This window comes from Frisingicoccus sp. (assembly GCF_048388605.1).
Classification (GTDB): domain Bacteria; phylum Bacillota; class Clostridia; order Lachnospirales; family Lachnospiraceae; genus Frisingicoccus.
In genome coordinates this window covers 1-57,482 of sequence record NZ_DBGCTU010000035.1, presented here as the reverse complement: position 1 = coordinate 57,482, position 57,482 = coordinate 1, and the positions used below count along the sequence as shown (strand labels likewise).

Sequence of the window (57,482 nt, the reverse complement as noted above, 5' to 3'; positions counted from 1 at the left end):
CGCCCAGGCGACCCTGTTTCCGTTGGAAATTTGCCGTCCGAGTTTCCACTGCTTCTTCGGCCATTTTCAAAACGTTTTTTAACTGATCCATTTCTTTTTTCAGGTTATTCATGCGCTGCTCCGCCTCTTTTTTTGAGAAGAAACTCATTTTCGATTGAAGAAGAATCATTCCCTCTGTGCGGCTTTTTTCTTCGGCTGCCAGGGACGCCTGCTGCTGTGCAAGATGCATATGTTTATCTCGCAACAATTCCTGTTTCTCTTCAAATTCCTTTAATTTCTCAGCGTTTTTTTCGAAACGGATATTTTCACTTTTTATCTGCTGCCATTGCTGTTTTGCCTGCTGCCATGCCTGCTGGCTGTGACGTCCCAGCTCAAATACTTTTTTCCAAAAACCACCCGTTTCAAACAGCTGTTCTGAATCCGCCATCAGATCTCCGGCTTCATGAAGAATTCCGCTTTTCAGTTCCGCGCCCTGTTCCGACAACTTCTGACAGTTTTTCCGCGCCTTTTCCACCGCTTTCTCCGCGGCTTCCCGTTCAGCCTTCGCCCTGTCAACCATTTGCCGGTCTATGATTTCTCCGCTCTCCGGATGGAGCGCCGGATGATGCAATGAGCCGCAGACCGGGCAGGGCTCACCTTCGACAAGCTTCTGTGCCATAAGTCCGGCCTGGGCGGCGATAAACTTTTCATAAATCAAATCATGGCGCTGAGACATTTTCTGATAATGCAAAATGCTTTCTTCCGCCTTTTTCTTTGCTGCCGCTTCTTCTGAAATGTATTTTTCCCACAGTGTTTTTTTATTCCAAAGCTGCTTTAACACTTCCATCGCTTCGCCGCAGTCTTTCAGCTTTTGCTCGGCCTGATTCAGCCGGACGCCGCTGTCCTGCAGATTCTCCTGCTCCCTCAACAATGTTTCCCGAAGCTGCCTTATTTCTTTTTCCTTCTTTTCTGTATTCGCCGCCGCTGCCCCACACTCACGAAGCCGCTCTCTGAGCTGTTTTAATTTTTTATCTTCCTCGGCCAATCGATCATATTCCGGCATTTCCCGGCTTAAAATTAACCACTGTTCCTGCTTTTTCGGCCATTCACTTTCATAGAGGGAACGCCGCTCTTCCAGTATTTTTCCGCTCTCCTCCATCTGCTGCCGAATTTGCGGCAATTCATCATTTAACCGCTTCATTTCAGCCAGAAACTGTTCTTTTCGAAGCTCTTTCGCTTCAAAATCCTTCCCGGCAGCCAGAGTCTGATCGACCTTCTCCAATGATTTTTTTAGATTCTTCTCAAAAGTCTCCAATTCCTCAATCATTGCTTTCAACAGATTCATCCACTCGCTGTTATCCACATCAGAAAAAGTTCCCTTTTCCTTCCATGCCTCCCGGTAGTCGCTTTCCGGAAGACACTGAACATTTTCCAGTTCATGCCGGCAGGTCTTCCGCACATCTTCCAATTCAAGATACATCTCTTTTTCCTGCTCCGCCAGGCTGTTCTGAATCTGCCAATAAATTTTTGTCGGAAAAATCCGGGAAAAGATTTCTTTACGTTCTTTAGAGCTTGCCAGTAAAAGTTTCATAAAATCGCCCTGAGAGATCATGGATACCTGGCTGAACTGGTTCATATCCATGCCGATAATTTCCACGATTTTCTGATCTGTTTCCTTCATTTTTCCCGGAAAAATTTTACCGTCAGGCATTGTCAGTTCCACTTTGGCGCTTTCTTTGGTCAGCGCATATTCCCCGGCCTTATTTTTTCTCCGGCTTCGCCGCTCCCATGTCGGATTCCGTCGAATCGTGTAGGTCTTTCCCATTTCACAAAAGGTAAATTCCACATAAGTCTCATCCGTATCCGAAGCATACTGGCTGCGCATCATATCGCCGTCCCGGCGCCGCCCGCTTGTCTGCCCGTACAGGGCATAGGAAATGCCGTCGAAAATCGTCGTTTTCCCGGCGCCCGTATCCCCGGTAATCAGAAAAAGCCCCTGCCTCATTTTTTCAAAATCCACACACTCGGTTCCGCCATAGGAACCAAAGGCGGAAAGTATTAATTTTAACGGTTTCATTCGCCATCCTCCGTCAATTGTTCAAATGTTTTTTCAAGCAGCAATTCTTCGGCCTCCGTCATCGAACATTTCCCCACATCTTCATAAAATGCCCGAAAGGCTTCCAGCGGCGTCAGATTTTCCTGTCTTTCCGAAGTAATTTCCAGCCGTTTCCGTGTTCGCGCGTTATCCACCCGGATTTCCAGAAGATAATCATAAACTTCCCGGAGCATCTCTTTCATCCGATACGGCTCGTTTTCATCGGTTACCGTCACACTGATAAAATCATGGCGGCGTTTCTCCTCCGCCATGTCCAGAATTTCTCTAAGCGTCCCCCGCTCGCTGCGGACATCCTGCTTTGCCTTCAGCGGAATCAGCTCGATTATCGGCTTTGTTCCCTTCTCTCCCAGCGTTACCATTGTGATGGATTTATGATGCCGTTCCTCGCTGACCGAATATTTTAATGGAGAACCCGCATATCGAATATGCGCCTCCTTAATCTTCTGAGGACCGTGAAGATGGCCGAGGGCCACATAATCAAAATCCCTTAAAACAGAAATATCGATACGGTCCAGGCCGCCGACGGATAAAAGCACCTGCTCCGAATCGCAGGTGGCCGTCTCCCATCCCGAACTCTGATAAAACTGATGGGACACAAGAATATTCCGCTGAGCAGAGTTCATATTTTCCCGCTCAAGCAGCGCCCGGACGGCGGTCTCATAATCCGGTATATCTATTTCGGGAAATAAGGTTCGCACAAATCCCGGCTTTGTGAAGGGCAAAAGATAAATATTCACCGGGCCACATTCATCCTCCAATACGACTTTTTTCAGATAGACGTTTTCCCTCTGGGGCGGCATGACCGATATATATATCTGATGCTTTTCCATAAAACTACTGGCATAATTCAACCGCTCCGGCGAATCGTGATTTCCGGCGATCATACAGATGGGAATGGCCGGGCGCAGCGCCGAAGCCTTATTTAAAAAGCTGTCGAATAAGCCGTAGGCCTCCCCCGACGGCATGGATTTATCAAAAATATCCCCCGCAATGAGCAATACATCCGGCCGGTATTCCTCCATTTTTTCCACGATCTGATTCAATATATCTTCCTGATTTTCTTTTAAATTATAATAGTTTAACTGTTTTCCGATATGTAAATCGGCAATATGAAATATTTTCAAAGTCAACCTCCTGCCGCAAAATATTAAAAGACATCCTTAAAATCTATTATAACTTTAAGGATGCCTTCTGTACAATGGCTTTATCGTCCTATTTATTCAAAATTTCAGTCAACATTTTATTGACGGTTCCCGGGTCGGCTTTGCCTTTCATCGCCTTCATCGTCTGCCCAACGAGAAATCCGATCGCTTTTTTCTTTCCGGCTTTATAGTCGGCCACCGACTGTGGATTTGCGGCGACAATGCCTTCGATGATCCCTTTGAGGGCGCCGTCGTCGGCCTCAATCTTCAGGCCCTTTTCTTCCACATAAACCTCCGGATCTACATTTTCGGCAAATACTTTCTCGAAAACTTCCTTCGCCGTTGTCCGGTTGATGGCGCCCTTCTCAATCAGGCCGATCAGTTTAGCCAGATTTTCCGGCGCAAAGGTCAGATCCGATGGCTCCATATCATTCTCTTTTAAGAGGCGCATGGTTTCCACCATAAGCCAGTTGGACACTTCCTTCGGCTTTTTGCCGAGGGCCACCGTCGCCTCAAAAATATCCGCCAGTTTTTTATGGGAAGTGATGATTTCCGCATCATACTGAGGAATATCGTATTCCTCCTTATAACGCTCCAGCTTTTCCGTCCGAAGCTCCGGCTGACGGCTTCGGATTTCTTCAATCCACTCATCACTGATGATGATCGGAACAAGGTCCGGCTCCGGGAAATAACGGTAATCCTGGGCATCCTCTTTGGAACGCATGGCGTAGGATGTTTCTTTGTTGTCATCCCACCGTCTTGTTTCCTGAATCACCGGTTTGCCCGCTTCCAGCAAGTCCATCTGCCGCTCCCGCTCGCCTTCAATGGCCCGGGCAATGGCTTTAAATGAATTCAGATTCTTCATCTCTGTCCGCGTTCCAAAGGCTTCCGCCCCCACCTCGCGAATGGACAGATTGACATCGGCCCGCATGGAACCCTCCTGGAGCTTACAATCGGAAGCTCCGAGATATTGAATGATCATTCGAAGTTTTTCCAGATAGGCGATGACTTCCTCCGCGGAACGCATATCCGGCTCGGATACAATTTCTATAAGAGGCACGCCGGAACGGTTGTAATCCACCAGAGAAGCATCCTCCCACTCATCATGAATAAGTTTTCCCGCATCCTCCTCCATATGGATTTCATGGATCCCGACAATTTTTTTGCCGCCGCTCTCCGTTTCAATCTCCACTCCGCCGTTTCGACAGATTGGCAGATAAAGCTGCGAAATCTGATAATTCTGCGGATTATCCGGATAAAAATAATTCTTCCGGTCAAATTTGCAATACTGGGTAATGGAGCAGTTCGTCGCCAGACCTACCGCAATGGCATATTCCACCACCTGCTTATTCAGCACCGGCAGAGACCCGGGCATTCCGGTACATACCGGGCAGGTGTGGGTGTTCGGCGCCCCTCCGAATTCCGTACTGCAGGAACAGAAGATTTTTGTTTTTGTTGCGAGTTCCACATGGACTTCCAGTCCAATGACGGTTTCATACTGTTTTGCCATTATTCTGCTCCTTTCCCGGCGGATGCCGCTGTGTCCTGATCGCAGGTTTTCCGGGCCGCAAGGGCCGGACGCTGATATGTTCTGGTCTTTTCAAAGGCATAGGCTGCCCGGATAATATTCTTTTCTTTAAAGCAATCCCCGATCATCTGCACGCCGATCGGCAGGCCCTTGCTGTCTGTGCCGCATGGCATGGATAAGCCCGGAAGCCCGGCCAGATTGACGGAAATCGTATATATGTCGCCCAGATACATCTTGATCGGATCACTGAGAGAATCCCCCAGCTTTGGGGCGGTAGTCGGCGCCGCCGGTCCAAGGATCACATCATATTTTTCAAAGGCTTTATCAAATGCCTGTTTGATCAAAGCCTTTGTCCGCAGGGCCTTCAGATAATAGGCATCATAATATCCGGAGCTGAGCACAAAGGAGCCCAGCATGATCCGCCGTTTGACCTCCGGCCCGAAGCCCTCGGAACGGCTCTTTTTATACATATTGTGGAGTCCCTCATATTCTTCTGTGCGGTAACCGTATTTCACACCGTCAAAACGGGCCAGATTGGAGCTGGCCTCCGCCGATGCAATGACATAATACGCCGGAATGGCATATTCCACCAGGCTCAGATCAAATTCTTCCACAATAGCGCCCTTTTCTTCCAGCGCCTTCGCTGCGGCGAGCACGGCGGTTTTGACTTCTTCATCCAGGCCCTCTCCGAAATAATCCCTCGGAATACCGATGCGAAGCCCCTTCACATCATCCACCAGCGCCGCTGTAAAATCATAATCCTCCCTCTGAACGGATGTGCTGTCCTTCGGATCATAGGAAGCGATGGCCTCCAGAATCGTCGCGCAATCCGTCACATCCTTTGCCACCGGCCCGATCTGATCCAGAGAGGAACCGTAGGCAATCAACCCATAACGGGAAACCGTGCCATAGGTCGGCTTGATTCCCACCACGCCGCAGAAGGAACTCGGCTGGCGGATCGAACCGCCCGTATCGGAACCGAGGGCATAGGGAACTTCCTCCGCCGCCACAGCGGTGCAGGAACCGCCGGAGGAACCGCCAGGCACATGGGCCGTATTCCACGGATTTTTCGTCACTCCGAAGGCGGATGTCTCCGTCGTACTTCCCATGGCAAATTCATCCATATTGGTTTTTCCGATGATCACCGCTCCGGCTCTCTCCAGATTCAGCACGGCCTCGGAGGTGTAAGTCGGCACAAAGTTATAGAGAATTTTTGAACTGCAGGTCGTCAGCAATCCCTCCGTACACATATTATCTTTAATCGCTACAGGGACACCGGCCAGCGGGCCTGTCAGTTCACCGGCATCGATCTTCGCCTGAACTTCTTCCGCTTTTTTTAAGGCTTTCTCCCTGTCTATCGTGACAAAGCTGTGAATCTGCCCCTCCACGGCATCAATCTGAGCAAGGGCAGCTTCCACACATTCTTTCACAGTCACTTCTTTATTTTTAATCTTTTTCCCCAGTTCCACTGCGGTCAACTGCATTAAATCCATGGTCTTCCTCCTACTCTACCGTCTTTGGCACCACAAAACTGCCGTCTTTTTCCCTCGGTGCATTTGCCAGAATCTTTTCACGGGTATCTCCGTTCACCACCACATCTTCCCGGAAGACATTATGTACCGGAAATACATGGGACATCGGTTCTACGCCGGAAGTATCCAACTCATTTAATTTATCAATATAATCCAGCATACTGCCCATATCCTTTTTCGCCTGCTCCTTTTCTTCCTCAGACAGTTCAAGCTTCGCCAGAATACCGACATATTCGATGGTTTCATCCGAAATTACATTTGCCATTCGTCCATCCTCCTATACAAAACAGGATTCCCGGAATTAAAAAATTCCGGGAAAGCCTTTTTTACTCATCTTTTTTATCTGTCTCCGACTGCTGCGCCGGACGTTCTTTCTTCTTTCCCCGCCGCTTACGGGCCGCCTTCCTGACAAGCGCCGTAACAATAATGATCACTACGGCAAGCACCACCAAATAAGGAATTGAGCTGAGAAGCCCGATGATAAAGCTGCTCAGTCCCCGTCCCAGGCCGTAAAGACTGTTCATAAAACCGCTTTGAATCTGTTTCCAGGCCGAATCTCTCTGACCGGCTGATACCACATCCACTTCCAGAACAGAAATATTCACCGTGCTGTAATTGATCAGATTATCATAAGTGTTCATCTGGCTTTGATAGGATTCCAGCTCATAGCGGACATCCGAAATTTTAGATTCTATTGCCAGAATATCTTCCATGGATGAGGCTTGTTCAAGCAGCTCGTTTAAACGGCTGAGTTCCGCTTCCAATGATGAAATCCGTCCAGCCACATCCACATATTCCAATGTAATATCCCTGACATTTTTAGACAGATTTGTAATATTGCCATTATCTCCGATCTTTGCGAGAAAGGCATCCAGCTGAGCCTCCGGGATCCGCGCCGTATACCAGGCAGTGCGCTGACTGCCCTCGGACAGATAGCTGCTGCCGCCTACGCTGGAATATTCCAGGTAGCCGCCAAATTCTTCCACTTCTTCCGCTAATTTTGAAGTAAAAGCATCAAAATCCTTTGTCTCCACATCCAGGCTGGCTTCATGAATCAACTTCCGCCCGCCCTCAGCCGCAGCCGTGTCCTCCGATAAAATAGAACTATTCCCGGTGCCGGACGCATCGCCGGCTTCCTCAGATTTCTGAAGACCGTCCGCCGCAACGGTGCCCTCATCAGCTGCTGCCGCACCGTCATAGCTGTAATTTGCCGCCGCATAATTGTTTGCGCCGTAGCTTACCGCCGACTGTTCGGTGACCTCCTCTTTTGTCGAAACACCTGCGCATGCCGTCATGAGCAGTATAAACATCAAAGATATTGCCAGAATAAAATATTTCCCCCGATTGTTTTTAACCATAAGACCTCCTGTCTATCCAAATAGCTCCATGACCATCTGAGCCGTCTCCACAATACTGGTTCCATTGCTCATACTGGTTTTCTGGAGATAACGATGCGCCTCCTCTTCCGTATATTTCTTCGCTTCCATCAATAAACTTTTTGCGTTTTCAATCAGGATGCGTTCTTCCCCCGAACGGCTTCTCGGCATCTCACGGCGTTTTTTTCGCCTGCGCATCATCGTTGTTTCCAAAAGCCCGATATTATTGATAAATGCCTGGGTTTTCATCGGCAATGTGATTTTTAAAACATCCTCCGATTCGACCTGCCCTAAGGCAGCCTGAGAACCCATGATAACCATTTCATAATATTCAGGCAAAAATTTATGCAGATGGAAATAATCCATATCACCCAAACGACAGCCGCAGATCACTATGCCATCCGAATCGATCATCTGATCTATGACATTGAGAACGGCTGCGCCGGTTGTACAAACCCCGACTACATTATACCCAAACCGTGTCAACAAATTTCGTATATTTGCCGCATCTGTCTGTTTCTTAAAGGCTACGATTATGCTGACCATTTCCATCACCTCGGTTTTGCTGTATGTCGGTTCTCATGTTTAAATACGATACAGGTATTCTTCGATTTCCCATTCAGTAACCTGTATACGATAGTTTTCCCATTCCTTATATTTCGCTTCTATATACTTCTCGCTGACATGTTCTCCCAATACATTGCGTACGAAAGCATCCTTCTCAAGTTCCCTGGTTGCCTCGCACAAGTCCTGCGGAAGACTTTCAATATGAAGCGCTTCCTTCTCATCCCTGGTCATTTCAAAAATATTCCTGTCAACCCTTGCCGGAGGAACAAGTTTTTTCTTAATTCCTTCCAGTCCGGCAGCCAGGCAGACAGCCAGCACGAGATACGGATTACATGCCGGATCCGGGCATCGCAGCTCCACACGAGTCGCTTCACCGCGGGCCGCAGGTACACGCACCAGCGGACTCCGGTTCATCACCGACCACGCAATATAAATCGGCGCCTCATATCCGGCTACAAGCCGTTTATAGGAATTTACCAAAGGATTGGTCAACGCCGTGATTCCCTTGGCATGGGCCAGAATACCGGCAATAAAATGATAAGCATCTTCGCTCAATTCCAGTTCACCTTCCGGGTTATAGAATATATTATGTCCATTTTTCTGCATAGACATGTTAATATGCATCCCTGAACCGGAAACACCGGATTTTGGCTTCGGCATAAAAGAAGCATGGAGACCGTGGCGCTTTGCAATCGATTTAATGACCAGCTTCAATGTCATAATATCATCCGCTGTCTGAAGGGCATCATTATGAGCAAAATCAATCTCATGCTGGGCGGAAGCCACTTCATGATGAGAGGCCTCAATTTCAAATCCCATATCCTCCAGGTTCAGCACCATATCCCGGCGGGCGTTTTCCCCCAGATCCACCGGTCCCAGATCAAAATAGCTGCCCTTCTCATGAGTAATCGTCGTCGGCATGCCGTTGTCATCCGTATGGAAAAGGAAAAATTCACATTCCGGGCCGACTTCAAAGGTATATCCCATATCTTTCGCCTGTTTAATGACTTTCTTTAAAATATATCTCGGGTCTCCCTCAAAAGGTTCCCCATTCGGACGATAGACATCGCAGATCAGACGGGCAACCTTTCCCTGCTGCGGACGCCACGGAAAAATCTGAAATGTATCCAGATCCGGATAAAGATACATATCCGATTCCTCAATCCGAACAAACCCCTCAATGGCCGAACCGTCAAACATACATTCATTATTCATCGCTCTTTCTATCTGACTGGCCGTGATCGCCACATTTTTTAAGGTCCCAAAGATATCTGTAAACTGCAAACGGATAAATTCAACGTCATTATCCTGAATCAAACGAATGATATCCTGTTTTGTATATCTCGACAATCCTATTCACTCCTTTTTTAAAAAAAGGCGTACTTATACAGTTAAGCACGCCTTTGTGTTATGGGCTAATCATATCAGTTATCCCCATATTTTGTCAATAGTCAACCTGAAATTTGACCTTATTATTAAAAGGCCGCATCACAAATTTCATGATACGGCCTTCTCTATTTCGGCTGCTGCTGTGTAATACAATGAATATTTCCGCCGCCATAAACGATTTCTCTGGTGTACACGCCAACCACTTTGTACTCCGGAAATATATTTTTCAACTGCTCCAACGCTAATTTATCATTCTCATCACCATACTGGGGTGCAATAATCCCTCCATTTGTAATAAGAAAATTAAGATAAGAGGCAATGCATAATTCCCCATCCCTGCGCGGAATGGTCCCCGCCCTGCGATCAATGGTATCCGCTCCTTCCATATAGACAGGATGCTTCGTAAGGCACAGCTTATGTACCTTCAGCTTCCGCCCTCTGGCATCCCTTGCCTCGGACAAATAGCTATAGGCGGCCCGGGCCTGTCTGTAAAACGGATGCTCTGAATCATCCGTATAAATACAGACCACCTCACCCGGCTTCACAAAGCAGGCCACATCGTCAATATGACCATTGGTTTCTTCCGGGTCGATTCCGTCTTTTACCCAGAGGACTTTCTCGCAGTTTAAATATTCGCACAGGTTTTCCTCAATTTCTTCTCTGGTAAGCCGGTTATTCCTGCCTTCGCTGAGCAGGCACATCTCTGTGGTGAGCACGGTGCCTTCCCCGTCTACATGAAAGGAACCGCCCTCTAAGATAAAATCGTCTCTCCGATATCGGTCTATATTTTCAATTTCACATATTTTCCCGGCAATCTGATCATCCGCGTCCCACGGAAAATACAGCCCGTCCACAAGGCCGCCCCAGGCATTAAAGGTCCAATCACAAGCCCTTTTTTCTCCCCTGCCATTAACCAGAAAAGAAGGGCCGCTGTCCCGGCACCAGGCGTCATTGCTGCTCATCTCGATCACACGAATATTCTCCGGCAAACGGGCTCTGCAATTTTCATATTGGGCAGAAGATACAAGCATCGTCACCGGGGTGAATTCCGAAATAGCTCTGGCCACATCGGCGTAAGCCTCCTGGGCCGGTTTTGCGCCAAGACGCCAGTTATCGGCTCTTTCCGGCCAGATCATCCACACCTTTTCCTGGGGAGCATATTCGCCCGGCATATAAAATCCATCCTGCTTCGGCGTCGAACCTTTTATAATTTTTGCCATAAAGACCGCCTTTCTTAAACCCCGTGGGTCATCAATATCTGATACAATTCCGGTCTCCGATCTCTGAAGATTCCCCACTCCCGTCGTTCCTCCGCAAGTGCGTCCAGATCAAAATCCGCGGTAATAACGCCCTCCGTCCGGCTGTCCGCCTGAACGACAATTTCTCCGTGATTGTCCGCGATAAATGATCCGCCGTAAAATGTCATGCCGGAATTTTCATCGTTTTCTGTACCGATCCGGTTTGAGGCAATGACCGGCATCATGTTTGCCGCTGCATGTCCGGCCATGGTATTGCGCCAATGGATGGAGGAATCCTTTTCCAGTGTCGGCTCCGAGCCTATCGCCGTCGGATAAAACAACATCTCAGCTCCAAGGAGCGCCATAGCCCTTGCGGCTTCCGGAAACCACTGGTCCCAGCATATGCCGACACCGATATTGCCATACCGTGTTTTCCACACTTTAAAGCCGGTATCCCCCGGCGTAAAATAAAATTTTTCGGCGTAGGGCAAACCATCAGGTATATGGCTTTTCCGATATATGCCAAGCACCGTTCCATCCGCATCGACCACTGCCACCGAATTAAAGGCCGTATTTCCCGCCTTTTCAAAAAAACTCACAGGCAAAACCACTTTAAGTTCCTTTGCAATCTTTTGGAAATGGCGAACCGCCGGATTTTCCGCCGCCGTCGTTGCCAGTTTCATATATTCAAACTTTTGAAGCTGGCAAAAATAAGGCGTTTCAAACAGTTCCTGGATTAAAACAATATCGGCTCCCTGCTCTGCCGCCCGACGCACCAGCCGTTCCGCCCGCTCCAGAGTTTCCTGCCGATTCCACGTACATTTCATCTGAGTTGCCGCCACCGTAACTTTCCTCATCGCCCTTCCTCCTTCCTCTTTACATGCACATTTCAAATATCTTAACAATATCTTCCTTCTGAAGCGGACAGTAAGCTCTGACAGCAACACCGCTCGTCCGAACCGCCTCCGCAGCCATCTCCTCAAACTTCTCCGGGCCGATACCAACCTCCGAAAGCCTTGTCGGCAATCCCATGGACCTGAAAAATAATTCTGTTCTGGCGATTCCCTCGTTTGCCTCCGCATATTTGTCCTCGCCCGCAATATCCCACACGTTTTCCGCATACATAGCAAACCGCTCCACTGTCCTGTCGCACAGAACATATTTCATCCAGGCCGGCGTCAGAATAGCCAGCCCCACGCCGTGAGTAATATCGTAATAAGCGCTGAGTTCATGCTCTATAGGGTGAACTGACCATGCGCCGCCTTTGCCCACGGTAAGAAGATGATTCAGCCCAATTGTACTCGCCCACATAAGATTTGAGCGGGCCTCATAATTTTCCGGTTCCTTTAAGGCTGTCAACCCATAATGAAAACAGGTTTTCAACACGCTCTCACTCAGCCTGTCCGTAATATACGCTCCATCATTCGGCTGAAAGTACTGCTCAAATACATGGGAAATAATATCCGCCGTTCCGGCAGCGGTCTGCTTTGCCGGAAGAGTGAAAAGATATGTCGGATCACAAATGGAAATGGCCGGATAGAGAAGCGGTGTATTGATCTCCAGTTTTTCTTTTGTCTCTTCATTACTGATCACCGCCCCCGAATTCATTTCCGAACCGGTGGCACATATTGTAAGAACAACGGCAATCGGAAGAGCTTTGATCACTTTTCCCCGGTCAAGAACCAGATCCCATGGGTCTCCTTCATAACAGGCGGAACAGGCAATATGTTTTGCGGCATCGATACAGCTTCCGCCGCCCACAGCCAGAATAATATCCACACTTTCTTTTTTACAGATTTCAGTCCCCTTCCGCACGGAAGACAGCTTTGGATTCGGCTCAATGCCCGGAAGCTCAAAGAGTTCAAAATCCTTTAAAAGTTCCATAACCCGGTCATACAGCCCGGTTGTTTTAATGCTTCCGCCGCCATAAACGAGAAGCACCCTTTTGCCGTATCGCGTCAATTCTTCCGGAAGGCACTCAATCTGCCCCCTGCCAAACCGTATATCCGTCGGCACACAAAAATTAAAATTATTCATCTGATTCCTCCGTTTTTAAATCTTTGCTTTAAACCGGTCGTAACGCAGCTCCGTAAGGTCCACATCGGTTTCGCCGGTCACAATCAATTTTGCAAGCTGTTCACCGGCAGCCGGAGCGATACCGAATCCATGTCCGTTGAAAGCACAGGCCACATAAAGGCCGGGGATCTCATCCACCCGTCCCAGGGCCGGTACGCCGTCGGCGGACTTGTCCATCCAGCCTCCCCAGGTCCGCACGATCCTGGCATCCGCCAGATCTGGAAAATATTTCATAATACCCCGGCAGATACACGGTGCGGTTTTACTGCTTGTCACCGGCGTACCGTTGTCCTTATTAAATGGTTCCAGCCCCGAGGAACCGCCGAAAACAAAAGAACCGTGTTTCGTCTGATGCCCATAAAAATCCGCCTCCGCCGTTCCAAGCATCTGGTCAAACATATGAGGCTCCGCCTCCGTAACAAGGGCTTCCAAAAGAGATGAAGACATCGGGACATCAATACCCACACTTGTAAGGATCGGGCGGCTGTCAAGTCCCGCGGCCACCAAAACATTTTCTCCCTCATACACATTATTTTCGGTAATTACCTGTCGGATTTTCCCCTTAACTGTACGAAGTTCCGTGACCTTTTCCCCGGAAATAAAATGCGCTCCAAACCTGCGGGCCATTTTATAAAACCCCAGAGTTGTCGTCAGAGGATTCGCATGTCCGTCCGTCGGGCACCAGCTTGCGACAGTCACTTCTCTGGAAAGATAAGGATTAATCTGCCGTACCTCATCCCCATCGATCATCCGCACGTCCAGGCCGACTTTTCTCGCATTATCCGCAAGCTTCGTAAGGATTTCCCTGTGTTTTTCATTTTTTCCGAGCCGGAGATTGCCGTCCTGATGATATTCACAGTCCACCTCAAGCTCCTCCGAAAGATGGGGCCATAAGTTTTTAATGCCGTACATCACAAGCGGAAGTTCCCGGACATCCCGGCCGGATTGTCGGACACCGCCGCCGTTTCTCGATGAACCTCCATTTCCGATATGATCGCTGCCCTCCAGGACAATGACGCTGACTCCCTGTTTTGCCAGATAATAAGCCGTCGCGCACCCGATAATGCCTCCGCCGATAATCACTGTCTCCGCACAATTACGCATCTGCCTCATCCTCCTTTGCTTCATTTGCAAATATATACATTTCAATCGGCCGCATCGGAACCCGGGATGTTGCCGGTTCCAAATCCGCCGGGGACACACCCAGTTCTTTTGCCACAATGCCCTTGACAAGCCGTGAACATGTCTGGCCCTGGCAAAGCCCCATTCCTGTTCTCAAATATCTCCGGATTTCCGTCAGCGTAAACATGCCGTCATGAACCGCGCGCCGGATCTCTCCTTTTGTAATCTCTTCACAACGGCAGATAATTCTGTCGTCATCCGCGGCAGGAATAAATTCCCCGATATCTCTTGATCTGTCATTTACTGCATTCATTTTTCTACGCCTCCTTAAAAAAGCGCGCTTTCATTGCACAGCTCTTTGGAACTTTCATTGTAAGTAAACTGGTTTTATCGTATGCCTTAATACTCTTAACACGTACAATCTCGGCTTCGCAGACTTCCTGTCCATCCCGCCCGAGAGCGACCCCTCTGGCTCCCATTTCAGGCAGCGGCAAAAATTCATAGGGAATCGTCACTTCAGCCATACCGTCCCCGCAATCCTCATTCACAAGGAAAATCGCCTGTCCGGAGCAGGAGGCCACACACATACCGCAGTTAATGCACTCAGCATCCTCAACCACCGCCGGGAGAGATACAATATTATCGCCAATGCTGATGCAGCCCTTCGGACATGCATCCTGGCACGGATTACACGGAATATTCTGAGTACATTCCATCACCGGGTGAATTCCGACCTTATGCGTCACACCCGGATAATTTTCAATTTCATCATCGGCCACAAATCCATATCTGAGAAGATTTTCGGAAATCGGGATCCCCTCTTCGGTTTCTGTGATCTGTCTGCCCCTGTTCTTTGGCGCAAACATTCCCTGGCGCAGGCCGTCAAGCGCCTTATCAAGCATCATCAGCTCGGCATCCCGCTCTTCCTTTTCTATATACCCCAAATATTCGGAGGCCGCCACTCCGGCCATACGTCCTTCGATCATCGCAGAGCTCGCCTCCTCGATTCCCGAAACGTCTCCGGCCACAAAAATTCCCGGCAGGGATGTGCGCCCATATTCATCGCAGGCAGGCACCTGCCCGCCCCGTTTCGGATTATCCTCCATCTGACATCCGGCCATTTTAAGAAGCTGGGACATCGGCGAAAGGCCGACGGCCAGACAAATGGTATCCACATCGAAATGCTTCTCTGTTCCGGGGATGAACTGAAACCGGTCGTCAACCTCTGCAATGGTCACTCCCTCAACCCGTGTATCACCTTCGGCTCTGACGATCGTATGGGAAAGATAAAAAGGAACTCCGGTTCTCGCTACTTTTGCCGCATGAACGCCGTAACCGCCGATTTTTGGAGCCGCGTCCACAAGGGCTGCGACCTCGCATCCGGCCTGAAGCAGCTGAAAGCTTACAACCAGCCCCACATTTCCCGAGCCCAGCATGAGAACCTTCTGCCCCGGTTTTATTCCATGAATATTCATCATTGTCTGAGCCGCGCCGGCGCCAATAACTCCCGGCAGGGTCCATCCCTCAAAGGTAACCATATTCTCGGCAGCTCCCGTCGCAATAATGACCGCATTTCCTTTAAAATGCCGAACTTCCTCATCGATTTTTACAACAATTTCCTTATCCTGATAAAGGCCGATGACCGTCGCATTGAGAACAACTTCCACGCCCGCCTTGTCTGCCTCATCCAAAAGCTCCTGTCCGATCACAAAGCCCCGGATTTTTGCTTTATGCTCTTTTGAACCAAAAAATTTATGTATCTGTTTAAAAAGCTGTCCGCCGGGTTTTTCGTTTTCATCAAAAACAACAACTCGCAGTCCGCGTTTGGCCGCCTCGATGGCTGCCGAAAGTCCCGAAGGACCAGCGCCCACAATGATTAAATCATATCGCTTCATTTTCCTTCTTCTCCTTTCCTTCTATGCCTGTCTGTCAAAGGGTTCCGCGCTGACGCCATACTGGGTCTGCACACACATCCCCTCGGACAGAGGTGTTACACAGGTGCGGACATTCGGTTTGCCGTCGACAACCATGACACAATCCGTGCACCGGCCGATGGCGCAAAAAATACCTCGCGGTTTATGCTCTTTCTTGGTGTATCTGTGTACCATTACACCGGCCGCTTTCAGCGCCGCCGCAATCGGTTCACCCTCATAACCCTGCATTTTCCTGCCGTCAAAGGTGAATGTCACCAGTCTTCCCTTTTCCGGCACACCAAGTATCGGATGATTTTTAATTCTTGTTTCCATGTATATATCCCTCACTTTATCTGCTAATATAAATCCGGCTTATTCCAAAGGGTCAGCTTTGTTCCAAGTCCAAGCGCCCTGGCCCGATCGTAACAAACCTTTCCCCAGGCGACGTCCTCCACCGGCATACCGCCCACCGAATAGATGAATATCTGGTCATCTCTGACCCGCCCCGGCTTTTTACCATAAATGATATCTCCCAGATCATAAATATCATCCTTCGTGATCACACCGTCATGGACCATGTCCGTGAATTTGGAACCTATAATATTGTTTGCCCCGAAAGACGGATAGGGAAACTCTTCCGCCCAGGCCTCATACAACTGCATATTGTCCACAACCAGTGTCGTATGCGCCTTCATAAATTCCGCATCCATATCAAAACAGCTGACTCCGATAATTAAAGCCCCCGGTTTGATCCATTCGCCCTTGACAAAAGGATAGGTGGATGGGTCCGTTCCCCCGGAGTTCGTAAAGGCGGCAATATCTGTATCCCGGATCAATTCCTCAATGGTCTCAACAGCTTCCACCCGCTCCAAATGGGGATAAGTTTTCTTCACATATGCCACAAAGGCTTCCAGCGATTTTTTCCCCCGCCCCTTAACCTTGACCTCCCTGATCTCGGGGCATGTCGCAACAATTGCGGAAAGGGAAGATTTTCCCATCACCCCGGGACCGCAGATACCGCACACTCTGGCATGCTTCGGCGCCAGATATTTCGCCCCGACTCCGGGAATGGCGCCGGTCCGATAGGCGCTGAGAAGATTCGCACTCATCAGGCAAAGGGGTTCCCCTGTGTTCTTATCATTTAACATCACTGTCAGAATAGAACGCGGAAGTCCGAGCGCTTTGTTCGCCATATTTGAGCCATACCACTTCATTCCCATTAAATCAAACGGTCCGCCGATGTAGGCCGGCATTGCCATAAACCGCCGGTCATCTCCCTCATCCTTCGGCATATTAGGGAAAGGGGAGTCCTTCGGAAAGGATACCTGGCTTCCATGGGAATTGTGATTCTCACCGCCCATGACATAATCACCGCTGTTCAGACATTTAACAACCTCTTCCATCGCCTCTATGCAGCCGGGCATATTCTTCACCCCGGCCCTGATCATATCCTCCTCGCTCAAAAATAAAAACTCGATTTTCGGATAACTCATATATTCGCCTCCTTATGATGTCCCACCCATTAAAAAAAGCGGTGGAACTTTTTTGCAGCTCCATCGCTTTTCTTACTGAATAATCTACGACTTTTTAAGCATTTATTCAATTACTTGAAAATACCAATATTCTACTTCTTTTCGGTGGGTTCTACTCCGAAAGGAGTATTTTCCCGCCGACCATGGTCATTTCAACCCGGGTATCTAAAATGTCTTTATCCGGGATATGAAACAAGTTTCTGTCCAGTGCGATAATATCGGCAAACATTCCCTTTTTCAAAATGCCTATTTCATTCTCCCGGCTGTAGGCTCTGGCAGCGCCGGAAGTGTAGGCCCTGAGTGTCTCGCCCACAGAAAGTTTTTCCCACCCGTTATGGGTCGCCGGCCGGCCGTCAAAAAAGTTTCTCGTTACGGCCGCATAGATATTATCGAAAGGATTTATGTCCACCACCGGATAATCGGTTCCCAAAGCCAGTTCCCCGCAACTGTCAAGCAAGGTCTTTAACGGCCACTCATATTTGATGCGCTCTGCGCCGATACGGTGGATTTTTCCGTCTGCATCAAGAATCATATGAATCGGCTGCATGGAGGGAATGACCCCCAGTTCTTTAAAACGTCCGATATCATCCGGGTGAATATTTTCGATATGTTCAATGGTATTTACCGTCCCTCTTCCATTCACTTCTGCAGACTTTTCAAAAGCATCCAGCGCCATCCGGACGGAACCGTCGGCAATACAATGGATCCTCACCGGAAGACCGGCCTTATTTGCGGCAATAACCGAAACATTCAGCTCATCCTGCGGCTTTACGGGCACATTGATGCCGCAGGTATCTTCCCTGTCCGTATAGGGTTCAAGAAGCAATCCCGTATATGTCTCAGCCACACCGTCGACAAATCCCTTAACCCCGGAAATTTTCATGAAATCCGTATCCAGGCATTTTTTCCAGCGAAGTGCCTCCGAAAAATCCGTCGTATCATAAAGTTTTGTATAAAAGTGAAGCCGAAGCGAAAGTCTGCCCTGTTTTTCAAGTTCCCGGATCACCCTGTATTTTTCAAACTGCTCCTCATCGTACTCTCCGGGCAGCATCTCGCTCATGCTTGTCACCCCGGCCTCTGCCGCTTTTTTAAAAAAATTCAGATAAATCTTTTCCATCTCATCCGCTGTAAAGCTTTGATACATCCTGTCCGCCGGTTCGCAGGCTTCCATTTCCACAAGCATCCCGCTCAATTCTCCGTTGTCCAGTTTGCCGATATAGCCCGAGCTTACCTGCCTGTCCTCACGGATGCCGCATTCCTCCAGCGCGGCGGAATTCAGCCAATAACTGTGGGCATCCGCGGCCTGCAGATACACCGGAATATCCGGGAGCAACGCATCCAGGCTTGCTTTTGTCGGCAGCGGCGCATCGCCCCAATTCGTTATGAACCATCCGCGCCCGCGAATCCTTTTCTCACCCGGGTGGGCTTTTGAAAATTCATAGATCATTCGGGCGCACTCTTCCTCGGATGTCGAAGCGGCTATTTCAGTACAAACATGCTCACTGGCCGCAACGGCTCCCGAAAAAAAATGGGTATGAGCGTCGATAAAGCCGGGCATCACCAGCTTATTGCCGTAATCGAGCACCTGGGTATTTTCGTCAATATATTCGTCCTCCATGCCAATGGGAACCACATCTAAAATACGGTCTCCCCGAACCAGAACACAGCCTTCAACCGTCTCCTCCGACTCTCCTGTGAAGAGCGCCCGGCTCTTTAAACAATAATCTACTTTCATACTTCCTTCTTTCTAGAGTACTTTATCTCCGCGCTCTCCCGTTCTTATGCGAACGGCATCTTCAATGTCTCTGACAAATATTTTTCCGTCGCCCACTTTCCCGGAAGAGACCTCATTGCAAACATCAATAATAAAGTCATTTAATTTTACATCCGGAATGACAATATCCACACGAATCTTCGGGAGCAAATTCACCCGCACTCTGTTGACTTTCACCGTATGCGCAATTTCGTCATTCTCTGCATGCCCTTTTTGCGTACCGCATCCCATCACTGTGGAAATTGTCATTCCGCTGCAATTATTTTTATCCACGATCTGTTTGATCGCCTCAAGTTTTTCCGGTTTAATAATAATGGTTAATTCTTTCATCTATTCCTTTCCCCCTGTCATGCAACCGCCTTCATTTTCTTAATTTGCGATTGGGTATTTAAACTGATAAATACAACGATAACCAGCGTTATGATCGTCGATAATGCGTTGACTTCCGGAGAAACGCCATGCTTGACCATCTCAAGGATTTTAAGCGGAAGGGTCGTGCTTCCCGGCCCGCTGCAGAAAAAGCTGATGACAACATCATCAAGCGATAAGGACAACGACAATGTTGCCCCGGATATAACACCGGGCATGATCAGAGGGAGCGTCACCCGCATAAAAGTCTTTAAGTGATTTGCCCCCAGGTCCATCGCGGCTTCCTCCAGATTTTTATCAAAGCCGGCAATTCTTGCCCTCACTGAAATGACAACAAAAGGAATGCAGAACGTGATATGCCCGAGTATCATCGTAAAAAGCCCCATTGGCATATTACATATCGAAAAAATAGACATCATCGCAACGCCGAGAACAATTTCCGGTATAACGATCGGCACATACAGAAGCATATCAACAATCCGTTTCCCTTTGAAATTATACCGGCTCATCCCCACTGCTCCGATCGTGCCGATAATAACGGATATAACTGTGGAAACCACAGCGATGATCAGTGTATTGTACAGCGACTCCATCAATGTCCGGTTTTGATAAAAGGAACCGTACCACTTCAAGGTAAAACCCTCGAAAACAATGTTCATTTCAGAGGTATTAAAGGAGAATAAAATCACACCAAAAATCGGAATATACAAAAAGATAAATACGAGTGCTATAAAGATATTTCTAAAAATATTTTCTGTTTTTTTCTTACCTGCTTTGCTCATATAATTCAGCCTTTCTAAATACCGCTCAAATCGTCCATGCTTCCGCCGGCCTTCTGATAACCCTTCAGCAGAGCAAGGGTGATCAGCATAAGAATGACCGACATAGCTGCGCCGAGGGGCCAGTTTCTCGCCGTTATAAACTGATTCTTAATAAGGTTTCCAATGACAAGCGTCTTGCTTCCGCCCATGAGATCCGTTATGAAATAAAGTCCCATAGAAGGAATAAATACCATCACACATCCGGCGAAAATTCCAGGCTTTGTCAGCGGAAGCGTTATTTTGAGAAACGACTTTACCGGCTTCGCGCCCAGATCATTTGCCGCTTCGATCAATGATTTATCCAGTTTTTCAATGGAACTGTATAAGGGAAGGATCATAAAGGGGAGCAGCATATAAACAAGTCCGATCATCGCCCCGACCGGATTGTAAACCAGTTTGAGAGGCTCTTTTATCAGTCCGAGGGAAATCAGGAAATTATTGATAATACCCTCGCTTCTCAAAATATTTACCCACAAAAAAAGACGTATGATCATGCTCACGCAAAACGGAATCATTACCATAGACATAAACACGGTCTTCTGAACAGGTGTTTTTTTTGCAATAAAATATGTAAAAGGATAGGCAATAACAAGACATATGAATGTCACCGCAACAGACATTCCGATTGATTTTAAAAAGGTGTAAATATACAGAGGATTTAAAATACTCAGATAATTATTTACCGTAAATCCCGGGGTAACGCCGCCGTAGGTCCCTTTATTCATAAAACTTATAATAATGATATAAATAAAAGGTATCGCCACCAGCAGATACATCCACAGGGAAATCGGAGTTATCATGCAGTATTTGGCCATTGCGGATTTTCTCTTTTTACTCTTATTTTTCATAACCGTCAATCTCCTTACTCCCCGCTGCCGAAATTGATATTCTCAATGGTGCCGAATATCACATTGCTTTGGGATTTAATGACGACCGCGTCCTCCGGATTCCAATAGACATATACCTGCATTCCTTCCGGCAAAACCGACTGTTTGGAAAATGTATTGATTTTAATCTGATTTCCGTTGAAAAGCTCAACAATTGTTTTTGTCAGACTTCCGACATAGACATGTTCCCGTATAATTCCCGACAGCTCAAAGCCGTCCACAGGACATTCCGAGATTGCCGTGTTCTCAGGTCTGACTGAGACATAAACAATTTCATTTTCCTCCACATCGGCGCACCCGGCGCTTATTAAACCATTTTCCAGAGAAATTCTTACATCCGATGCATTCTTTTCATCAACCACACCGTAAAAGATGTTGGATTCTCCGATAAAATCAGCAACAAATTCTGTGGCCGGATGCTCATAGATATCTCTCGGCACGGAAAGTTGTTCCAGATTTCCTTTATTCATAATGGCGATCCGATCACTCATGGTGAGCGCTTCTTCCTGATCATGGGTGACATAGATAAATGTAATTCCAAGTTTCTTCTGTAATCGTTTCAACTCAAACTGCATCTGCTTTCTGAGTTTTAAATCCAAAGCCCCAAGCGGCTCATCCAGAAGAAGCACCTTCGGTTCATTGACCAGTGCCCGGGCAATCGCCACCCGCTGCTTCTGCCCGCCGGAAAGCTGATCCGGTTTTCTGCTTTCAAAACCGGAGAGCTGGACCAGTTCAAGCATATGAGTCACCTTTTTCTTAATCTCATCCTTCGGTATTTTCTTCATTGTCAGGCCAAAAGCAACATTTTCATAAATAGTCATATGCGGAAACAAAGCATAATTCTGAAATACCGTATTCACCTCACGTTCATACGGCTCTTCATCTCTGACTTCTTTTCCGTTTACAAAAATTTCTCCGGAGGTTTGAGTTTCAAATCCGGCGATCATCCGGAGTGTGGTCGTTTTACCACACCCGGATGAGCCCAGAATTGTAAGGAATTCGCCTTTATAAATGTCAATATTCAAATTTTTGACAACCTGGTTGTCACCAAATGATTTATTTACATTTTTTAACTGTACTATAATTTCCTTATCTTCCATATTCTCAGCCCTTCAATCTTGTCCACAAATCAACAATTTTAGAAGCCTCATCGCCGATATCCATCAGCGTGCAGGAGCGTCCAACCACATCCTCCGGAGGATTTGTCAATTCATTTTTCGTATAATCCTCGGAAAGATACTCAAGCGCAGCCTTATTTGGGTTCACATATGGGAATATTTCGGAAATGCTTGCGCTTACCTCCCCGTCAAGAATATAATTGATCAGTTCATATGCATTATCCTTATTTTTGGCAGCCCCGGTGATCATCATACTGTCGGATCCGAGATAAACGCCTTCCTCCGGATAGAAACATTTTATTGAAGGAACTTCCTGCTGAGCAAGAAGAGCCTCAGCCCCATAAATCAGGCCGATCGGGCACTCGCCGTTGATCATAAGAGTTTTCGGGCTGTCCCCGTCAAAGGCATGAATATTCGGGAATAATTCTTTCCAGTAGGATTCCACCGAGGCAAGGGTTTCATCGCTTGTATCATTTACATCATCACAGCCCTGTGCCATGGCAGCCATCGCATACATCGCTCTGGAATCCTCGATAACGACGATCTTATCTTTATAATCCGGCTTCAGCAAATCTGCATAGCTTGTAATTTCATCCGTGATCACATCCGTATTTACAGCAATCACAGCGCTTGCAAACATATATGGAACGGAATACGTATTTTCCGGGTCATTCTCCCTGCCCAGATACTGTTCCGCGATATTGCTGAAATTCGGAAGCTTCTCCCTGTCCAGCTCTTCGAGCAGGCTTAATTTACTGAAAATAGGCGTATAATTTTCCGGCCCGATAATGACGTCATAGGTGCCCTCTTTGGAAGTCTGAACCTTTGCCAGCATATCATCCGGCGATGTATAGGTAGTCATATTCACAGTAATTCCCGTCTTTTCCTCAAAGGAATCCAGTACCTCCTGCGGTAAATACTCGGTCCAGCAGATAACATTGACCTCCTTACTTCCCGCATTTGAGCCTTCTGATTTTTCATCAGAGGAACCGCATCCCGCAAGCATGGATATTGCCATTGCCGCTGTAACAGCAACTGTCATTATTTTTTTCATTCTTCTTTTCATAAACATATCCTCCTTATCTTATCTAAAAAATAAACGCAGCAATCTTCATCCGATCACTGCGTCTTCGCACTATTTCATATAAGGCTCATCCCAAAGATTCAGCTTTGTTCCGATGCCTTTTTCCAGAGCTTTCCGATAACAGTCAAAGCCCCAGGATAAATCCTCCAGCGGCATACCGCCGATGCTGCACATGACAATTTCATCCTCAGAGGCGCGCCCCCTGGCTGTTCCGTTGACTATATCGCACAGGTTGATCACTTCTTCCCGTTTTGCCTGACCTGTTTTTACAAGGTGGACAAAATGTATACCCATGATGCACCATTCCCGTTTATTTCCAAATTCATCCACCGGTCCTCTGGCGATAAAGTTGCTTAAATATTTCTCATACATGCCATAATTGTCAACAACCATGGTCGTACTCAAGAACTCATCATATTGGCGGTAAAGAAATGAACCCATAGAGAAAACCGTCGCCCCTTTCTTAAACCATTCGAGATGAAATTCCTCCATATCCTGTTTGGTGACAGACATGGCCTCGCTGACCACATCGGCATCCCGGCAGGCCTCCTCCAGGCTGCCGCAAATTATAATTTCTTTTACCTGCGGATATTTTTCCTCAATAAATTCCTTCATCGCAAGCGCTGTTTTTGATTTGGATGAGCTCCCGCGGATTTTTATGGTCTCAATATCCGGAAGGACTTCCATAAAGCACATCAATGCGCATTTATTGATAACTCCCGGCCCGATCAGCGAAAGTACTTTGGATGATTTATTTGCAAGATAGGATGCCGCCATGGCCGGCATAGCCCCCGTCCGCATAGCGCTCAAAAGATTTGCCGACATGATGGCCTTCGGAGCTCCCGTGTCCACATCTGAAAGAGTCACCATAAGAATCGAACGCGGAAGATTCAATTCACTGTTATGGCTGTTCGAGCCGTAATACTTCTGCCCCGCGATGTGAAATCTGCCTCCCAGATAGGCCGGCATAGCCATAAACCGCCTGTCCGGTCCGTCATCCAGGGGAAAACCCGCAATGTCGGATTTCTGGGGAAAGTTCATCTGAAGTCCGTGTTCATCGCCTTTGGGACCGCCGAGCAGAAAATCCTTTTTGCCAAACAGTGAAAGCGTATCCCTCATGGTTTCAATACAGCCGACGGCGTCAAGCACGCCGGCCTCGATCATATCTGCTTCATTTAAATAGAGAAAATCAATTTTCATAATTACTCCTTCAGTTTTGTCCACATATCATTGTAGATCTCAAGTGTATCGTTATCCAGATTTTCAACATATTCTCCGGCAGCGATCACATCCGCCGGCGGATTCTTCGCCTGATTTTCCGAATATTCCGCGCCCATGGCTTCCACGGCTGCTTCATTTGGACACAGATACGGAAATTCTTCGGAAACCATCTGAGCTGTTTCTGAATCAAGCATAAAATTGATAAACTTCATCGCGTTTTCAAAATTCTTGCTTCCTTTGAGAATCGCCCAGTTATCCATAAATACATAAGGTCCTTCTTCCGGGAATACGACCTGAATATCCGGATTTTCTTCCATAGAAAGAGCAATCTCAGCACTCCATACCATGCCGACCGCGCAATCCCCGGAAATCAATGCACTCTTCGGGCTGTCCGAATCATAAAGCTTCACATTATTTTTCAATGTCAGAAGTTTTTCCTTAATCTCTTCCAGTTTGGCTGAATCTGTCTCATTCATGCTGTAACCCATGCTGCGCGCCGTCATCCCGATGACTGCACGATAATCGTCTAAAACGACAAGCTCTCCGGCCAGATCCGGATCAAACAGATCGCCATAGCTTGTAATTTCTTTATCCACCATGGAAGTATTTACCGCAATGGCTGCCACACCGCCCTGATATGGAACGGAATATACATTGCCCGGATCATAGGACGGATTCAGATAGGCTTCACCGATATTCGAAAGATTTGTCAGTGCCTCCTTATCCAATTCCTCAAGCATATCCTGCTCTATCATAAGCTGGATCATATAATCGCTTGGCAGTACAACATCATATGTACCCTCCGATTCGGATTTCACTTTAGAAAGCATATCTTCATTGGAGGAATAAGTCATCACATTGACTTTAATACCCGTTTCTTCTTCAAATTTATCAAAAACCGCATCCGGCACGTATTCGGTCCACACAAATACATTGAGTTCTCCATTTTCTGCGGAACTGCCTCCGCCGCCCGAACCACAGCCGGTCATAAGTCCAACAGCCATAACTGCTGCCATGAATAAAACAAATAATCTCTTTTTCATAATCATTTTCCTCCCTTTATTTTGCCTTTTTGAAAAGATTACCCTGGGTCAGAATGACAAATAAAATCGTTCCGATCAGAATGATCGTGGATAGTGCATTGACATCCGGCGCAACACCGCTCTTTATACTTTCCATAACTTTCAGAGGATATGTCATGGTCTGCCCATTGACGAAATAACTGATAATTACATCGTCAATAGAAAGGGTAAAGGCGAGCAGTGCCCCGCCGGAAATTCCCGGTGCAAGCACGGGAAGAGTTATCTCAAAAAATGTCACGATACGGTTTGCTCCCAAATCCAGACTGGCTTCCTCAATGGAGCCGTCATAACCCGCCAGACGGGCTCTGACATTGAATATCACATAAGGCACACAGAAGGTGACATGGGCCAATATCAGTGTCAACATTCCCCGTGGGATATCCACTCTCGCAAAAATCGTCAGCAGGGAAATACCGAGAACAATTTCCGGAATAACGACCGGAATATACAGCAGGCCGTCGATAATGCTTTTTCCCTTGAATTTGTACTTATACATTCCCACAGCAGCCAGCGTACCGATGATCGTTGCCAGAATTGTACTTGTGACAGCGATGATCATGGTGTTTCCGAATGCCTCCAAAAGCGCCGTATTATCCCAGAGCTTCGCATACCAATCCAGCGTAAATCCCTTCCAGGCCAGATATGGCTTGCTGGTTGTCGCATTCATTGAATTGACGACGATCACTGAAATCGGCAAAAACAAAAATATATATACAAGTGCACAGAAGATAATATTTATCCTTTTCTGTCGTCTCTCTCTTCGCTGTCTTTTCATGGCTTACCACCTCCTTCTATACACCCAGGTTATCCATCTCTCCGCCCATTTTCTGATAGATCTTAACAAGAATCAATGTCACAAGAATAAGAATGATCGAAAGAGCCGCGCCCAACGGCCAGTTGTTGCCGCTCTTAAACTGTCTTTCAATCAGGTTGCCGATCACATCGGAGTTGCCGCCGCCAAGAATATTTGAAACAAAGAAATAACCAAGGCATGGGATAAACACCATAATGCTTCCTGAAAATATACCGCTGGATGTCAAAGGTAAGATCACTTCAAAGAATGTAGCTCCCGGTTTTGCACCCAGATCGGAGGAAGCCTCCAGCAGACTGTCATCCAGTTTTTCAATGGCTGTGTACAGCGGTAAAATCATAAAAGGGATCAGACAGTAAACCATGCCCAGCACCGTCGTCCCCTGCTTATACAAAAGATCCAGCGGCCCATTTGTCAGATGAAGAAACTGAAGGATGGAGTTCACCCACCCGTTGGTTCCCAAAAGGGTCCGCCAGCCGTATATACGAATCAGCGAATTGGTCCAAAAAGGAATAATGACCAGCATATACAGTAACTGCTTCCTCTTACTTTTTGTCCTCGCAATAATATAGGAAAAAGGATAGCCGATCAATATACACAGAATCGTTGTCAGAAGCGCTATGATAATCGACTGTCCGTAGATTTTTACATAGTCCGCATTCAATAATTTTATATAGTTTCCCACGGAAAACCGATACAAAACATTGTAATACTGATCCGTCTGGCAAAAACTCATGACCGCCACAAAAATCAGCGGTGCAACGACAAGAAAAAGCAGCAACAGCGTTACCGGTCCAACCATAACGATAGACGGCAGTGTGTTGGACTTCCATTCATGTTTTGAATGTTTATTTTTCATCGTTCTCACCTTCTATCCCAATGTGATATTTTCAATTGCCTCAAAAATCAGGTTGTCCCGGTTATGGATAAGCACCGCATCTTCTTTTTTCCAGTAGGGATAAATGGCAGCGCCTATCTGCGGTAATGCATCCCCGGCCAGCCTTTCAATTTTCAATTCATTTCCGTTAGGAAGAGAGACCATACATTTGATCACTGAGCCGACATAAACGTAGTCCTTCACCACCGCGCTGATACTGAATCCATCCACCGGCTGATCGGAAAATTTCATTTTTTCAGGCCGTACGGATACGGTAATATATTCACCCTTTTTAAAATTTTCCCCGGTTCCCATAATCGTTCCGTTCTCAACATTCACCGAAATGTCTTTGCCGTCAATCGCTGTGACCGCGCCGTCAAAAATATTGGTCTCGCCGATAAATGTGGCCACAAACTTTGTTTTCGGATGCTCATAAATCTCTGTCGGCGTGCCTAACTGGTCTAAAATTCCATCATGCATAATGGCGATTCGATCACTCATCGTCAGCGCTTCTTCCTGGTCATGGGTTACATAGATAAATGTAATATTTAATTTCTTCTGGAGGCGTTTAAGCTCCAGCTGCATCTGTTTTCTGAGTTTTAAATCAAGGGCACCCAGAGGTTCATCCAGCAAAAGAACTCTCGGCCGGTTGATCAATGCCCGCGCAATAGCCACTCTCTGTTTCTGTCCGCCGGAAAGCTGACTCGGATACCGTTTTTCAAAGCCTTCCAGCTGAACAAGTTCCATCATTTCCGTTACCCGCTGTTTAATCTCCGGCTTCGGCACTTTTTTCATTTTCAATCCATAGGCAATGTTGTCATAAATTGTTTTATGAGGAAACAGAGCATAACTTTGAAAAACCGTATTTACGTTGCGTTCGAAAGGTTCTTTTTCCTCGATAGATTCCTCCTCAACCCGTATACTCCCGCTTGACGGCTCTTCAAATCCGGCGATCATTCGGAGAGTTGTTGTTTTCCCGCACCCGGAAGAACCGAGCAATGTCAGAAATTCACCCTCCTCAACCTTCAGATTTAAATCTTTTACCACATGATTTGTCCCATATATTTTATTTACTCCATCCAGCTCAACGATGTATTTCACCAAATCACCTCAATTCATTTCCTTCGAAGCTAAAGAGCCTTTGAGCCTCTTTCACCTGTACGGATACGCACAACCTCTTCAATATTACGAATGAAGATCTTTCCGTCTCCGACATGATCCGTTGCACATACTTCTCTGACCTTCATAATGATCGGCTCAACGTCCTTATCTTCGACCACCACTTCAACGCAGATTTTAGGCAGGAGGTTGATGGTCGTCTTAAATCCCCGTATCTCATTGACCGCCTTCTCCGATGTGACAATACCCTTCTGGGTACCGCATCCCATAACGGTAGAAATTGTCATGCCGCCGCATTTTATTTCATCAAGTATTTTTTTAATGTCCTCAAGCTTTTCCGGTCTGATAATCATTACTAATTCTTTCATAAATTTCCTCCTGGCTGAATAAATTAAAGGGGCTGTCATCATGACAGCCCCTTCGCTTTGCCTTGTTTCTGTTTAATTTAAAGATATCATATGCCATCTTTACGGACAATTCAATCCAGAAAAATGACCATTTTTCTACTCCTTTTTAATTAGTTTCTACTCCTTTTCTTTTATCATCTTAAACAACTGTACCCTGTTTTTTATTCCCAGTTTCCGGTATATATTCAGGATATGCTTCTTCAGTGTATTGGGGGTTATAGTCAGTTTTTCGCAGATGACCGCATTATCTTCGCCTTCCATCAGGAGTCTTAAAATCGTTTCTTCCCTCCGTGTCAGCTCATAGGCCTCCACCGCCGCCGACACAGTCAGCTTTTCATCGGAAAAGTTTCCGCTCTCTTTACTTTTATATAATCGATAGGCCATATGGTCTTTAAGCAGATCAAGCAGGAATATATCATCATACTCAAAATCTTTTTTACCCACTGTCCGATAAAATGTAATGACCCCGACAAACTCCTTATTCTTTGCCAGTATCATCTGCAGTGAATAATGCCAGTTGTTTGGTTTATATACCCGCTTATAGTACTCTGTCTGAACACGTACATCATCGGAGATAATATCTGTCTCCCTGTAAATCAGGGACTGACCGCTGTAAAGAATTCCCCGGCTGTAATCCAGCGCATCATAATTTTCAGAAAGATTTTCCCTGCAATGGTAGAAAACGGGATTTGTAAGTTTATTTTCCCCATTGACGGAAGCCAGAAAAAAGTCGGCACTGTCAAAATCGAGAAGCATTCGTATCTGCTCCAGGAACTGACTTCTCATCTCACTGATGTTCTCCACAGTATAGATATTATAAATAATATTATTCAGCATTATCCAATCGTTTGTCTCCAGTGTTCTCATTGAATCTCCCGCTTTCTTTACCGGCCTTTTTCTTTAGATTTCAGCAATATCAACAACAGATAAATTGTGCAGGCTGGCATTTTCCAGGCTGGTCACAAGGGCTTTTGCCGTATCCAGCGACGTCAGGCAGGTCACGCCGGTCTCAATCGCATTCCGGCGGATGAGAAAACCGTCCCTGGATTTATCCCGGCCGTGAGTCGGCGTATCAATGATCAGATCCACCTCCCCGGCCAGAATCAGATCCAGCACATTCGGGGAACCGTCATGGATTTTATTGATCCGGGTCGCCTTCATACCGTTTTTATTCAAAAATGCTGCCGTGCTGCGGGTCGCATAAATTTCGTATCCCAAATCGGAAAACCGTTTTGCGATCGGAATCAACTCTTCCTTATCCGAATCCTTCACAGTACAGATCATCTTCTTTGTCCGCGGCAGGTTAATGCCTGCGCCCAGGAAGGATTTGTACAGGGCTTCGTGGAAATCTTTGGCGATGCCGAGGACTTCGCCGGTAGATTTCATTTCCGGCCCAAGGCTGATCTCCGCGCCCCGGAGCTTCTCAAAGGAGAATACCGGCTGTTTGATCGCAATATAGTCGGATTTTTTCTGCAGACCCGGTTCATAGCCCAACTCTTTGATGGTTTTTCCGACGATCACCTTCGAGGCAATATCCACGATCGGGATGCCCGTCACCTTGCTGATGTAAGGGACGGTACGGCTGGACCGCGGATTCACTTCGATCACATACACTTCGTTTTCATGGACAATAAACTGAATATTTAAAAGTCCCTTAACATGGAGTGCCCGAGCCAGGCGGCCGGTGTAGTCCTCCAGCTTTTTAATGATCTCTTCGGACAGGCTCTGGGCCGGATACACGGAAATGCTGTCGCCGGAATGAACGCCCGCCCTCTCAATATGCTCCATAATACCGGGGATGAGGATGTCCGTGCCGTCGCATACGCCGTCCACTTCCACTTCCTTGCCAACCAGGTATTTATCAACCAAAATCGGATGCTCCTGGACATCCCGGTTAATGATGGCCATGAATTCAACGATATCGCCGTCATTTACCGCGATCTGCATTCCCTGTCCGCCGAGGACATAGGACGGACGCACAAGTACCGGATACCCCAGCTCATTGGCTGCCTGAAGCGCCTCCTCTGTTGTAAATACAGTCGTGCCTGCCGGACGCGGGATCTTGCACTGTTCAAGGATTTCGTCAAACCGCTCTCTATCCTCAGCCGCATCCACATCATCAGAACTCGTTCCGAGAATCGGAACGCCCATCTTCATGATAGCCTCTGTCAGCTTAATGGCCGTCTGGCCGCCAAACTGAACAACCGCCCCATCCGGGTTTTCCAGGCGGACGATATTTTCCACATCCTCCGGTGTCAGCGGTTCAAAATAAAGTTTATCCGCAATATCAAAATCCGTACTTACGGTTTCCGGATTGTTGTTGATGATAATGGTTTCATAGCCCGCTTCGGCCAGCGCCCATACGCTGTGTACGGAACAGTAGTCGAACTCAATCCCCTGTCCGATCCGTATCGGGCCGGAGCCGAGAACAATCACCTTCTTGCGCATGGCGTCCCCCGGTTCCACTTCATTCAGGCTGCCAAAGCAGGAATAATAGTACGGGGTCTCTGATTCAAATTCGGCCGCGCATGTATCAACCATTTTAAATGCGGCGATAATGCCGTTGCGGTAACGCATGGCCTTTACCTCGGCCTCACTCATGCCTGTGAACTGGGCGATCGCCTTATCCGGAAACTCCATCCGTTTTGCTTCTTTAAGAAGTTTCACCGTCAACTCTTCAGTCTTCAAACGGTTTTCCATATCCACCAGCACTTTGATTTTATGCAAAAACCACATATCAATTTTGTTAATGGCATGAATTTTTTCCATATCATAGCCCCGGCGGAAAGCCTCGGCAATGTAAAACAGCCGGTGATCGTCAATGAGATAGAGGGCCTGTTCCAGTTCCTCATCGGAAAGCTCGCCGAATCCGCCGTAATTCAGGCTGTAAATATTCTGCTCCAGAGAACGCAGCGCCTTCATCAGAGCCCCCTCGAAGTTCGTGCAGATACTCATTACTTCACCCGTGGCTTTCATCTGGGTTGTCAATGTCCGTTTGGCGCTGACAAATTTATCAAAAGGCCACTTCGGGATCTTGACAACACAGTAGTCCAGGGCCGGCTCAAAGCTGGCATAGGTCTTTCCGGTCACCGCATTTTTAATCTCATCCAGCGCATAGCCGAGGGCAATCTTTGCGGCCACCTTGGCGATCGGATAGCCGGTCGCTTTGGAAGCCAGAGCCGATGAACGGCTCACCCGGGGATTGACCTCGATCACACAGTATTCAAAGCTGTCCGGATTTAAAGCATACTGGACATTACAGCCGCCGGTAATTCCCAATTCCGTGATAATATTTAAAGCGGAGGTACGCAGCATCTGATATTCTTTATCCGCCAGTGTCTGCGATGGAGCGACAACAATGCTGTCACCGGTATGGACGCCGACAGGGTCAATATTTTCCATGTTACATACAGTGATACAGTTGCCATAGCTGTCGCGCATCACTTCGTATTCAATTTCTTTCCAGCCGCCGATGTAGCGTTCCACCAGCACCTGCCCCACACGGCTCAGACGCAGGCCGTTGCTGGCAATCTCCTTTAATTCTTCCAGAGTATGGGCGATTCCGCCGCCGCTGCCGCCCAGAGTATAAGCCGGACGGATAACCACCGGATATCCGATCTTTTCCGCAAAATCAATACAACCCTTTAATGTGGTGCAGACTTCGCTGGCCGCACAGGGCTCGCCGATTTTTTCCATCGTCTCTTTAAATTCTAAACGATCCTCCGCTTTTTTAATCGTTTCGGAGGTCGTACCAATCATCTGAACCTTTTTTTCATCCAGAAAACCGGATTCATAAAGCTCCATGGCGATATTCAGAGCTGCCTGACCGCCCAGAGTCGGAAGCAGGCTGTCCGGTTCTTCCTTTTCAATAATCTTTTTAAGGACATCCACATTCAGCGGCTCAATATAAACCTTATCCGCAATGTTTTTATCAGTCATGATGGTGGCCGGATTGGAGTTGACAAGAACAACCTCAACGCCCTCCTCTTTCAGGGAACGGCAGGCCTGTGTGCCCGCATAATCAAATTCCGCTGCCTGGCCGATGATGATCGGGCCTGAACCAATGACTAACACTTTTTTGATATTATTCTTCTTAGGCATCTTTCGCAACCTCCATCATGTTAATAAACTTGTCAAAAAGGAATCCCGTATCCTGCGGGCCGCCGCAGGCCTCCGGATGGAACTGAACCGTAAAGACATTCTTTCCGAGATAGTGAAGCCCCTCCATCGTCGCATCGTTGGCATTGCGGAAGCTGACCTCAGCCACACCGTCAGGAACAGACTTTGTAGATACCACATAGCCGTGATTCTGGGTGGAAATGTAAACCCTTCCGGTCACCAAATCCTTCACCGGGTGGTTGGCGCCCCGATGGCCCCATTTCATTTTACGGGTATCCGCACCGTTGGCCAGGGCCAGAAGCTGATGTCCAAGGCAGATGCCGAACATCGGTATATCCGCATCAAAAAGCTTTTTCACCTCGGCCACGATCGGCATACAATCCTTCGGGTCGCCGGGACCGTTGGAAAGCATGACGCCATCCGGGTGAGCCGCCATAATCTCTTCCGCCGATGTGTAGGCCGGATAAATGGTCACTTCACATCCCCGTTTTGCAAGCTCTCTGGCAATATTGCGCTTTGCGCCAAAATCCATCAGGGCTACTTTATATTTTCCATCAGAAAAATGTTCTTTTTCAGCACAGGTCACTTTTTTTACGACGTCAACCGCCTTAAACGCTCGGATTTTCGGAAGGATCTCTCCCAGATTGAAATGCTCATTGGTGGTAATCATACCATTCATCGTACCCTGACTTCTCAGAATTTTCGTCAGAGCACGGGTATCAATTCCCTGAATCCCAGGAATATCATGTTCTTTTAAGAATTCGGACAGCCCACATTCATTTCTGAAATTACTCGGCGCCTCTGCCAGCTCTCTAACAATAAACCCATCCGGCCAAGGAGTGTCATCTTCCATATCGTCAAAACAAATACCATAATTTCCAATTATTGGATATGTCATGACGACAGCTTCCCCGGCATAGGATGGGTCCGTTAGAATTTCCAAATATCCAGTCATCGACGTGTTAAATACGATTTCACTAATGACTTCCCGCTGCGAACCGATACTTGTCCCCTCAAAGACTGTACCATCGGCGAGTATTAAAAATGCCTTCATTCAATCACCTGTCCCTTTCTTATTCTCTGCGCGCGATAAAGTATATTTATTCATCTATACTCAGTTATTTGTATAAATATAAGTATTTTCCCCCATTTTTCCAAAAAAAAAGAGTGATTCGTGAATTTTATTCCGAATTTCTTTTTTCTTGTTCTTTGACAAAAAATCCTAAATTGCTAAGATTATACCACACTGTTTTTGGAAAAACAACCTTTTATTTTATTTTTTTCACCCCGAAAACCATTTTGGTAAAATCCGAATAAATTTTATTTATCAATTCCGCGGGATTTGCATATATTATACAAAACAAAATCAGGAACAAACTATGCCAGAAACAAATTTAATTGATAAGGGACAACTGCGTATCTCCGCCGTTTCCGAAGAGAGCAGCATCCCGATTGATAATGCGTCCATCGAGATTTCTATGACCGGTGAGCCGGACCGGGTCTTAGAGCGGCTTACCACCGACAACAGCGGCAACAGCGACACCATTGAGCTGGATGCCCCACCGGTAGAATACAGTCTTGAACCGGGAGACAACCAACCCTATTCCGAATATAATCTGAAAATCACGGCCCCCGGATATGAGGAAGTCGAAATCTCCGGAATTCAGATTTTATCCGGCCAGCTTGGATTGTCCAACGTGCGTATGACGCCGGTCGTCACCCAGACTCCGGCTTATAATCCGCTGGTCATCGGGGCTCATACCCTCTGGAAACTCTACCCGCCGAAAATTGCCGAAGCAGAAATTAAGGATATCGATGAAACCGGCGAAATCGTTCTCAGCCGGGTCGTCATTCCTGAAACCATCATCGTCCACGACGGGCCTCCGACTGATACAAGCGCCGCCAATTATTATGTTCCCTTCCGGGATTACATCAAAAACGTAGCCTCCAGCGAGATCTATGCCACCTGGCCCGAGCCCACCATCATCGCCAACATCCTCGCCATTCTTTCATTTACCCTGAACCGGGTTTACACAGAATGGTACCGCAACAAAGGTTACAGCTTTACCATTACATCCTCAACAGCCTACGACCACTTTTTTGTCTATGGGCGAAATGTATTTGAAAACATTTCCCGGGTTGTGGATACCATTTTTTCCAACTTCCTGTCCCGACCAAATGTACGCCAGCCGATCCTCACCCAATATTGCGACGGCAAACGGGTAAGTTGCCCGAACTGGATGTCCCAGTGGGGCTCCAAATATCTCGGAGACCAGGGATACACGCCATTGGAAATTATCCGCTATTATTACGGAAATGACATGTACATCAACACGGCGGAACAGATCAGCGGTATCCCGTCATCCTGGCCGGGAGCCGACCTGACTGTAGGCTCCACCGGCGCCAAAGTCCGCCAAATGCAGGAACAGCTTAACCGAATTGCCCAGGCCTATCCGGCCCTGCCAACCATCGCTGCCGATGGCATATACGGTGAGCGGACCCGTCAGGCTGTCGCGGATTTTCAACGAATTTTCGGACTTCCGGTCACCGGAGTTGTCGACTATCCTACCTGGTTTAGAATCAGTGATATTTATGTCGGCGTCAGCCGAATTGCCGAACTTCAGTAAACATCTCCGAAAGAAACCAAAAAGAGAGCCAATGACTGTGATCACCCACAAGTTCATTGGCTCTCCGCAAGTTATCGATTATAATTCCAGCCTCATATAAGTCACATCCTGAAATCCCGTTATACGTGAATTAAAGCCTCTGGGATTTCTGCCGTATTCAACAAATCCGGCCTTTTTATACAGTGATACCGCACTTGCATTTTCAGTAACTGCTTCCAGTTCAAGCTGCTTATATCCTGCAGCCCTTGCACACTCAATGCAGGCTGCCGTTAACGCCTTTCCAATCCCAAGTCCCCAGAATTCCCTGGCTATACCTATGCCAAATTGGGCCCGATGCCGAACTTTATATTCTTTGCCTACAGCTCCGATTCCTGCTGTTCCCACAACCACATTATCAACCAGGGCAATAATTTCAATCTCATTTTCACTCTCGGTTTTTTCTTTCAAAAACCGCCTTTCCTTCTCCACATCAAAACTGTTCTCATCCGGATAAAAAAGCAGATAATCCGTTTCCCTGTGGGTCAGATTAAAATTATCAAGCACCGCCTGTCCATCCTCTTCTGTTCCGTTTCTCAACCAACATTCCTTACCGTTTTTTAATATGATCTTTTTACTGTATTTCATAACTATTCTCCATTCATGCAGATTATCCGCCCATAGGTATTCTTTGAATCTTCAACCACACGGATTTTCCCCTGCCGGATATAATATTCAATCCGCTTCGCATACCACCAGTCCCCGACGCTGACCGGAAAACAGCCGAGAATATCCCCGATCAGCCGCGCCTCTTTCACCGGCTTATCGGTAAGCTTTTTCCAAATCAGGAAATCATAAAAATCCTCCGGGACGCCAAGCACCCGCCCATTGATAACTGCACGAAGCGGACTGTTGTCGTCCGCCAGCTCGCTCCATAAAAGCCCGTAAAGACGAATCTCTTCTTTAGAAAGTTTCTTTTCGTAAGGCAGGAATCCGGCAAATTCTTCCGCCGCCACCTCACCCCAGTTTTTATAAATCGTAATACTCTTTTCCCGCACTGTATATTCGGGAAGTTTGACCACCCGGATTTCATTCTTATACTTTCTGAGCATCCGGCACAGGTGATAAAAGCCGCACCTGGAGTAAGGCGCATCGCTATACCATATCCGCACGGTTTCCCCGTTATCCAGAAAGCTTTTCAGCCGGGACAATTCTTTCACATAGATATCCGCCGTCTGCTTCAATTCTTCTTCCATGGCCTCACCCTGCTCCCACTGATCCTGAGCATACATGGAATAAATGAGATTTTTTCGATATAAACTGTCCACCTGCTCTTTAATATCCCCTATATCCAGCATAAATCCGAGGCAGACGACCTCCGCCGCCGTTCCTTCCACCCATCCGGCAAAGGGTCTCTCCGGCGGCCGCTTTTTCCCGGCCATCCATACGGAAGTCGGGCCGTCGACCCTTCCGATCACTATTTTATTCTTTGCCGCCTTCATTGAACCGGCTTCACTCTCGCCAAACAATACTTCAATCACAGAATCCCTCCTACCCACAGTCTGTCTCTTAGATGACTATTCAAGAGCTGAACCATTTCTTCAAAGGCAGAGCATCACAAAATTCGAAATGTTTTTCAAAACTATGGCTGATCCTCCCGATGAGCCCGCCGTTGATCAATGCACACACAATCGTTCCCAGCTTCACGCCCTCAAAATGGCCAAAGCCAAAAAACGCAAAAGACAAAATTACAGCGATGCCGCAGCTGCAGCAATCATAAACGGTTTTTACCACGGCAACATCCTTATCAAGCTGTACAGATATTTCTTTCACAAATAATTCATAGGCCTCCGGCGCAATATACGTATGAAAAAACATGGCAACGCCGAAAGAGCATAAAAGTAAGCCTATCACATAAAAAACGAATCGAAAACCCAGTCCGCCGCCGGGGATATATCCCACAATCCAAATGCAGAAATCCAATACAACGCCATAGAGTACCGCTGTACAAAAAGAAAAAAGGTACATTGACTTAAACCTTCTTAGCAGAACAGACATTAATACCAACAGGATCGCCTGAAAACAATATTCCGCCATGCCAAAGGTAAACCATCCGGCAAATTTGGATATCTTCAAATACACCAAATAGGCCGGTGCGACCACCATGGACATGCCAAAATCCGCCCGTTCCATAAGGGCAGTTCCAAAAGCTAATAGAACAAGCCCCCATACGTAAGCAATTTCTGTGTAAAACACCTTTCTTCCGCCCATCATAATCCTCCTTTGTGTGTCGAATCCTGTAGATAGATGATGATTGAAATATACAAATCTGTCATGATAAAATGCCATTAGTTACCGTAGGCAGAGTCCGATTTTCAGGCCCTGTCCTTTATTTTGTATTATAATGCAGATTCTGGACATGTCAAATGTCTTTTATAATTATATAAAAGCGACTAAAAATAGTTGCATCTTTTATGCAAAAGTAGTATATTATGCGTAAAGGAGAATTAGCACATGAGTAAGAAAGATAAGCTCATAAACAGGCTTCTTAAAAGACCTAAAGATTTTACTTTTGATGAAATGGTATCTTTACTTTCGTATTTAGGATATGAATTGAAGCAAGGTAAAACTGGTTCAGGAGTTAAGTTCATAAAAAGGGACTCAAATGAAGTGATAAATTTCCATAAACCACATCCGAGTGGAATATTAAAGAAGTATATATTAAATCAGGTTATAGACAAATTAAGAAAGGACGGATTGTTATGAGTGATTTATTATCATACAAGAATTATAATGGCACCGTAGAATATTCTAAGGAAGATGGCTGCCTTTTTGGTAAGGTTATCGGAATAAAATCACTATTATCCTATGAAGGAGATTCTGTTAAGGAACTTGAGCAGGACTTTAAGAATGTAATCGATGAATATTTAGCAGACTGTAAAGAACGGAATGTGCCGCCTGAGCATCCTTATAAAGGAACATTTAATGTTAGAGTCAGCCCTGAATTGCATAGAAATATTGCCATATATGCTATTGAGCATGGAAAGAGTTTAAATGCCGCTGTCGAAGAAGCTATTGGGAATATGGTTGGTGTATAAAGGAACATCATATAAGGCAGAGTCTGATTGTCGGGCTCTGCCCCTACTTTGGAAGCTGGCGGTATTTCTCAATGTAAAACACCTTTCTTCCGCCCATCATAATCCTCCTTGTTCATCGAAAGATGTGCGCTCTATTTCTTCATTTTCGTTAAACCTCCCACGGCAATTCCCACCAGAAGTCCTAACGCCAGATTGTCGATCATAAGTCCAAAAATCAACCCCAGGCTTATTCCTAATGCCACGCCATCATTTGCATCTTTATTTGAATTTTTTTTCACTTTATTTTGCTCCTCCAATTGTGATCTTCCCGTTCCAACTAAATTCTCATCAAACCGGAAGTTATAGCGCTGATCAAACTTTTATTTCGTATCCATATTCATGCAGCATAAAACCATCATCAAATACTTCATCATAAGCACCATCAACTTTTTCAAAACCATTCCTGATATAAAATTTAATCGCCGGCTCATTTATATCCGCTACAAAAAGTCTTAGATATTCAGCGCCTGATCCTTTGGCAACTTCCTTAGCCCTGGCAAGCATATAACTGCCTGTCCCTTTTTGTGAATATTTAATATTGACACCCAATCGGTTAATATACAAAGCTTTTGCATGGTCATCATGCCATTGAACTGCCTTTTCCCCCGGGTCGGTATCGCACACAACAAACGCCGATATCATTTCACCGTTATTAAACAAAACATAAAGCCGATTGTTTTTTATATCCTCCTCAAAAAATTCGCAAGGGTAAATATCATCCCAAATTTGAATGTCATGCTCATTCATGTTTTTAATAATTTGCTTATACATATCTTTTAACTGTGATAAATCCTGCATAACTGCTAATCTAAAATCCATTTCATTATCTCCATAACCTTCCATTAGTCTCTTTAGCCGTATTGCCAGTATACCATAAAAAGCAACCGTTACATTAAAAATACTGGAGTAGATTCAAATGCTTTTAAAAGAAAATTTTAATGAGAAACACATTCGGGCACACCGTATGGGTATACCTTATCGCGCGGAGCCTGACGAAGCGCGTCCATGCGAAGCATTTGACATACGGGATGCCCGAATGGGTATACATTTATCGCCGTGGAAAGACCTTTTCAAATTCTTCGCAAACCACTTTCATTTTCCCATCAAACTTTTTATCTATGGCGTTCATTTCTTTTATAAAAAATTCACGGTGAACTTCTCTCCAGTATTCAAGCGACAAATCTCCTTCTCCCTCTCGATATGCATGATACGGTGATACTTCGTTAAACGGAACTATGTATACTTTCGTTGTTCGAACGATACATACTGCATTTCTATGTGAATCTAATATAATACTATATTCTCCAAACTTTGGGAGCGGTGCGTTTTCCTCCACGTAAATTGGATACGCTGATGAAGTAGCCGTCTTTTTTCCGACGAATACAAGTTCTGCCAATCGATCGGCATCGGCCCCAAAGCACCATGTCTCATACTCCCCTTCAACGCCAAATTGTTTCCACATTCTCACTGCATCCATACATCACATGCCTCCATAATTTTCCATTGATCTCTTCATCCGTATTGCAGTATACCATAGAAAACAAACACCTGCCAATAAATCTTCTGCTGTTAGCGTCAGCGGATACAATACAAAAAGCAAACTAAAGAGAGGCTGCACACAGTTCCGTATCGAGCACAACCTCCCCTGCTATTTTCGATAATTCAACATATAACTTATTTACCGTTTATCATATCCCTATATTTTTCAGACAGGGCTTTCACTGTAAGCAGCGTAAGGGGAGAGTCAACCGCTAATCAATTTTTTCTTGCCATCCCTTAAAATCAGAAGTTGTCTATTTCTTTTTCAATTCTTGAATGGCTCTGACGATCGCACATATACAGTTTCCGATCATTCCTACTCCAAAAATGATTGCGGAAATCGTAAGAACATTAGGATTCATATCTCCAAACACTTCTATCATTAGCGGAATAAATGCGAGAACTTCAACAATCAAAAAGATGCCATTCAACAAATGCACTTTCCTCATTTTATTGCTCCTTCCTTAACAAACCGGAGTTTATTTTCGAACAACTTTTCTCATTCCAGAGCCGCAAAAATCATGTGGAATCAGCTTAAATCCTAACTTTTCATAAAAAGATTCTTTCCCTTTTTCGGCAATTAACTGAATACTGGAGCGCCCGCCAACAAGTGTTTTGTCTTCTACATATTTTAGTAGCATATTCGTGATATTCGTTCCAATTCCATATTTTTGGAAAGCAGGGTTCACTACGATGTCTGCTATCATATAATACATTCCATCACCTATCAGCCGCCCCATTCCGACCATCTGCTCACCTTCGACTACAGATACTGTGTACAAACTATTATTAAGAGCTCGCTGCATCTGGTCTTCTGAAAAAAGCTGCCAGTCAACACTTTTCCTAAGTGTACAGTAATCTTCATAATTTAGCGCATTTTCTCTATATTCCATAATATCATTTCCTCGTCAAACCAGATATTACCTAAATGTGAATCTGAAAATCTCCAAAGTCAAATAAACCTGCTCCTTGTGTCAATTGCCCGTTCTTTTCTATTTCCCCAAATGCTTTTGATACTTTACCCACAATGTCGGCAGGAACAGCAAGCTGGTGGTGGGCAGGTAAAATTCGATCAACAGTCAGGGCTTCAACTCTTTTTACAGATTGATAGAACTGTACCGGATTAGTGGTTGGATAAAAAGCATCAAGGCAACCCAAATATATTAAATCACCCGAATACAGATATCTCCGTTCAGGCTCATAGAAGCAGCAGTGTCCGGGCGAGTGACCGGGGGTATGGATAACTGTCAAATGGCGGCCGCCCAAATCAAAACTGCTTCCATCCGCAAATACCGCCGTTGGTTCGCCCTGAAATATCTGATAGTCAGTCAGTTCAAACTCCGGCGGGAAATCACAAGGCTTTGCGGTGAGGTTATGCTTCACCGCTTGCAGAGGGATGGGAAAATGAACAGCCAGTCCTTTTCTGCTTCGTGGACTTCAAAGTGGGAGAAATGCTGATGTCCTCCAATGTGATCCCAATGGACATGGGTCGTTATCACCGTGACGGGCAGTTCAGTCAGATCGTCCACCACTTCTTTGATTTTGACGATTCCTAAACCCGTATCAATCAAAACAGCCCGCTGTGCCCCACACAACAAATAGCAGTGGGTTTCTTCCCAATGCTTGTATTCACTGATGGCATAGGTATCAATATCGATGCGCTCTACTGTAAACCAATTATTCATATCTTATCCTCCACGACTCCCAATTTATCAAGCAAACTGTTCTATCCAGTTATCAAGATATTTCATTTGATTCTCTGTGTGAAACCAATGCTCTCCATTTTTCATGACAGTAAGCGTTGCATTGCTCTGATTTACAAATTCAGATACGGTTTCATAGGATGTCAAATTATCTTTTTCGTCGTATAAAATGTGGGTCGGAATAACCCATAGGACAGGATGTTCCCTTACATAGCAGAGATACTTCCACGAAAGAGTCTCGCCAAAGGTTGTTTCAATTTCGCCTTTTTCACGAAGTTCATCCTCGGTTACACTTGCCCACATCATCATATCCGTAATCAGCTTTTCCATATTCACAACGGTAGAAATGAAAAACGCTTTCTCTATTCGCTTGTCGTTCAGGGAAATCATCTTCTGCGTCCCAAGGTGACTGTGCATCATAATCAAGCCCAATTACCTCGCTGTCCTTAAAAAATCTTTATAATGCTCTGCTTCCGCTACATTGCCGCCTTTTCCGTGTATATATACGATTAATTTATGCATAAAAACATCCTCCGCAAACTAGAAGTTAACAATTAAAATCTAATTGAACCAATTTCTTTCCATTTGGTAATAGATTTTCTGTCTGTGCTATTAAATTATACCCAATATCTTTCATAGCCTGAATCAGTAAATTTTCTTCCATTTGATGATGGACTTTATCAAGGTCATCAAACACATGAATATATGGTGAATCAGATACCCAATTGCCATCTGCATTTATCTGAATAATACATGAAACATATTTTGGGCAAACGTGCTCGACTGCCTTTTGAAAACAATCATATCCAATATACTCAATTAACAAATTGGCAACCAACAATTCAGCGTTTGGAAGTTTATTTGTTTCGTCAATCAAATCTACCTGTATACATTCCAGTATTTCTGAAATATCTGAATATCTTTCTTCAACTGCTTTTAAATACTCTGTATTAATATCAATCCCATATACTTTTTGATATTTACTCTTATCAATATGTTCCAAACCATTACCACCGGCTATTCCCAAAACCATAACAGAACTTACTGGATAGGCATCAAATTGTCCTTTCATCATTTGATTCATGTTCTGTAATTGCATAACAGAATCTAATTGCATATGATTTTCATAATCAGACAATGATATTTCTTTCCACGGATTAGCCACAACATCTCCTCCTTAAACTTGGATTTTCCAATTCTATAAACAGGAATTCTGATAAGGCACTTTTTACAGCATTTATTAACTGTTATATCTTTTTCCCTCATGTTACGGACTCTCATAAGGACAACAAAAAGAACTGATTGTCCTCTTTTCTCCAAAGTTCAGTAAATCAATTAAATTTCTCAATCAAGTTCCTCCGTTCTTCGCATTATATCCATTGAATAAATGCTGTTTTGTCGTCACTGTTATAACCTGCCTTTCTGTAAAAATCCAAGGTGCTTTCTTTCTTAGATCCTGTGAGCAACATCATTTTATAGCAGTTTTCTTTTATGGCAATCTCTTTGGCATAATTCAGGCATTGCGTTGCCAACCCTCTGTTTCTGTATCTTTCATCGGTTATCACATTTTCAACAAAGGCATATGGCTGCTGGTTGTGCGTCAGATTTGGAATGATGACACAGACACAGGAAGATACGATTTTGCCATTTTCTTCCACAACAATCACATGATGGTCTTTATCCTGAAAAATAGCATCCCAAATCTGTAATATTTCAACGTTCTTTTCCGGCATGGGATTATCATGTAACTGTGTATACAATCTTAATAAACCATCTAAATCATCTTTCACGATTTCCCTAATCATACATGACATCCTTTCATATTGTTCACTTTATTCATCATTTTTTTATTAAAATCACATTTTCACAGAAATGGAAAAAGGTGTGTTAAAAATTTCAGTGCAATTTGTCACAGCTATTACTCCATCAGGAATTTCTTTATTATTCCGATTTATCCAAATAGTATTGATTCCCAAATTGGATACCCCTTTAATATCACTATTTAAGGAAGCACCAATGTGTACGATCTCTTGTGGATTCAAATTTATTTCTCTTAAAGTCTTTTCAAATAATTCAGACCGGGGTTTATACGATTTCGCATCTTCGCTTGTAAATACCATAACGGGCATTAAATTGTGATAATGGATTGCAGCCATAACATCATCCGTATCTATGTTGGGCCCTATATAATATGGAATATCACATAATGCCAAAAATTTGCAGCATCTTCATGCACAATCGTTCCATAAAAACAAAAACAATGCTTTTATCATCAATATGTAACCCTTTCATAAAATATAATTTTTCTAAAAATAATACGCCGCAAATTTATCATATCATATTGGGGGATGTTTATCATCAAAAAGTTATCATATGATAAAGACCGAAGGACTATCTCGCCCCTCGGTTCTTGCTCTTAGCTGTCTTTTGTTGCTGATAATTTGCTGTTCTCTCTGGTGGATTCTTCAAGTGTTCAAGTATGCTTCCCTTATCCTGCTTGTGGCTGCCTTCTCCGTAAGTTTTTTCCCATTCAGCAACCTGTTTCCTATAAGCTGCATAGGCGCTATGAATCTTGCGGTAAATCTTGTAAAACTCCTGCACATTTTGATAACCGTATCTTCTGACAATGCCCTCGATGACATCTTGAAGAAAGCGAGGAAACAGCAGCTTAAAAACCGTATGCAGTATGGCGAACTCTACCACCGAAATTTCTATAAGGAAGTCATTGAGAAAAATCGGGGGCATTATGAGTGTTACAACTTGGGAATGGCAGAGGATGCACCGGAGTTAGAGGGTTTCCATTTCCACACATTAAGGCACCCGTATGTCAAGCCCACGACAAAAAATATATTTTGCAAAATCAGAAAACCCAAACTACCAAAGTATTTGATAGTCCGGGTTTTCAGATTTTTATTTATTGTCTGTGAATATAGGCAGTGCATGATGGGCATAAGCCATACTCAAGAAGATCTACATTTACCATTTCTCCACATCGTTCACATTTCGCTAGTTCGTTTTCGTGACCACAATAGCAGCACCTTCCTACAGTCAGAAAAGATTCATCGATGGATACGCCAAACTTCCCACACTGCTCACAAGGAAAGTCGGCGATAAATTGTACTGCGCCCTTGTTTTCATAGGAAAGCGCGTCCAATTTTTCCGGATAAGGATTCAAAGACTCAATGGCAGCAAGAAGATCATCTTGAAATCCATCCAGTCCAGAAATATCATACTCAGGATTATCCGTAGCTTCCATAATTCCTTCTTCGCTTTCACACCCATTCCCATTGTGAAAGCGAACTTCTGCTTTGCTAATTTCTCTTCCATATCTGTCTTTGGCAGCAATATAGCAGACACTATCTTCGCCGAGGCCATCATCAATAGAGTATTCCGTAACAATATCTATTTTTGCGTTACCATCCTCAACGGCCGGGCAGGATATTGTGAACGCAACTTCATCTTCATTGGGTGTAGTCAAGTCGGAAATATCATAACAAACATCCAAATGGTACTGTTGATAAATCAAATCATAAAGCTCGTGCAGGACTTCCTCAAACCAGTTTTTTATCTCATTTTCACCCAAGACGTCCATACCAGTTTCATCTGCTAGCCGCTCACGATAGAATTCTTGCTCATATTCATCATTTTCCTGTTCTACTTGCCATGTTTGAATGACTTCATCCGCTGTCTCGTCATGTTCGAATTTGAGATCTGCTGACAAAATTAGGGAGTCCATTTTCTCGAAATCTTGAAGAATTACTTGATAGGCACTCCAAGAGAGCACCTTACTATGTGCAACATGATTACGATCTTCAATAAAATTGTGGACGGCAGTTTTGAAAGCGCTTGGATCATCAATATATGGAACAAAAAGATCATCCCAAATTCGTTTATCCACAGTTCTCAGATTTTTAATATACTCAGCTATATTGTTCCCTGTGGTCTTTTGTCTGGCTCCCATCGCTTGAACCTTTGTATAGTCTTGTCGGCTCAGAATAACATCATCCCGGTATGTAACCCCTTTGAACATTACCCCAACCAAAGTCTCGAGGGTCATAGAGAGAAAGTCTGTATTAATGTTGTCAAAATCAGAAACACGCTGGATAAACTTTTCTTTCAGAGTGTTTACCGATTCGGCTTCTTTTTCCAAGCCAGCTTTTTTAATCCAATCTACACCAAGGAAGTGAACTAGTACCTTGCTTGCAAAAGCTCTTAGATTGTTTTCGATTACAAATGTCTTCTCATATGCGTTTTTACACAACGCAGCTGCCTGCTCATCCACAAGCCATGTACATTGGTGCCAATCTGGGAGAAGCCGGTTTTTCAACGCAATTTTCAGTTTTTCGAGTCTATGGTCGTAACCTTCGGTTTCTGGTGCTGTGATGGTAATTTCTAAACGGGCTGCTTCTCGATTATATGTGCTGACGGCAAATGATATATTGTACTCTGAACCAGCAGTTGATGAGAGCACAAATGTCTCATTTGCTATACGATCACGAGAACCAAGGTATTTTTGCTCTTCCCAATCTGAAGGTGTAAGGGTATTTAACACATCAGTAATTACATTTTTACAGTAATTATCACCATGATAATGCTCTACATTCCCCTCTCCAAATTCTGGATGATGTTCTGTTGTATAGGTATATAACTGATCCATGCTTCTAATGCCGTCCATTGAAAAAGATATACGCATTTCCACCGGCCTTTCTATTTGCTAATTTTGACTATCAGGATAAATATTTTTGAAAGCAAACTGATAAATATGTTAATGCAGATCATCTTGGCACTAATTCGGCAGTCGACATGTTTCATACGAATGGCTTAGTTTTCTTAGTGTGTAAAATCAAAAAACAAGTGATGCAATGTGATTTCACTTTCATCTGTGGATCTCTTGTGTTGTGAAGCGTACTGCGGTTCTTTGAAACGTAATTCCCGGGAAAGATTGCTTATTGGCGCAACCGTTGCGATTTCAGTAATCAGTTCCGTTACAATTTCCGAAATCTTTCCGCTTAATACATACCCGATGATTGAGGATTCTGATGACTGTGATCCATAGCGTCCTGATGTATAGTTTTTTACTCCTGTATCGACATATCTTTTAATTTTATCTTTCTTGTGATTATAGAGATTCTTGCATTCTGCGCCGAAATAACTGTTTGAAGTATCCCAGTCACGAAAACAAAAATCAATCGTAGGTTTATATCCACGACGCTTTTTTAACGTGGGATCTGGGTACTGATGAACAGGTCCAATGTTGTTTATTCTCAGAGTGGTGGCCCGATTCTCTTTGGCCCAGCGCTGCGATATTTTCCCATACCATTCCAAGGTGATATCATCTTCCTCAGCGGTTTCGGAGATAGTTATGTTCATATCTGTTATTAAATCATGATATCCCTGCCACAGAGTCAATAAAATCTCATTAACCCCAGAAGGGCCAAGCCGCTTTGCTAAATCGTCCGGAACAGCTGTGGATGCTGTTATATTTCTTATACTGCTCATTGTATCACCTCCATGCCTTGGAAATATCTTCGAATATCTCATCTGCATCCCTGCAAGCAGCGGAATATGTCCAGTATTTACATTGGGACGGCTTAATGATAAGTATCCTATTCGGCTGGTAAATTCGGAGATTTCGCCTAATGAATACCATTTTCTGGTTATCGGCCAATGCACTGTCCAAGCTTAGGAGTATTTCATTCAACCTATCATTGTTTTTTACAAAATTCAGATCCGTATCACTTTGTTGTCCAACATTTAAAACAAGTACAGACAGCGGAGCATCGCCAAAATATAGGTCTCCAGTTAACCCTGTACTTGCTCCAAATGTGTTCGTCAGCACCTCACTAATGGAATTATAATACAGTTTGTAAGCATCGGTTTTCGGCCGTTCAAAGGATACTGAATGCTGCTTGTTTTTGAAATAGTCATATACATAATCAATTACATCGTCTATTTGATAGCTTTCATATTCTTTTAACCGATACATATGGCGCACAAATTCTTCTGCTTTTTCCTTTTTCGCTGGCGAGATCGCCAATTCATCAAATATTCCACTTGCTTCAGCAATTTCTGCATCGCTTGGACTGGGGATGGGAGTTTGCCAGATATCTCCTGCTTCTAACTCATCTCTTTCCACAAGCCATTTCCTATTTGTAAGAATATGATAGTACGAAAAAACTCTCGAGCCAATTATCACGCTCAAGTATTTAAGCTTATTTATGTTGCCGTGTACTCCTAAAAGGCTATGGTTAAACACAGCATCATAATCCAGCACTTCTGAAAGAAATGTTCCATTTTTATGGCTCTGTTTAATTATCAAGTGTGGAGCTGCAAAAATTTCTCTGGAATTTTTAACAATGCACTCAAAATCATCGAAATCAACTATCGGAAGCTCATCGGATGAAACGTAGTATGGTTTAAAGGATTTGGCTTCCACCAATGGAAGACCTTTGAAGTCATAACATTGGCGTTTCCTGTTTCCTCTTTTGAACCCCTCTGCAGTTGTCATGTGATTTTCTTCAATAAATGATGCCATAGGTGCAAAAGTACTTTGCATTTTTCCTATTAATTCAAGATCTCTAGGCGATCCCCACATTGCAATTTTCCAAATCCTATCGTCATCAATAATGTCACGGGGTATTCTACATATATCGGTAGGATCAATAGAAAACTTCCTGATATCTTCAATTGTGTAAATTGGCTTTGGCGTACAATAAACTATTGGCTGATCGATCTCTTCCTTTTTAGGAGTATAGATAATGGCAGCAGCAGGTCCACTAGCGTGATCAAACAAGAATTTTCTATATACCGATAGATTAATAATCGCTAGTACGTTGTTATCGGAAAACAGATTTGCCCTATATGTCCTACTTTTATCTGATCTATTAAAAAGCAATCCTTTGCTAGGCATAAGGAGACAAATAATTCCGTTTTGCTTGCACAACTCTGAGCACTTGATAGAAAATGCCTGCGCAATTTGTTTATCACCTATGACGCGATTTGCTTTTTTCAAGTACTCTTTCGTTTTTCCAGTAATGCTACTCTGCCAAGGCGGATTGCCGACAATGACATCATATCTTATGTTATTAAAAGATTTATCCTCATCGAAAAAATCACTTGAAATCAAGTTGTTTTCTAGTAGACGCGGAAATGAAAGCTTATCCCAGATGCTTCGTGGATCAAGGAAATCACACATAGCTAAGCTCAGGCTAAACGAGGCAACTCGAATAGCTTCTTCATTAATATCTACACCGAAAATACTGCTTTTCAAGAGAAGATTCAGTTGATCACAGGTAATCGTATGAACATCGTTTTGGGACATCCATCTGCAAACAAGTCTTCTGTATGCCTCAACTAAGAAAATGCCCGAACCGCATGATGGATCAAAAAAGGATGTATCTTTATACTCGCCTTCCCACGGATACACTTCATCCATGACCAAGTTGACAAGATGGAGAGGTGTATAATACGTGCCCTTCTCATCATCTTCGTCTGACAAGTGAAAAAACAACTCATAGATACTGCTGATCAATTGAATAGGGATAATGTCAAAACTATAAAATGGCCATAACGCGAGTTGTTTGCTCTCTAATTCGCTATCACCTAGAATAAATGTGCGAAGCTCATCCAAGTCATTTTGAGTAATAATCTCTATTTCGACTTCTGAGACTTGCAGTGTATCACCATTAAATTTCTCTTTAAGTGTTCTAAACAAGCTATAAGTTGCCTCTTTACTATTTAGCACATCGGTATACTGTTTTGCTGACTTCAAAAAATTGGAATAAAAACTTTGCGGAAATACTGTTTCTCCGTTTGAATCTTTTCGTTCTTCCAGGTACTTAATAAAAATCGAACGACTGAGCAAAGAGTGAACTACGCTCGTGATTGTTTCCTTACTCTTATCACACCTTTTGCTTATTTGATTGATCAGCGTTCTTCGCATTATTCTCAAATTTGACATCAATGTGGCATCCACCCGGCTTTGAGCGTCAAATCTAGTCATGCTTTGCCGCCAATATTCGCCGCTTTCAAGTAATGAGCGATGATACTTCTGTAGTGCAAGTCGCTGTGAAGCCAATCCATTGGTCAAGCTTAATGTTTCAATTATCCCTGCGGTGGGGTCAAGGTTTCCGTTCTCAACGGTTTGAGGTGACTCGTAGTTGTTATAAATCAAAATCTCATCCGGAGTCACTACAAATAGCAGCGGAGCCTCCCCGAGATTCCATGAAAGACGATGCAACTCTGCAACTCGTTTTGCATCATATTTCTGGATAATGGAAAAATAGATAAGCGGAACTTTGGCAATCCCATTTGCATCGCGAAGAAAATATACGGCGTCAATTCCTATCTTTTCATGAACTTGTGTATAGAATAGTCTTTGAAAAGGGGTCATGCTCCGCAAACTGTCTTCTGTAGCCAAACCAGTACTGCTATTTATATCAAGGCATTCAAATATGCCATTTAACAACTCACTCATATTTCTGCCCCCACGTTAATTATTTTTCAAAACTAATCACATGTTGTTTGATTGATGCTTGGTAATGTAAATATAAAATCAAGACAGGCATATTTCCATACTCGATTTCTTGTGGCATTGTTTCCTTGCATAATTAGATTGTACTTTTGCAATATTGCAAATACTTTAGAAATAGAATTGTATGATAAGTTTAGATGCTTTGCCGCAATAGGAATACTTGTAACAGGGAAAGCCTTAAGGTACTCATACACGCTCCAAAAACTTCTTGTTTGTGGCACGTCAGCCCTTAACCTTTCCTCGTTCAGCTTAATTGTTTCTTCGTATTTCTTAAGCAGCGCCGCACTGGTTTGGGCAGATTCATTGATAATCCGTATGAAATATTTAATCCAACGTACATAACCACCGCTGTATTGTGTTGCGCTGAGTATGTCAAAATACTCGTTTTTATTGAAGAACAGGTGTTCAGATAGACACAGTCCAGGCAACGCTTTGTCTGCGATTTTTTGTAGAACCATGAATATCAGGATACGTCCAACAACCCCATTATACTTCTCGAATGGGTGTATCATTTCAAACTGATAGTGTACCAACGCAGCTTGAATCAGAGGATCATCCTCACTGTCATAGAGATAGGCAGAAATGTCGGCCAATGATGGTAAAACATTTTCTGGAGCTGTTGGATTATAGATTTTTAAGTTTGATATTGCTTGTTGCAAAAATATTTGGGTGTCGCGGATACCTATTTTTTGCTTTAAATTATCACCATATAAAGCAATGCCGCATATTTTGCTGTAATCTTGAGCCGCAAACTGCATACCAGTTGCTGCTTTATAAGCTAACGCCAAATTATTTATAGGCTCTATATCGCCCTTGCCTACACCTCTTCTAACTAATATATCACTAAAATCTGGTGCATCATAATCTATCATTCTGGAATAGGTGCATTCCTTTAAGAGCATCAATTCACAAAACGAGTTTTTATTTGGTGCATACTGAAGCAAACCTTCTAACAGCCCAAGGTTGCGATGTGCCTTAACCAAAAGCGCAGCAAGTTCATCATCCATTTTGAAAAGTGTAGCGCCTTTCAATGGACGTGGTGTGAAAGTATAGTATGTGAAATTAAATTTTTCATTTTTTCTCTGTTCGGTGTAATCTCCTGTATACGGACGCATTTCTATCCCTCAGTCACTATTTTGCTTGTTTAATTATAGCAGATAATCGCGAATAAAGGAAGTAGTATTCTGCAATTAATTTCAAAAAATCACGGAATAGTGCAACATAATAGCCGGTTTTGCTTCCATGACTTAGACATACCTACACAACAAACCTGTTATCAAACGGGGCGCAGCCAAAAGATGTGCAGGAACTCTTAGGACACTCGGATGTAAACGCAACCATGAATATCTATGCGCACGCTGCAAGGGAAGCAAAGCGGGATTCCGCAAAGCCTTGAAAATAGGGGAAAGTTAAATCAGTTAGTAGATAAATTGGAATTTGAAAACAACGATTTCATAAGTGGTTACTGCCCCACATAGGGCTTTAATAAAATCCTCCAAAACGCTTGAAAATAAAGGATTTATCGCAATGTGTCCGCCTTATCCCTTTATACGATTTCACTTGTGTTTATGCTTCCCTTGCTATCTCATAAGGGCAAAAACAAGAGAAGAAAAATTTGATAACAAGTTATAACAGCAAGTGGCAATCGGGAAACTGTGACATATGTGCGAATATATGATACGGGAGGATTTCAAGATGGACAAGTACATTTATGATAAAAGCAACGGTCTTTGGTACGAACTGCAAGGGGAATATTATCTGCCATGTCTTACCTTACCACCCGAAGAAGAAAAACCTATCGGGATATGGGGGCAGCGGCACAAACGCTACCTGAAAGAGCATAGAAAAGCGACCTACACAACGCTTCTGACCAGCGGTAAACTCAACACTTATCTTGCCGACATCAACGAACAGGCGCAGGAACGATTTGAAAGGCTCATAGAACAGATGAAGCAATCGCAAGGCATAACGGAACAGCTAAAGGCGGAAAATGCTTTAGAATGGGTTGGACGGCTCAATAACATACAGGCATGTGCAATGGAGATTGTGGAAAAGGAAATCATATACATATAACAGATTGGCAGATTGGCGGCAGGGTTTTGATACTCTGCCGCCAATCTATACTTACAAAACCTTGATATGAGACAATTTGTTCTTTATATTCCATACACAACAATTCCGACACAAGCTGATATAACAATCAGCATGATTGGTGAAATTCTCTTTTTGAATATTGATTTTGCTCCAACTATCATTGCCACCAAAATTGTGGTAATAATTATAGCTTGCACATTTACGGAGGTTTCTCTTGCCAAAGAAACACAGTTACTTATTACCATATATACGCCCGTAGCGAGGATAATTCCGATAATGCAAGGCTTTAGTCCTCGTAAAATCGCTTGCATATACTTGTTCTTCAATAGAGTTTTCAAAATGACCATCACAAGAAGAATGATGATAAAAGAGGGCAGCACCACCGCCAACGTAGCAAGGACAGCCCCCAAAAGCCCAGCTTGACTGCTCCCTACATAAGTTGCAAGATTGACCATGATAGGACCGGGAGTGCTCTCACTAACTGCAATCATATAAGTCAATTCTTCGTCTGCAAGCCAGCCATAAGAAAGCACTACATCCCGAATCAGAGGAATTGCCCCATATGCACCGCCAAAGGCAAAACAGCCTACACGCAGAAAGCCAAGAAACAAATCAAGATAAATCATTTCCCTGCACCGCCTTTCTGCTCCAACGGATTGCTTGCGACAAAAACAACAAGGCTGATAACCCCTGCGATCAACATCAGACTAATGGACGAAAAGTTCCAAGAAAAGATGTTGACAAGAAGCATAACAATGAACGAACAAACCATGATTGTGCGTGGCAAAACTTTTTTGTGCATTTTCTTAATCATTGTGATTGCAGCGTCCAAAATCAAAATACCAACGGCTATCTTGATACCCCTAAAAGCGTTTGCAACAATTGTAATTCCCAAGAAATTGTCAAGAAACATAGAAATTACATAAATCACGATAAAGGACGGAAGTACAATGCCAAGTGTAGCAATTAAAGAGCCTATCAATCCGGCCTGTCGGTAGCCGACGAAGGTAGCGCAGTTAATGGCAATCGGTCCGGGGGTAGACTCGGCAATAACGGTGACATTCATCATATCGTCATGAGTAATCCATTTTTTCTTTTCGACGCAGTTATTTTCTATCAGGGAAATCATCGCATAGCCGCCGCCAAAGGTGAACAGACCGATTTTCATAAAAGTAAAAAGTAAATCGAGCAAGATATTCTTCTTCATGTGCAGTTCTCTCCGACTTTATGAATGGTGGCATTTACAATGTCCCGTGTGAGTTTCGTTATCATGGTTATGTCCGTGGCAAAACTCTTTCACTTCGTCGGAGCATTTGTTCTTATCTTGGTTGTGACATTTTTCCGCTTCTTTGTTTTGGCAACCGCCTTGCATTGGTGAGCAGGCTTCACGCTCAATCTCGGCAAGAGCTTCAATCTCGCTTGCCAGTTCGTGCAATACATCTCTGTTTACATCATAGTGCATGAAATAGCCTTTCTTTTCGCCTACAAGAAGCCCTGCTTCACGCAAAACTTTCAAGTGCTGTGATACCGCCGCCTCAGAGATTTCAAGTTTTCTTGCTAATGCCCGCACACAATAATTGTGCTGCAACAGTAGCGTAACGATTTTTAATCGAGTTTCATCAGCTATTGCTTTTAATAGCAAAGTTTTGTCCATAACTTTCTCCTAAATTCTTTTTATTTAAGCGTTTGCTTAATTATATTCTATCAGATGTTTTTGAATAAGTCAACGCTTAATTAAATTTCTGCTTTGTTATGTAATGCCGCAAGGTAGTAGCTTACCCTGCGGTGTTGCTGTCTAAGTCAAAGTTATCTTTCTCTATCAAAGGATTTCTTTCGTGGTTTCTGCTGTCTGCCTTGCTCCTGTAACTGTCTGAGCCTGTCTCTGACGCTCTCCCTTTCGGGCGGCTTCGGCGGTCTGCTCTTTTCTTTCACTTGTCGCTCCCACTTAGCAAGGTCACGGTTGTATTGTTCTACAACGGCTTCCGCTTCCCGATAGGTCGCCATGAATGCCTGCACATCGGGATAACCGTCCTCCCTGAGAATATCGGGGAGCTTATCCAGCCTTTCGGATATTTCCTTCTCGGTCTGCTGTATCTGCTCGGTAAGAGATTTGCGCTCCTTGCCTTTGAAAATGCCCTTTGCTTCGGAAAGCTGTTCTTTTAGTTTGGGAACTTCCTCCTGCAAGCTGCGGATTGCTCTCGCTTCGTCCTGTACCCGTATCATCAGATTTCGCATGGTGCGGAACTCTGCCATATTGATACTGAGCGTGGGCTTCGGCGGAATCCCGTGTTCACGGATAAGGTTCTGTAAAAAGTCCTTTGCCTTGCTCACGATACGACGAAACAGATTGGGCAGCCAGCCGCCTTTGCGGATAGAACTGCTAACCTTGTCGTGTATCTCGGCTTGTTTGATTTCCAGTATTTTAGCTTCTTCAATCCCCGATACAAGCGCCATATCCGCCGTTCTGTTCCATTCCTGCCTTGCAGCGTTGTCGGCTTCAATCTCTGCGGCTTTGGGATTGTTCTTGCCTATTTTCTTTGTCGGCAGATACACGCTATTTTTGTCAAACACCTTTAGGTGCTGTTCAGGATCGGAAATGTGACGGTTGATAAGTTCCGTGTAACCTTCCTTTACCTCCCGAAGAAAAGCCTCGCTCTTGAAGCGCTCATCCTTTACGGTAAACATGTGGCTTTCGTAAACCTCTCCCTTTTTGATAACGGTACAGCCCTTTCTGATCTGTCCGTCCTCACCTGTGATTTCCTTCTTGGTGCGTACCCGTTTCCCAGTTTCGTCAAAGAATACGCTTCTCGTGGCAATCTTCACATCAGGCTCAGGAAGCAGCTTCCTTTCGCTGAAAATCAGGTGAATGTGGTAATTGGTCTTGCGCTTGTTGTGGTGCAAAGCTGATACGCATTCCACGCCGTACCGTCTGCGGAACTCGTCTGTAAAATCCTCAAGCACCTGCTGCGGCTCGTACTGCGTGTAAACTTCGGGCAGGGCGATAATCAGCTCCCTTGCTTCGATACATTTTCCCTCTGCGCCGCTGCGCTGAAACTCCTGCTGGCTCTCCCTTGCGAGGTTGCTCCAAAAGGCATTGTCAGCGGTGCGGTAGGTGGCGTATAGGTTTTCCTGTCTTGCGTGGCTGGTGATATACGATATTCTTCCCTTGACATTAGGCAGCTTCGATATCTGTATGAAGCTGTGACTTGCCATAATCCAACCTTTCTTTGAAATATACCGTTCTCATTTTGCAACCGTTTTGACGGTTGCCGCTGTTTCGGCGGCTGTGCTGACGAAACAGCGGAGAAAATCGCAGCAGCGGTTTTCTCTGTGATAATGCTGAAAACGGAAGTATCAGCGTTATCACAAGCTCCCCGCAGGGGCGAAATACCCTGAGTACAAATCGTCAGATTTGTGCGAGGGGTGTATTTCACTCTCAAACGCCGAGGGCTTAAGAGAACGGTTACTCGACCTTGCGGACATCGTTCTGACTGAGCAGGTTTCTTCCCTGATTGACTGTCATAAAACGCTCCAGCGTGTCCCTGCGGATAATGGTTTTACGCCCTACCTTTAAGACAGGCAGCTTGCCCCAGTCCACCAGCTTCCGCATTGTGTTTCTGCCGATACCCGTACATTCGGCGGCTTCCTCTATGGTCATACCTATTTTAACTGCGTTCATTATCTCATCCTCCTTTTGAAATACTCGTTTTGCAACTCGGCAATCTTAATTATACTTATTTTGCTATCTCATGTCAACCTGTTTTGCAACTGTTCAGGAATTATTTTTTAATATTTATCTCGTTTTAGGGTTGCAATCTGCGCTTTGATGTGCTATAATGATACTCGTCAGGAGGTGAAAACCTTGAAAAAAGAAATTGAGTTCACCGCAAAACAGGTCGGTGAACGGGTAAAGGAACGCCGAACAGAACTAAACCTTACCATGCCTGAGCTTGGAAGGCGTATCGGCGTAAACAAATCCACCATTCAGCGGTATGAAGCGGACGGCGTTGACCCGAAGCGTACTATGATTATCAACGGTCTTGCCGATGCGCTGCTTACCACTCCCGAATGGCTGACAGGGCTTTCCGAGGAAAAGGAATATGACGCCCGCACGCTCTGCCAAAAGGACATTGAGGATCATATCAAAAAGTACCTTGATACAGTTTCCTCCACGGTCAGCGGAGAGCCGCACCAGCAGCTTCTTACTACATTCCTCGGCAAGATGATTGACCTGTACTCGGTGCTGTGCCACTATTTTGCCAACGCTATGGCAGAGGTTGACCGTGTGGCGGAGGACGAGGGCCTGAAGCAGTCGATAATGCGGTATGCGATTGAAGTTGGAGCAATCGAGGAGCGGGTTTATCGCAAAGAAATGGAAATACCGATCGAAGATATGAAGCGTTTTTTAGACGGAATTTTACATATCTACGATGAGGGACGCACCAAAGTATCTATGGGCGACCTTTTCGGGATAGTGACGGAAGCCGAGAACAGGCTGTCCAAAAAAGAAAATTCCGTGGCACCTTGACAAAAAAATATGCCGGTTGAAACCAATCGGCAAAAGTGACATTCTTTACTTTACGCACACCATATGTCACAGTCCCGATTGCCACGGATAGAAAGGAGTTTTTATCTATGGCAAAAGGTTCTGTAAGAAAGAAAGGCAAAAAGTGG

59 protein-coding genes and 2 pseudogenes (1 of these 61 running past the window's edge) are annotated in these 57,482 nt (G+C 44.9%); 6 read left to right on the top strand and 55 right to left on the bottom strand.

Annotation, left to right across the window (positions count from 1 at the left end; genetic code table 11):
- The 31 genes from ACMN7X_RS09170 to ACMN7X_RS09020 form a co-directional block, all read right to left on the bottom strand.
- Positions 1-2,056 carry the 5' portion of an AAA family ATPase gene (locus ACMN7X_RS09170; RefSeq protein WP_418747163.1) on the bottom strand. Its footprint begins 779 nt before the window's first position, so 2,056 of the gene's 2,835 nt are visible here — the first part of the coding sequence; its start codon is at positions 2,054-2,056; the stop codon falls past the left edge of the window.
- Positions 2,053-3,219 carry an exonuclease SbcCD subunit D gene (locus ACMN7X_RS09165; RefSeq protein ID WP_418747162.1) on the bottom strand — a complete coding sequence of 389 codons (1,167 nt, stop codon included), beginning with the start codon at positions 3,217-3,219 and terminating at the stop codon, positions 2,053-2,055. Before ACMN7X_RS09165 ends, ACMN7X_RS09170 begins: the two co-directional genes overlap by 4 nt.
- An 88-nt stretch (positions 3,220-3,307) precedes the next feature.
- On the bottom strand, positions 3,308-4,747 hold the full coding sequence (gene gatB, locus ACMN7X_RS09160) for an Asp-tRNA(Asn)/Glu-tRNA(Gln) amidotransferase subunit GatB (RefSeq protein WP_418747161.1): 1,440 nt from the start codon (positions 4,745-4,747) through the stop codon (positions 3,308-3,310).
- Positions 4,747-6,258, bottom strand: a complete 1,512-nt coding sequence (gene gatA, locus ACMN7X_RS09155) for an Asp-tRNA(Asn)/Glu-tRNA(Gln) amidotransferase subunit GatA (RefSeq protein WP_418747160.1) — start codon at positions 6,256-6,258, stop codon at positions 4,747-4,749. Before gatA ends, gatB begins: the two co-directional genes overlap by 1 nt.
- Positions 6,259-6,268: 10 nt before the next feature.
- Entirely contained in the window at positions 6,269-6,562 is a 294-nt protein-coding gene (gatC, locus tag ACMN7X_RS09150) for an Asp-tRNA(Asn)/Glu-tRNA(Gln) amidotransferase subunit GatC (protein ID WP_418747159.1), read from the bottom strand.
- Between the two features lie 61 nt (positions 6,563-6,623).
- The gene (locus ACMN7X_RS09145; RefSeq protein ID WP_418747158.1) at positions 6,624-7,655 is read right to left on the bottom strand and encodes a DUF4349 domain-containing protein; all 1,032 of its coding nucleotides are present in this window, start codon (positions 7,653-7,655) and stop codon (positions 6,624-6,626) included.
- A 12-nt stretch (positions 7,656-7,667) separates the two neighbouring features.
- Positions 7,668-8,219: an ANTAR domain-containing response regulator gene (locus tag ACMN7X_RS09140; protein ID WP_418747157.1), complete on the bottom strand. Its 552-nt coding sequence runs from the start codon at positions 8,217-8,219 to the stop codon at positions 7,668-7,670.
- Positions 8,220-8,258: 39 nt separating this feature from the next.
- Positions 8,259-9,590 carry a type I glutamate--ammonia ligase gene (glnA, locus tag ACMN7X_RS09135; protein WP_418747156.1) on the bottom strand — a complete coding sequence of 444 codons (1,332 nt, stop codon included), beginning with the start codon at positions 9,588-9,590 and terminating at the stop codon, positions 8,259-8,261.
- Between the two features lie 164 nt (positions 9,591-9,754).
- Positions 9,755-10,849: an agmatine deiminase gene (gene aguA, locus ACMN7X_RS09130; RefSeq protein ID WP_418747155.1), complete on the bottom strand. Its 1,095-nt coding sequence runs from the start codon at positions 10,847-10,849 to the stop codon at positions 9,755-9,757.
- Positions 10,850-10,863: 14 nt separating this feature from the next.
- On the bottom strand, positions 10,864-11,724 hold the full coding sequence (gene aguB / locus ACMN7X_RS09125) for an N-carbamoylputrescine amidase (protein ID WP_418747154.1): 861 nt from the start codon (positions 11,722-11,724) through the stop codon (positions 10,864-10,866).
- Positions 11,725-11,743: 19 nt separating this feature from the next.
- A complete protein-coding gene (locus ACMN7X_RS09120; protein ID WP_418747153.1) occupies positions 11,744-12,904 on the bottom strand; it encodes an iron-containing alcohol dehydrogenase in 1,161 nt (386 codons plus the stop codon).
- 15 nt (positions 12,905-12,919) lie between these two features.
- Positions 12,920-14,047 carry an NAD(P)/FAD-dependent oxidoreductase gene (locus tag ACMN7X_RS09115; RefSeq protein WP_418747152.1) on the bottom strand — a complete coding sequence of 376 codons (1,128 nt, stop codon included), beginning with the start codon at positions 14,045-14,047 and terminating at the stop codon, positions 12,920-12,922.
- Positions 14,040-14,378: a (2Fe-2S)-binding protein gene (locus ACMN7X_RS09110; RefSeq protein WP_418747151.1), complete on the bottom strand. Its 339-nt coding sequence runs from the start codon at positions 14,376-14,378 to the stop codon at positions 14,040-14,042. Before ACMN7X_RS09110 ends, ACMN7X_RS09115 begins: the two co-directional genes overlap by 8 nt.
- A 4-nt stretch (positions 14,379-14,382) precedes the next feature.
- The gene (locus ACMN7X_RS09105; RefSeq protein ID WP_418747150.1) at positions 14,383-15,960 is read right to left on the bottom strand and encodes an FAD-dependent oxidoreductase; all 1,578 of its coding nucleotides are present in this window, start codon (positions 15,958-15,960) and stop codon (positions 14,383-14,385) included.
- A 21-nt stretch (positions 15,961-15,981) separates the two neighbouring features.
- On the bottom strand, positions 15,982-16,311 hold the full coding sequence (locus tag ACMN7X_RS09100) for a (2Fe-2S)-binding protein (protein WP_418747149.1): 330 nt from the start codon (positions 16,309-16,311) through the stop codon (positions 15,982-15,984).
- A gap of 23 nt (positions 16,312-16,334) precedes the next feature.
- Positions 16,335-17,471: a tyramine oxidase subunit B gene (locus tag ACMN7X_RS09095; RefSeq protein WP_418747148.1), complete on the bottom strand. Its 1,137-nt coding sequence runs from the start codon at positions 17,469-17,471 to the stop codon at positions 16,335-16,337.
- A 151-nt stretch (positions 17,472-17,622) separates the two neighbouring features.
- On the bottom strand, positions 17,623-19,245 hold the full coding sequence (locus ACMN7X_RS09090; RefSeq protein WP_418747147.1) for an amidohydrolase: 1,623 nt from the start codon (positions 19,243-19,245) through the stop codon (positions 17,623-17,625).
- A gap of 12 nt (positions 19,246-19,257) precedes the next feature.
- Complete coding sequence (locus ACMN7X_RS09085) at positions 19,258-19,614, bottom strand: P-II family nitrogen regulator (RefSeq protein ID WP_418747146.1); 357 nt, start codon at positions 19,612-19,614, stop codon at positions 19,258-19,260.
- A gap of 17 nt (positions 19,615-19,631) precedes the next feature.
- Positions 19,632-20,285 (bottom strand): ABC transporter permease, encoded by a 654-nt coding sequence (locus ACMN7X_RS09080; RefSeq protein ID WP_418747145.1) that lies wholly within the window; start codon positions 20,283-20,285, stop codon positions 19,632-19,634.
- Positions 20,286-20,449: 164 nt separating this feature from the next.
- Complete coding sequence (locus ACMN7X_RS09075; protein WP_418747144.1) at positions 20,450-21,322, bottom strand: ABC transporter permease; 873 nt, start codon at positions 21,320-21,322, stop codon at positions 20,450-20,452.
- Between the two features lie 14 nt (positions 21,323-21,336).
- Positions 21,337-22,461, bottom strand: a complete 1,125-nt coding sequence (locus tag ACMN7X_RS09070; protein ID WP_418747143.1) for an ABC transporter ATP-binding protein — start codon at positions 22,459-22,461, stop codon at positions 21,337-21,339.
- A gap of 4 nt (positions 22,462-22,465) precedes the next feature.
- The gene (locus tag ACMN7X_RS09065; protein ID WP_418747142.1) at positions 22,466-23,545 is read right to left on the bottom strand and encodes an ABC transporter substrate-binding protein; all 1,080 of its coding nucleotides are present in this window, start codon (positions 23,543-23,545) and stop codon (positions 22,466-22,468) included.
- A gap of 69 nt (positions 23,546-23,614) precedes the next feature.
- Positions 23,615-24,763 (bottom strand): tyramine oxidase subunit B, encoded by a 1,149-nt coding sequence (locus ACMN7X_RS09060; RefSeq protein ID WP_418747141.1) that lies wholly within the window; start codon positions 24,761-24,763, stop codon positions 23,615-23,617.
- A 2-nt stretch (positions 24,764-24,765) separates the two neighbouring features.
- Positions 24,766-25,827: an ABC transporter substrate-binding protein gene (locus ACMN7X_RS09055; protein ID WP_418747140.1), complete on the bottom strand. Its 1,062-nt coding sequence runs from the start codon at positions 25,825-25,827 to the stop codon at positions 24,766-24,768.
- Positions 25,828-25,843: 16 nt separating this feature from the next.
- Positions 25,844-26,641: an ABC transporter permease gene (locus tag ACMN7X_RS09050; RefSeq protein ID WP_418747139.1), complete on the bottom strand. Its 798-nt coding sequence runs from the start codon at positions 26,639-26,641 to the stop codon at positions 25,844-25,846.
- Between the two features lie 16 nt (positions 26,642-26,657).
- Positions 26,658-27,536, bottom strand: a complete 879-nt coding sequence (locus ACMN7X_RS09045) for an ABC transporter permease (protein ID WP_418747138.1) — start codon at positions 27,534-27,536, stop codon at positions 26,658-26,660.
- Positions 27,537-27,548: 12 nt separating this feature from the next.
- Positions 27,549-28,655, bottom strand: a complete 1,107-nt coding sequence (locus ACMN7X_RS09040; RefSeq protein ID WP_418747137.1) for an ABC transporter ATP-binding protein — start codon at positions 28,653-28,655, stop codon at positions 27,549-27,551.
- A gap of 29 nt (positions 28,656-28,684) precedes the next feature.
- Positions 28,685-29,041: a P-II family nitrogen regulator gene (locus ACMN7X_RS09035; protein WP_178042013.1), complete on the bottom strand. Its 357-nt coding sequence runs from the start codon at positions 29,039-29,041 to the stop codon at positions 28,685-28,687.
- A 156-nt stretch (positions 29,042-29,197) separates the two neighbouring features.
- A complete protein-coding gene (locus tag ACMN7X_RS09030; protein WP_418747136.1) occupies positions 29,198-29,947 on the bottom strand; it encodes a response regulator transcription factor in 750 nt (249 codons plus the stop codon).
- Between the two features lie 33 nt (positions 29,948-29,980).
- Entirely contained in the window at positions 29,981-33,181 is a 3,201-nt protein-coding gene (gene carB, locus ACMN7X_RS09025; protein WP_418747135.1) for a carbamoyl-phosphate synthase large subunit, read from the bottom strand.
- Positions 33,174-34,253: a carbamoyl phosphate synthase small subunit gene (locus ACMN7X_RS09020; protein WP_418747134.1), complete on the bottom strand. Its 1,080-nt coding sequence runs from the start codon at positions 34,251-34,253 to the stop codon at positions 33,174-33,176. Before ACMN7X_RS09020 ends, carB begins: the two co-directional genes overlap by 8 nt.
- A gap of 325 nt (positions 34,254-34,578) precedes the next feature.
- Here ACMN7X_RS09020 and ACMN7X_RS09015 point away from each other — a divergent pair, with 325 nt between their 5' ends.
- A complete protein-coding gene (locus ACMN7X_RS09015) occupies positions 34,579-35,826 on the top strand; it encodes a peptidoglycan-binding protein (RefSeq protein ID WP_418747133.1) in 1,248 nt (415 codons plus the stop codon).
- Positions 35,827-35,904: 78 nt separating this feature from the next.
- Here the strand turns inward: ACMN7X_RS09015 and ACMN7X_RS09010 are convergent, their stop codons facing one another.
- From ACMN7X_RS09010 to ACMN7X_RS09000, 3 genes are read right to left on the bottom strand one after another with little or no spacing between them, the layout of a single operon-like run.
- Positions 35,905-36,450 carry an N-acetyltransferase family protein gene (locus ACMN7X_RS09010; protein WP_418747132.1) on the bottom strand — a complete coding sequence of 182 codons (546 nt, stop codon included), beginning with the start codon at positions 36,448-36,450 and terminating at the stop codon, positions 35,905-35,907.
- Between the two features lie 2 nt (positions 36,451-36,452).
- Complete coding sequence (locus ACMN7X_RS09005; RefSeq protein WP_418747131.1) at positions 36,453-37,343, bottom strand: DUF3658 domain-containing protein; 891 nt, start codon at positions 37,341-37,343, stop codon at positions 36,453-36,455.
- Between the two features lie 40 nt (positions 37,344-37,383).
- Positions 37,384-38,073: a DUF6198 family protein gene (locus ACMN7X_RS09000; RefSeq protein ID WP_418747130.1), complete on the bottom strand. Its 690-nt coding sequence runs from the start codon at positions 38,071-38,073 to the stop codon at positions 37,384-37,386.
- Positions 38,074-38,316: 243 nt separating this feature from the next.
- Here ACMN7X_RS09000 and ACMN7X_RS08995 point away from each other — a divergent pair, with 243 nt between their 5' ends.
- Entirely contained in the window at positions 38,317-38,568 is a 252-nt protein-coding gene (locus tag ACMN7X_RS08995) for a type II toxin-antitoxin system HicA family toxin (RefSeq protein ID WP_418747129.1), read from the top strand.
- On the top strand, positions 38,565-38,900 hold the full coding sequence (locus ACMN7X_RS08990) for a type II toxin-antitoxin system HicB family antitoxin (protein WP_418747128.1): 336 nt from the start codon (positions 38,565-38,567) through the stop codon (positions 38,898-38,900). The genes ACMN7X_RS08995 and ACMN7X_RS08990 overlap by 4 nt, the downstream gene beginning before the upstream one ends.
- Positions 38,901-39,031: 131 nt before the next feature.
- On the opposite strand, the gene ACMN7X_RS08985 is transcribed toward ACMN7X_RS08990, so the two are convergent.
- The 16 genes and pseudogenes from ACMN7X_RS08985 to ACMN7X_RS08910 all read right to left on the bottom strand — a co-directional run bounded on the left by ACMN7X_RS08985 (position 39,032) and on the right by ACMN7X_RS08910 (position 51,829).
- Positions 39,032-39,178: a hypothetical protein gene (locus tag ACMN7X_RS08985; RefSeq protein ID WP_418747127.1), complete on the bottom strand. Its 147-nt coding sequence runs from the start codon at positions 39,176-39,178 to the stop codon at positions 39,032-39,034.
- Positions 39,179-39,251: 73 nt separating this feature from the next.
- Complete coding sequence (locus ACMN7X_RS08980; protein WP_418747126.1) at positions 39,252-39,758, bottom strand: GNAT family N-acetyltransferase; 507 nt, start codon at positions 39,756-39,758, stop codon at positions 39,252-39,254.
- Positions 39,759-39,987: 229 nt separating this feature from the next.
- The gene (locus tag ACMN7X_RS08975; protein WP_418747125.1) at positions 39,988-40,416 is read right to left on the bottom strand and encodes an ASCH domain-containing protein; all 429 of its coding nucleotides are present in this window, start codon (positions 40,414-40,416) and stop codon (positions 39,988-39,990) included.
- A 316-nt stretch (positions 40,417-40,732) separates the two neighbouring features.
- A complete protein-coding gene (locus tag ACMN7X_RS08970) occupies positions 40,733-40,927 on the bottom strand; it encodes a hypothetical protein (RefSeq protein ID WP_418747124.1) in 195 nt (64 codons plus the stop codon).
- A gap of 30 nt (positions 40,928-40,957) precedes the next feature.
- Positions 40,958-41,371, bottom strand: a complete 414-nt coding sequence (locus ACMN7X_RS08965; RefSeq protein ID WP_418747123.1) for a GNAT family N-acetyltransferase — start codon at positions 41,369-41,371, stop codon at positions 40,958-40,960.
- A gap of 31 nt (positions 41,372-41,402) precedes the next feature.
- Positions 41,403-41,729, bottom strand: coding sequence for an MBL fold metallo-hydrolase (locus ACMN7X_RS08960; RefSeq protein WP_418747122.1), 327 nt, complete (start codon positions 41,727-41,729; stop codon positions 41,403-41,405).
- Between the two features lie 128 nt (positions 41,730-41,857).
- Entirely contained in the window at positions 41,858-42,163 is a 306-nt protein-coding gene (locus ACMN7X_RS08955) for an MBL fold metallo-hydrolase (RefSeq protein WP_418747121.1), read from the bottom strand.
- Between the two features lie 27 nt (positions 42,164-42,190).
- Positions 42,191-42,703, bottom strand: a pseudogene (locus ACMN7X_RS08950) (alpha/beta hydrolase).
- A gap of 25 nt (positions 42,704-42,728) precedes the next feature.
- The gene (locus ACMN7X_RS08945) at positions 42,729-43,346 is read right to left on the bottom strand and encodes a methyltransferase type 11 (RefSeq protein WP_418747120.1); all 618 of its coding nucleotides are present in this window, start codon (positions 43,344-43,346) and stop codon (positions 42,729-42,731) included.
- 205 nt (positions 43,347-43,551) lie between these two features.
- The gene (locus ACMN7X_RS08940) at positions 43,552-43,986 is read right to left on the bottom strand and encodes a GNAT family N-acetyltransferase (RefSeq protein WP_418747119.1); all 435 of its coding nucleotides are present in this window, start codon (positions 43,984-43,986) and stop codon (positions 43,552-43,554) included.
- A 51-nt stretch (positions 43,987-44,037) separates the two neighbouring features.
- Entirely contained in the window at positions 44,038-44,337 is a 300-nt protein-coding gene (locus tag ACMN7X_RS08935) for an HAD family hydrolase (protein WP_418747118.1), read from the bottom strand.
- A 235-nt stretch (positions 44,338-44,572) separates the two neighbouring features.
- Entirely contained in the window at positions 44,573-44,926 is a 354-nt protein-coding gene (locus ACMN7X_RS08930; RefSeq protein WP_418747117.1) for a hypothetical protein, read from the bottom strand.
- 169 nt (positions 44,927-45,095) lie between these two features.
- Entirely contained in the window at positions 45,096-46,838 is a 1,743-nt protein-coding gene (locus ACMN7X_RS08925) for a hypothetical protein (RefSeq protein ID WP_418747116.1), read from the bottom strand.
- 173 nt (positions 46,839-47,011) lie between these two features.
- Positions 47,012-47,680 carry a hypothetical protein gene (locus ACMN7X_RS08920; protein WP_418747115.1) on the bottom strand — a complete coding sequence of 223 codons (669 nt, stop codon included), beginning with the start codon at positions 47,678-47,680 and terminating at the stop codon, positions 47,012-47,014.
- 4 nt (positions 47,681-47,684) lie between these two features.
- Positions 47,685-50,657: an HsdM family class I SAM-dependent methyltransferase gene (locus tag ACMN7X_RS08915; protein WP_418747114.1), complete on the bottom strand. Its 2,973-nt coding sequence runs from the start codon at positions 50,655-50,657 to the stop codon at positions 47,685-47,687.
- Between the two features lie 32 nt (positions 50,658-50,689).
- Positions 50,690-51,829: a Fic family protein gene (locus tag ACMN7X_RS08910; protein ID WP_418747113.1), complete on the bottom strand. Its 1,140-nt coding sequence runs from the start codon at positions 51,827-51,829 to the stop codon at positions 50,690-50,692.
- A 131-nt stretch (positions 51,830-51,960) separates the two neighbouring features.
- Between ACMN7X_RS08910 and ACMN7X_RS08905 the strand changes: the two are divergent.
- Together ACMN7X_RS08905 and ACMN7X_RS08900 are read left to right on the top strand one after the other, a co-directional pair.
- Positions 51,961-52,110: pseudogene (locus tag ACMN7X_RS08905) on the top strand (tyrosine-type recombinase/integrase); the annotation flags it as partial.
- A gap of 299 nt (positions 52,111-52,409) precedes the next feature.
- Complete coding sequence (locus tag ACMN7X_RS08900; RefSeq protein WP_418747112.1) at positions 52,410-52,787, top strand: TnpV protein; 378 nt, start codon at positions 52,410-52,412, stop codon at positions 52,785-52,787.
- Between the two features lie 83 nt (positions 52,788-52,870).
- On the opposite strand, the gene ACMN7X_RS08895 is transcribed toward ACMN7X_RS08900, so the two are convergent.
- The 5 genes from ACMN7X_RS08895 to ACMN7X_RS08875 all read right to left on the bottom strand — a co-directional run bounded on the left by ACMN7X_RS08895 (position 52,871) and on the right by ACMN7X_RS08875 (position 56,487).
- Positions 52,871-53,434 (bottom strand): chromate transporter, encoded by a 564-nt coding sequence (locus tag ACMN7X_RS08895; protein WP_418747111.1) that lies wholly within the window; start codon positions 53,432-53,434, stop codon positions 52,871-52,873.
- Entirely contained in the window at positions 53,431-54,015 is a 585-nt protein-coding gene (locus ACMN7X_RS08890) for a chromate transporter (protein WP_418747110.1), read from the bottom strand. Before ACMN7X_RS08890 ends, ACMN7X_RS08895 begins: the two co-directional genes overlap by 4 nt.
- An 18-nt stretch (positions 54,016-54,033) precedes the next feature.
- Positions 54,034-54,462 carry an ArsR/SmtB family transcription factor gene (locus ACMN7X_RS08885; RefSeq protein ID WP_418747109.1) on the bottom strand — a complete coding sequence of 143 codons (429 nt, stop codon included), beginning with the start codon at positions 54,460-54,462 and terminating at the stop codon, positions 54,034-54,036.
- A 152-nt stretch (positions 54,463-54,614) separates the two neighbouring features.
- Positions 54,615-56,021: a MobA/MobL family protein gene (locus ACMN7X_RS08880; RefSeq protein ID WP_418747108.1), complete on the bottom strand. Its 1,407-nt coding sequence runs from the start codon at positions 56,019-56,021 to the stop codon at positions 54,615-54,617.
- A 250-nt stretch (positions 56,022-56,271) separates the two neighbouring features.
- On the bottom strand, positions 56,272-56,487 hold the full coding sequence (locus ACMN7X_RS08875; RefSeq protein ID WP_418747107.1) for a helix-turn-helix domain-containing protein: 216 nt from the start codon (positions 56,485-56,487) through the stop codon (positions 56,272-56,274).
- A gap of 174 nt (positions 56,488-56,661) precedes the next feature.
- On the opposite strand from ACMN7X_RS08875, the gene ACMN7X_RS08870 reads away from it, so the two are divergent.
- Positions 56,662-57,336, top strand: a complete 675-nt coding sequence (locus ACMN7X_RS08870; protein WP_418747178.1) for a helix-turn-helix domain-containing protein — start codon at positions 56,662-56,664, stop codon at positions 57,334-57,336.
- The last annotated feature ends 146 nt before the right edge of the window (positions 57,337-57,482 follow it).

Excerpts from the sequence above, each read along its gene's own strand:
- gatB (WP_418747161.1), bottom strand. The coding sequence starts at position 4,747 with ATGGCAAAACAGTATGAAACCGTCATTGGACTGGAAGTCCATGTGGAA.
- gatA (WP_418747160.1), bottom strand. The coding sequence starts at position 6,258 with ATGGATTTAATGCAGTTGACCGCAGTGGAACTGGGGAAAAAGATTAAA.
- gatC (WP_418747159.1), bottom strand. The coding sequence starts at position 6,562 with ATGGCAAATGTAATTTCGGATGAAACCATCGAATATGTCGGTATTCTG.
- ACMN7X_RS09145 (WP_418747158.1), bottom strand. The coding sequence starts at position 7,655 with ATGGTTAAAAACAATCGGGGGAAATATTTTATTCTGGCAATATCTTTG.
- ACMN7X_RS09140 (WP_418747157.1), bottom strand. The coding sequence starts at position 8,219 with ATGGTCAGCATAATCGTAGCCTTTAAGAAACAGACAGATGCGGCAAAT.
- aguA (WP_418747155.1), bottom strand. The coding sequence starts at position 10,849 with ATGGCAAAAATTATAAAAGGTTCGACGCCGAAGCAGGATGGATTTTAT.
- aguB (WP_418747154.1), bottom strand. The coding sequence starts at position 11,724 with ATGAGGAAAGTTACGGTGGCGGCAACTCAGATGAAATGTACGTGGAAT.
- ACMN7X_RS09120 (WP_418747153.1), bottom strand. The coding sequence starts at position 12,904 with ATGAATAATTTTAATTTTTGTGTGCCGACGGATATACGGTTTGGCAGG.
- ACMN7X_RS09115 (WP_418747152.1), bottom strand. The coding sequence starts at position 14,047 with ATGCGTAATTGTGCGGAGACAGTGATTATCGGCGGAGGCATTATCGGG.
- ACMN7X_RS09110 (WP_418747151.1), bottom strand. The coding sequence starts at position 14,378 with ATGAATGCAGTAAATGACAGATCAAGAGATATCGGGGAATTTATTCCT.
- ACMN7X_RS09105 (WP_418747150.1), bottom strand. The coding sequence starts at position 15,960 with ATGAAGCGATATGATTTAATCATTGTGGGCGCTGGTCCTTCGGGACTT.
- ACMN7X_RS09100 (WP_418747149.1), bottom strand. The coding sequence starts at position 16,311 with ATGGAAACAAGAATTAAAAATCATCCGATACTTGGTGTGCCGGAAAAG.
- ACMN7X_RS09095 (WP_418747148.1), bottom strand. The coding sequence starts at position 17,471 with ATGAGTTATCCGAAAATCGAGTTTTTATTTTTGAGCGAGGAGGATATG.
- ACMN7X_RS09090 (WP_418747147.1), bottom strand. The coding sequence starts at position 19,245 with ATGAAAGTAGATTATTGTTTAAAGAGCCGGGCGCTCTTCACAGGAGAG.
- ACMN7X_RS09085 (WP_418747146.1), bottom strand. The coding sequence starts at position 19,614 with ATGAAAGAATTAACCATTATTATTAAACCGGAAAAACTTGAGGCGATC.
- ACMN7X_RS09075 (WP_418747144.1), bottom strand. The coding sequence starts at position 21,322 with ATGAAAAATAAGAGTAAAAAGAGAAAATCCGCAATGGCCAAATACTGC.
- ACMN7X_RS09070 (WP_418747143.1), bottom strand. The coding sequence starts at position 22,461 with ATGGAAGATAAGGAAATTATAGTACAGTTAAAAAATGTAAATAAATCA.
- ACMN7X_RS09065 (WP_418747142.1), bottom strand. The coding sequence starts at position 23,545 with ATGAAAAGAAGAATGAAAAAAATAATGACAGTTGCTGTTACAGCGGCA.
- ACMN7X_RS09060 (WP_418747141.1), bottom strand. The coding sequence starts at position 24,763 with ATGAAAATTGATTTTCTCTATTTAAATGAAGCAGATATGATCGAGGCC.
- ACMN7X_RS09055 (WP_418747140.1), bottom strand. The coding sequence starts at position 25,827 with ATGAAAAAGAGATTATTTGTTTTATTCATGGCAGCAGTTATGGCTGTT.
- ACMN7X_RS09050 (WP_418747139.1), bottom strand. The coding sequence starts at position 26,641 with ATGAAAAGACAGCGAAGAGAGAGACGACAGAAAAGGATAAATATTATC.
- ACMN7X_RS09045 (WP_418747138.1), bottom strand. The coding sequence starts at position 27,536 with ATGAAAAATAAACATTCAAAACATGAATGGAAGTCCAACACACTGCCG.
- ACMN7X_RS09035 (WP_178042013.1), bottom strand. The coding sequence starts at position 29,041 with ATGAAAGAATTAGTAATGATTATCAGACCGGAAAAGCTTGAGGACATT.
- ACMN7X_RS09030 (WP_418747136.1), bottom strand. The coding sequence starts at position 29,947 with ATGAGAACACTGGAGACAAACGATTGGATAATGCTGAATAATATTATT.
- carB (WP_418747135.1), bottom strand. The coding sequence starts at position 33,181 with ATGCCTAAGAAGAATAATATCAAAAAAGTGTTAGTCATTGGTTCAGGC.
- ACMN7X_RS09020 (WP_418747134.1), bottom strand. The coding sequence starts at position 34,253 with ATGAAGGCATTTTTAATACTCGCCGATGGTACAGTCTTTGAGGGGACA.
- ACMN7X_RS09015 (WP_418747133.1), top strand. The coding sequence starts at position 34,579 with ATGCCAGAAACAAATTTAATTGATAAGGGACAACTGCGTATCTCCGCC.
- ACMN7X_RS09010 (WP_418747132.1), bottom strand. The coding sequence starts at position 36,450 with ATGAAATACAGTAAAAAGATCATATTAAAAAACGGTAAGGAATGTTGG.
- ACMN7X_RS09000 (WP_418747130.1), bottom strand. The coding sequence starts at position 38,073 with ATGGGCGGAAGAAAGGTGTTTTACACAGAAATTGCTTACGTATGGGGG.
- ACMN7X_RS08995 (WP_418747129.1), top strand. The coding sequence starts at position 38,317 with ATGAGTAAGAAAGATAAGCTCATAAACAGGCTTCTTAAAAGACCTAAA.
- ACMN7X_RS08990 (WP_418747128.1), top strand. The coding sequence starts at position 38,565 with ATGAGTGATTTATTATCATACAAGAATTATAATGGCACCGTAGAATAT.
- ACMN7X_RS08980 (WP_418747126.1), bottom strand. The coding sequence starts at position 39,758 with ATGGATTTTAGATTAGCAGTTATGCAGGATTTATCACAGTTAAAAGAT.
- ACMN7X_RS08975 (WP_418747125.1), bottom strand. The coding sequence starts at position 40,416 with ATGGATGCAGTGAGAATGTGGAAACAATTTGGCGTTGAAGGGGAGTAT.
- ACMN7X_RS08970 (WP_418747124.1), bottom strand. The coding sequence starts at position 40,927 with ATGAGGAAAGTGCATTTGTTGAATGGCATCTTTTTGATTGTTGAAGTT.
- ACMN7X_RS08965 (WP_418747123.1), bottom strand. The coding sequence starts at position 41,371 with ATGGAATATAGAGAAAATGCGCTAAATTATGAAGATTACTGTACACTT.
- ACMN7X_RS08955 (WP_418747121.1), bottom strand. The coding sequence starts at position 42,163 with ATGAATAATTGGTTTACAGTAGAGCGCATCGATATTGATACCTATGCC.
- ACMN7X_RS08940 (WP_418747119.1), bottom strand. The coding sequence starts at position 43,986 with ATGATTAGGGAAATCGTGAAAGATGATTTAGATGGTTTATTAAGATTG.
- ACMN7X_RS08935 (WP_418747118.1), bottom strand. The coding sequence starts at position 44,337 with ATGGCTGCAATCCATTATCACAATTTAATGCCCGTTATGGTATTTACA.
- ACMN7X_RS08930 (WP_418747117.1), bottom strand. The coding sequence starts at position 44,926 with ATGCCCCCGATTTTTCTCAATGACTTCCTTATAGAAATTTCGGTGGTA.
- ACMN7X_RS08925 (WP_418747116.1), bottom strand. The coding sequence starts at position 46,838 with ATGGATCAGTTATATACCTATACAACAGAACATCATCCAGAATTTGGA.
- ACMN7X_RS08920 (WP_418747115.1), bottom strand. The coding sequence starts at position 47,680 with ATGAGCAGTATAAGAAATATAACAGCATCCACAGCTGTTCCGGACGAT.
- ACMN7X_RS08915 (WP_418747114.1), bottom strand. The coding sequence starts at position 50,657 with ATGAGTGAGTTGTTAAATGGCATATTTGAATGCCTTGATATAAATAGC.
- ACMN7X_RS08910 (WP_418747113.1), bottom strand. The coding sequence starts at position 51,829 with ATGCGTCCGTATACAGGAGATTACACCGAACAGAGAAAAAATGAAAAA.
- ACMN7X_RS08900 (WP_418747112.1), top strand. The coding sequence starts at position 52,410 with ATGGACAAGTACATTTATGATAAAAGCAACGGTCTTTGGTACGAACTG.
- ACMN7X_RS08895 (WP_418747111.1), bottom strand. The coding sequence starts at position 53,434 with ATGATTTATCTTGATTTGTTTCTTGGCTTTCTGCGTGTAGGCTGTTTT.
- ACMN7X_RS08890 (WP_418747110.1), bottom strand. The coding sequence starts at position 54,015 with ATGAAGAAGAATATCTTGCTCGATTTACTTTTTACTTTTATGAAAATC.
- ACMN7X_RS08885 (WP_418747109.1), bottom strand. The coding sequence starts at position 54,462 with ATGGACAAAACTTTGCTATTAAAAGCAATAGCTGATGAAACTCGATTA.
- ACMN7X_RS08880 (WP_418747108.1), bottom strand. The coding sequence starts at position 56,021 with ATGGCAAGTCACAGCTTCATACAGATATCGAAGCTGCCTAATGTCAAG.
- ACMN7X_RS08875 (WP_418747107.1), bottom strand. The coding sequence starts at position 56,487 with ATGAACGCAGTTAAAATAGGTATGACCATAGAGGAAGCCGCCGAATGT.